This is a genomic window from Nocardioides sp. JQ2195, from assembly GCF_012272695.1.
Classification (GTDB): Bacteria; Actinomycetota; Actinomycetes; order Propionibacteriales; family Nocardioidaceae; genus Nocardioides.
This window is the reverse complement of the sequence record NZ_CP050902.1, coordinates 1,308,272-1,364,856: the sequence shown is the minus strand read 5'-3', so window position 1 is coordinate 1,364,856 and position 56,585 is coordinate 1,308,272. Positions and strand designations below refer to the sequence as shown.

Below are 56,585 nucleotides of genomic sequence, written 5' to 3'. Positions count from 1 at the left end.
CGCCTCGATTACGTGACCCCGCGCTTCCGGGACTTCTCCCCCGGCCGCTTCGTGTGGAGGAGATTGGGCACGCTCCGGGAGGCCGGCGTACGCCGCGTGGTCACCTCTCCCGCGATGGTTGCGCCCTACTACGCGAAGCTCGGGTTCCGGCCGGAGGACGGCGCCTTCGTCCTGGAGCTGTGAGCGACCGGGTCAGGCGCTCGCGCAGGCGGTGACCCAGCGCTCGAGGGTTCCCCGTGCAGCTCCCGAGTCGATCGCCTCGGCCGCCCGCGACATGCCCGCGGCCACCGCGGCATTGACGTCACCGAGGTCGCCGTCGAAGACGGCCAGCGCCGCGCCGGCGTTGAGCACGACCGCGTCGCGCACCGGACCGGTCTCGCCGGCCAGGATCCGACGGATCACGTCCGCGTTGTGCTGGGTGTCGCCGCCACGCAGGTCTTCTGCGGTGGCCAGCGGGAGCCCCAGCTCTCGCGGGTCGAGCGTCGACCTGCTGACCTCGCCGTCGTGCACCGACCAGACCTGCGAGGTGGTGGTCGTGGTGAGCTCGTCGAGCCCGTCGTCACCCCGGAACACCAGTGCGTCCACGCTGCGCTTGGCGAACACACCGGCGATCACCTCGGACATGCCGGGGAACGCGCACCCGATGGCGGCCGCTGACGGGCGGGCAGGATTGGTCAGCGGACCGAGGATGTTGAAGAACGTCGCGATGCCCAACTCACGTCGGGGCACACCGGCATGACGCAGCGCGGAGTGGAAGATCGGGGCGAAGCAGAACGTGATGCCCGCCTGGGCTGCCACCTTGGCCACACCGGCAGGGTCGAGGTCGAGCCGCACGCCCATCGCCTCGAGCACGTCTGCGGATCCCGACTTCGACGAGGCCGAGCGGTTGCCGTGCTTGACGACCTGGGCGCCGGCTCCGGCAGCCACGATCGAGGCCATCGAGGAGATGTTCACCGAGAACGATCGGTCGCCCCCGGTCCCGACGATGTCGAGACTGCGCCCCGGGACCGACAGCGGCGTCGCCTGGGCGAACATCGCGTCGACCAGTCCGTTGACCTCCTCGACCGTCACTCCCTTCGACTGGAGCGCGGTCGCGAAGCCGGCGATCTGGGACGGCGTCGCCTGCCCGGTGAGGATCTGGCCCATGGCCCAACGGGTCTGCTCCGAGGACAGGTCGTTGCGACCGACGACCGAGGTGAGGACGTCGGGCCAGGTCAACGCGGTCACGTCGCCGGCACCTGCGGACGGAGCAGGTTCACCACGGCGGTGGACAACGCGATCGGGTCGATCGGGTGGGGCACCGCTCCGTCGGCTCGCGACCAGGTCGCCAGCCACGCGTCGTGGGGTCGTCCGGTCAGGACCATCAGCGGCGGGCACTCGAAGATCTCGTCCTTCAGCTGCTTGGCGATGCCCATGCCTCCCGCGGGCACGGCTTCACCGTCGAGGATCGCGAGGTCGATCCTGCCGGAATCCATGTGCTGGATCACGACCGGCTCGGTGGCCACCTCGACGTACTCGAACTCGGGCAGGTCCGGGTGCGGACGGCGACCGAGCGCGAGGATCACCTGTTCGCGCGTGTTGACGTCGTCGCTGTAGACCAGGATCTGGAGCGGGGCAGTGGTGTCGGTCACGGAGTCGATGCTAGCCGTCGTGGTGGGCATGGGTCTCGTGAGGTGGTTTCGAGACGCTCGTTCCTCGCTCCTCAACCACCGCCAGGACGGGCGGCTCAACCACCGCCAGGACGGGCGGCTCAACCACCGCCAGGACGGGCGGCGCGGGCTTCCTCGCGGTCGAGCTGGCGGTCCACGCGCTTGGCCTCGGCCATCGAGGACCGCACCCACTGCACGAACAGCACACCGAAGAAGACCAGCGCGATCAGGTCACCCGACCCCCAGAGAATCCCCCCGGCCAGGTGCTGGTCGCCGGCCATCGACGGGAGCCAGTCCCCCATCGGCCCCTCACGAAGCTGCGCGTAGTGGCTCTCACCGATCAGGGAGTCCTGGTCCATGATCGTGATCCCGAGGAAGGCGTGGAACGGCAGGGTCAGGACGATCAGCAGGAGCCGGAACGGATATCCCACGCGCCCGGGCACCGGGTCGATGCCCAGCAGAGGCCAGAAGAACAGGGCCCCGACCGCCACCAGGTGGACGTGCATCACCTCGTGGACGTAGGTCGACGCGAGCGAGGCGTCGTACCAGCTCGTGAAGTAGAGCGCCCAAGGGGAGAGCACGTAGAACGCGAACGCCAACGGGGGGAAGGAGAGCACCGTGGCCACCCGGGAGTGCAGGAGCTTCAACAACCAGCTGCGCGGGCCGCGTCGCGACGTGCCCGGCAGGACCCGCAGGGCGAGCGTGACCGGGGCACCGAGGGCCAGGAAGAGCGGCACCCACATCGACAGGATCATGTGCTGGACCATGTGCACGCTCAACAGGGTCGTGTCATAGGTCGACACTCCCGAGGCGGTGGCGAAGATGAACCCACCCATGCCGGCCCCGATGAACGCGATCGACCGGCCCACGGGCCAGCGATCGCCCCGGCGGTGGAGGACGATCACCCCGATGACGTACAACCCGACCGCCCAGACGGCGCCGATGAACAGCAACGGGTCCAGCGCCCAGTCGGTGAAGACGCTGCTGAAAGTGAATCGAGACAGGTTGGAACCCGCATCGAACGGGACAAATGCACGGGGAAACTCCACGGTGTGAACTTTATGACGCCCAACTTCAGGGGGTCGGGGTGCCCTCCGGACGAACCTCCGACATAATGAGGCCCGTGGCGACTGCAACTGCGATTCCGGCGTCCCGTCTACACGGGCATCATGACCGTCCCAGCATGGTCAGCGTAGGCACGATCATCTGGCTCTCGAGCGAGCTGATGTTCTTTGCCGCGCTGTTTGCGTGCTACTTCACCATCAGGGCTCAGAGCGAGTCCCTGTGGGCGAGCCAGACGGAGCTGTTGAACCTTCCGTTTGCCTCGACCAACACCACGATCCTGGTGTTGTCGTCGGTGACCTGCCAGCTGGGCGTCTTCGCCGCCGAGCGCGGGCAGGTGGGCCGAAAGGGCTCCATCTTCAACGTGCCCGGATGGGGCCTTCGTGAGTGGTTCATCCTCACCTTCGTGATGGGTGCCGTCTTCATCGGCGGCCAGGCCACCGAGTACGCCGAGCTCATCCACCACGGGCTCACCATCCCGGCGAACTCCTACGGGACGGTCTTCTACCTCACCACTGGCTTCCACGGCATCCACGTGACCGGTGGTCTGATTGCGTTCCTGTTCGTCCTCGGACGCACCTACCTGGCCCGCCGCTTCACCCATGAGCAGGCTGTGAGCGCGATCGTCGTGTCCTACTACTGGCACTTCGTCGACGTTGTGTGGATCGGTCTCTTCGCGACCATCTATCTGATCAAGTAGCACCGGACAAAGATCTAGGACATAGGGACTGAACGTGCGTCTTCTGAATCGCCCTCTCAACCGCTTGGCCGGCCGTGTCTCACGGCACCGCCGGCGGCCGCTTGCCGGGCTCCTGGTCATGCTCCTTGGCCTGCTGTTCACCGGCACCATGTACGCCGCCTTCGCTCCGGCCAACGCTGAGAAGGGCTCGGACAACCAGGATGAGCAGATCGCGGCCGGCCGCGAGCTCTTCCTGGTCGGCTGCGCCTTCTGCCACGGCCAGAACGGCGAGGGCATCAACAGCCAGAACGGCCAGTACGGCCCCTCGCTGATCGGTGTCGGCGCTGCCGCCGTCGACTTCCAGGTCGGCACCGGCCGGATGCCGATGTCCCAGCCGGGCCAGCAGGCCGCGGTGAAGGACAAGCTCTACAGCGACGAGGAGATCGAGCAGCTCGCTGCGTACGTCGCCTCGCTCGGCCCCGGGCCGTCGATCCCGACGTCGGACGAGTACAGCCTCGACCACCTGACCGGCGAGCAGAAGAGCGAGGCCATCGTGCGCGGTGGCCAGCTGTTCCTCGCCAACTGCTCGGCCTGCCACAACTTCGAGGGCTCTGGCGGAGCCATGCCCTGGGGCAAGGAGGCGCCGAGCCTGCGCGAGACCTCCGACAAGCACATCTACGAGGCCATGCTGACCGGTCCGTCCCAGATGGACGTCTTCTCCAACGGCAACATCGCGCCCGAGGACAAGGCAGCGATCATCGCCTACCTCAACGCCATCGAGGACAACCCGGGCTACGGCGGCTTCGGCCTCGGCGGCCTCGGCCCGGTGAGTGAGGGCATGTTCGCGTGGATCCTGGGCATCGGTGGCCTGGTGGGCTTCGCCTACTGGATCGCGGCCCACTCCGCGCGCTCCGAGAAGACCGAGTCCAGCAGTGAGGAGACGAACGCGTGAGCGACCACCACGACGCAGGGTCGTCGAACAACCTGCCGGCCCCCATCGAGGAGCCCATCGTCAACCCGGGCCTGCCAGCCCACCGGCCGCGTCCCACCGACGTCGACGAGAAGGCCGAGCGCCGCGCCGAGCGCCAGGTGGCGGGCTTCTTCGTCGCCTCGATGCTCATGGCTGTGCTCTTCTGTGTCGCCTACTTCACGCTCGACATCAAGGACGAGACCGACACGTTCATCGGCCTGGGCGCCTCCAACATCGCCCTCGGCACCACCCTCGGCCTCGCGCTGATGTTCATCGGCATCGGCATCATCCATTGGGCCCGCAAGCTCATGGGTGACGTCGAGATCTCCGAGCTGCGGCACCCGGCGTCCTCCTCCGAGGAGGACCGCGAGGCCACTCTCGCCGCACTCTCCGCGGGTCTCGAGGAGTCGGGCATCGCCCGTCGCCCGCTGATTCGCAACACGATGATCGGGGCCCTCGGCTTCGTCGGCCTCCCGCTGATCGTGGGTCTGCGCGACCTCGGTCCGCTGCCCGGCAAGAAGCTCGAGCGCACCATCTGGAAGTCCGGCACCCGCATCGTCCGGGACGTGACCGGCACCCCGGTGCGTCCGGAGCAGCTCGAGGTCGGCGACCTGATGAACGCCCAGCCCGAGGGTCTGGTCATTCCTCACTCCGAGGAGGTGGAGCAGGAGGGCCACAGCCGCGGCGTGAAGTACCTCGAGGGCGTCGACCTCCAGGTCGAGAAGTCGAAGTCGTCGGTGATCCTGCTGCGCATGGAGCCCAAGGATCAGACGTTCTCGGAGCGTTCCCCCGAGAACTGGTCGGTCAACGGCATCGTCGCGTTCTCCAAGATCTGCACCCACGTCGGGTGCCCGATCTCGCTCAACGAGCAGCAGACCCACCACCTGCTCTGCCCGTGCCACCAGTCCACCTTCGACCTGGCCGACGGCGGCCGCGTGGTCTTCGGCCCCGCCGCCCGCGCACTCCCCCAGTTGCCGCTCACCGTGAAGGACGGCTACCTGGTCGCCCGGAGCGACTTCGTGGAACCAGTCGGTCCTAGCTATTGGGAGCGTGACTCCGAATGAGTTCATCCAGCAACGTCGCGAGCTCCGTGGCCACCACCAACGGCAAGACCGCCGCCTCGGCCAAGAAGCAGGGGCGTGGTGCCAAGGTCGTCGGTTGGGCAGACGAGCGCCTCGGCCTGGCCACGGCGGCCAAGAAGAACCTCCGCAAGGTCTTCCCCGACCACTGGTCCTTCATGCTCGGCGAGATCGCACTGTGGTCCTTCGTCGTGCTCCTGATCACCGGCGTCTTCCTGACCTTCTGGTTCAAGCCGTCGATGGCCGAGGTCCAGTACTTCGGCTCCTACGCCGAGCTCAACGGAATGCACATGTCGGAGGCCTTCGCGTCGACGCTGGACATCTCGTTCGACGTCCGCGGCGGCCTGATGGTCCGTCAGATGCACCACTGGGCAGCGATGCTGTTCATCGCCTCGATGCTCGTGCACATGATGCGCGTCTTCCTCACCGGTGCGTTCCGCAAGCCGCGTGAGATCAACTGGGTGATCGGCGGCATGCTGATCCTCCTGGGCATCCTGGAGGGCTTCGCCGGATACTCCCTCCCCGACGACCTGCTCTCCGGCACGGGCATGCGGATCGCTGACGGTCTCGTGAAGGCCACGCCGGTCGTGGGCACCTACATGTCGTTCTTCATGTTCGGCGGCGAGTTCCCGGGTGAGCTCATCATCCCGCGCCTCTACATGGCCCACATCCTGCTGATCCCGGGCCTGATCCTGGCCCTGATCGCAGCCCACATGCTGCTGCTCGTCTACCACAAGCACACGCAGTGGCCCGGCCCCGGTCGCACCGAGGAGAACGTCGTCGGGTTCCCGATGCTCCCCGTCTACATGGCCAAGGCTGGCGGCTTCTTCTTCATCGTGTTCGGCACCTCCGCCTTGATGGGTGGCCTGATGACGATCAACCCGGTGTGGAAGTACGGCCCCTACGACCCCTCGAAGGTGACCGCCGGGTCCCAACCCGACTGGTACATGGGTCTCGCCGAAGGAACGCTGCGCATCATGCCCGGCTGGGAGACCCACCTCTTCGGTCACACGCTGTCGTGGAACATCTTCGTTCCCGGCCAGCTCATTCCGATCGGTCTGTTGGTGATGGTGCTGTCCTGGCCGTTCCTCGAGGCCTGGGTGACCGGCGACAAGCGCGAGCACCACCTGCTGCAGCGTCCCCGCAACGCTCCGGGTCGTACGGCGTTCCTCGCCGCGATGATCTCGCTCTACGGCCTGCTCTGGGCCGCTGGCGGCAACGACGTCCTGGCCGTGCTGTTCCACCTGAACCTCAACCACATCACCTACTTCATGCGTGGTGCAGTGTTCATCATCCCGGTGCTGGTCTTCATCCTCACCAAGCGTTGGTGCATCTCGTTGCAGCGTCACGACAACGAGAAGCTGCTGCACGGCTACGAGACCGGCATCATCATGCGGTCCCCCGAGGGCGGCTACTCCGAGCGTCACCTGCCGATCAGCGAGGAGAGCGCCTACACGCTCACCGCGCGTGATCGCGACGAGATCTACGTGCAGGGCTCGGACGTGGACGAGAACGGTGTGGCCGCTCCTGGCGGCAAGCTCTCCGGAGTCCGCGCCAAGCTGTCGGCGACGCTGTTCGCCGACAACATCCAGAAGCCGACCGCCGAGGAGCTCGAGGAGGGTCACCACCACGCCGACGAGGAGCACGCGCTCGAGGCAGGGCTCGACCACTCCGCTGACGGACACCAGTTCGACGGTCGTCACGAAGTCGAGGGCGAGACCCTCCGCGGCGGTCACTGACCGACGTACCAGCACCACCAGACGAGGGCCCGGAGCATTCCGGGCCCTCGCTGCGTCTCCGGGCGGGAATGGAACCCGCTGCAGGGCAGTTGACCGTTCAACTGCAGTGCGAAGGAGATCCCGTGACCCACCCCATCCAGCTCGGCCTCGACACGTTCGGTGACGTCACCGTGGACGCCACGGGCGAGCGACTCCCCCACGCCGAGGTCCTGCGCAACGTGGTCGAGGAGATCGTCCTGGCCGACGAGATCGGCGTCGACGCGTTCGGGGTCGGCGAGCACCACCGCGACGACTTTGCGGTCTCGGCCCCAGACATCGTGCTCGCCGCCGCAGCGTCGCGCACCGAACGCATCATCCTCGGCACCGCCGTCACGGTGCTCTCCTCCGACGACCCGATCCGGGTCTACGAGCGCTTCGCCACCCTGGACGCCCTCTCGGAGGGCCGCGCCGAGGTCACCTTGGGTCGCGGCTCATTCACCGAGTCGTTCCCCCTCTACGGCCTGGACCTGGCCGACTACGGCGTGCTGTTCGAGGAGAAGCTCGAGCTCTTCAGTGCCCTCCGCAGGGAGGACGCCGTGTCCTGGCAGGGCAGCATTCGCCCACCGCTGCAGCCGACGCACGTCTACCCCAAGACCGAGAAGGGTTCACTGTCCACCTGGATCGGCGTCGGCGGCTCCCCGGAGTCGGTCGTGCGCGCCGCTCGCCACGGCATCCCGATGATGCTGGCCATCATCGGCGGCGACGCGGCACGCTTCGCACCGTACGCCGAGCTGTACCGCCGCGCGCTCGGAGAGTTCGGCCGCCCGGAACTGCCCGTCGGCGTGCACTCGCCCGGCTTCGTGGCACCAACCGACGCCGAGGCTCGCGACCTGCTCTTCCCGCACTTCAAGGCCAACCGGGACCGCATCGGTGCCGAGCGCGGCTGGGGGCCGGCGACCCGGGAGCAGTTCGAGGCAGAGGTGGCCCACGGATCCGTCTACGCCGGGTCCCCGGAGACCGTGGCCCAGAAGATCGCCACGACCGCGAGGACTCTCGGCGCCACCCGGTTCGACCTCAAGTACAGCAACGGCACCATGCCGCACGAGCAGCTGATGGACGGCATCCGTCTCTATGGCATCGAGGTGATCCCCCGCGTGCGGGAGCTCCTGGAGAACTGAGACCTGTCGCATGAATCATCTTTCAGGTAATCTCCCGTGACGTGACTCACAGCCGGTGACTCGGGCGTTGGCGTCCGGACGACGGTGGGTCGCCCTCGGAGGAGATCCAGTCATGGCGTCACGCGCTCTCCGCACAGCACCCGCACTGATCACCGCTCTCGTCGTCACCCTCGTGGTGGCGTTGGCCGGGTTGGTCGGGCTGACCTCGTCGGCCCAGGCCCTCACCTGTCCCCCGGGATTCGAGGACCTGCCCGGGTGCACCGGCGCGCCGAACCAGCCCGACGACGCGGCTGCCAGCGGCACGTGGAGCACGGAGACCGTGGCGGGCATGCAGGTGCAGCTCTACGTCCCGTCCACGGCCCCGGCCCGGCCCGGCGGTCGCGCACTGATGGTCAACCTGCACGGCTGCGCGCAGGCGGCCACCGACCTGAAGAACGCGGGGAACTGGACCGCGACCGCGGATGCGTACGGCATGGTGGTGGCGATCCCGTCCGCGCCCGATGGTGGGGTCCTCTTCGGCTGCTGGGACTACTACGACGCCAACCACTCCCGGACCTCGCCCGCACGCCACGACGACAACCTGCTGGGCCTGGCCGAGGCGCTGACTGCGCGCTCCGACCTCGGCATCGACGCGGATCAGGTCTACCTCACCGGGCTGTCCTCCGGAGGAGGCGAGACGATGGTGATGGGCTGCCTGGCCCCCGACGTGTTCGCCGGTATCGGCATCGACGCCGGCCCCACGGTCGGCACCACCGCGGCACAGATCGGATCGGTGGCCGTGAGCCAGGCGCAGGGCAAGGCGACGTGCGAGGGATTCGCCGGCTCGTCCGCCGCCGGCTTCGACACCCAGCTCACCTCCGTGGTCCACGGCGCCGACGACACCACCGTCGCCACCGGGTACAACACGCTGAACGCGGAGATCATGGCCGACATCTACGGCGCCGGGAACAGCTCGTCCTTCGACCTCTCCCAGCTCGCTGGCACCAACACCGCGGGCACGGGGACGTTGTGGTCGGACGCCGAGGGCCCCCGGGTCTCCCTGATCACGAACTCCGGCGTCGCGCACGCCTGGCCGGCCGGGGCCGGCCCGGGTGGCACCTACATCTCGGCGAACAGCATCGACTATCCGGCCTACGTCACCGACTTCTTCTTCGAGAACAACCGTCGTGCCGCGGAACCGACCGACGAGCCGACCGACGACCCCACTGAAGAGCCGTCGGACGACCCCACTGAAGAACCGACCGATGAACCCACCGACGACCCCACGGAGCCGGTGAGCTGCTTCACCACCAGCAACGCCGAGCACGAGGCCGCCGGGCGCGCCACGTCGTACGGCGTCGACCCCTACAACCCGTTCTACGCGATCGGGACCCAGGACTACCTCGGCCAGGGTGACGCCACCATCACCAGCCTCCAGCGGACGGGCCCCGCGGCATATGAGGTGGTCGCGACCTGCGACTGAGTGCACCGGGCCGGTCGGCCGGGGCCCACGAGCCATCGTGGCCGGCCGACCGCGGCGCCTTCACGCCGCGCTCAGGCGCTCGGGCGCTCAGAGAGCAGAACCCTGCTTGTAGGTCGCGAACGACTCGTTCCAGTCGCCGTACCCGTTGGTCAGCGTCATCGGCCGATCGGTGCCGGTGTACTCGACCACGTCACCGCGCTTGGAGATGTTGTAGATCCAGGCGGCGTTGGCTGTGCTCAGGCCGGTGCAGCCGTGCGAGACGTTGGCGTAGCCCTGGGACCCGACCGACCACGGTGCCGCGTGCAGGAACTCCCCCGTGGAGGTGACCCGCATGGCGTACTCGACGTCGTCGATGTCGTAGGCCTCGGCGCTGTCAGCGGGGATGCCGACCGTCTCGGAGTTCATCCGCTTGGTGCGGTACTTCTCCATGATCACCTTGATCCCGCTGCGCGTGGTGAACCCGGGCTTGCCCAGGGTGATCGGCATGGTCTTCACCAGCTTGCCGTTGACGAAGGTCTTCATCTGGTGGGTCTGCGCGTTCACCTTGCTGACCACCGAGTCACCGATGTGGAAGTTCACGGTCCGGGACTCCTGGCCGTAGATGCCGTTGCCTGCCGGGAGGGCGTTGACGTCGACCTCGACGGTCACGTCGGTGCCGGCCTGCCAGTAGGTGGCCGGCCGGTAGTGGACCTCGGTGTCGCTCATCCAGTGCCAGGTGCCCTTCTGGGCAGGCGTGGACGTGACCACCATGTGCTTCTCGAAGGCCTTCTTCTCGATCACCGGGAGGTCGAAGTGGACGACCACCGGCATGCCCACGCCGACGGTCTCACCCTCGAGCGGGGCGACGGAGGCGTAGGTCTGCTGCGCGAGGCTGAGGTCCTGCGTGGTGAAGCTGCTCGTGGAGCGCTTGACCTTGCCGTCCTCGTTCCTGGTGGTGGTGCGGACGACGTACGACGTGCCGGGCTCGAGGCGATCGGTCGCCGTCCACCGGGTGGAGCCGTCGTTCAGCAGGCCGGGGACCTTGGAGCCGGCATCGGAGCGCAGGACCACCTTGGCGATCGTGCCACCCTCGGCGTCGACCGTCACCAGTCGGTCGACCGGCACGACCTTCTTGGGCCCCACGTTGGCCGACAACCGCACCGATTGGGCGGAGGCGTTGCTGGCATCCCCGTTGGCCTTCCGCACGTCGTCAGACCCATGTCCGGACGTCCCGCTGCAGGCGCTCAGGCCACCGGCCAGGAGCGCGAGCGATGCCAGCACGGCAGAGCTGCGCAGTTGGGTGCGTGATGCGGACATGGAAGGTTCCCCCGTGAGGCTCAGATTCGGTCGCCTTCAGGATAACTGGTGCACACGAGCACGAGACCCCGCCACGACGTGTTGGTGATCACGACGGACGGGGCCTCGGACGGGTGTCGATCAGTGTGCGTGCTCTCCGCGGTAGTACTCGAAGATCCAGCCGCACAGGGCCAGCAGGCCGAAGGCTCCGCCGATGATGACCATCCACCACGCGCCGAAGGCGATCGCGAACGTCATCGTGGCCATGGTGAGGCTGCACCACAGCGGCCACCAGGAGTAGGGCGGGAAGAAGCCCAGCTCACCGGCACCGTCGGCGATCTCACCACTCTTGAGGTCCTCGGGACGAGGCTCCATGCGAGCGGCGTGGAATCCGAGGTAGACGGAGATCATCCCGACCAGCAGGGCAGCCATCACCAGGGCGGTGGTGCCCGTCCAGTCACCGGCCATGAACCAGTAGGCGGGGGCGACGAGCGCAAAGAAGATCGTCGTGATGACGAAGATCCAGGTTTCAGCCTTCATCAGGCGTTGTCCTCCGGCTTTCCATCCAGGTGCTCGTCGAGCATCTCTTCACGCCCACTGACTTCAGGGGCGTCGGCAAATCGACCTTCACGCTCCGCCTCGTTCTCCTCGAGCTCGAGGGCAGCGATCTCCGGGTGGTGCAGGTCGAACGCCGGCGACTCGGAGCGGATCCGCGGCAACGAGGTGAAGTTGTGGCGCGGGGGCGGGCAGCTGGTGGCCCACTCCAGGGAACGGCCCCAGCCCCACGGGTCGTCCACCACGACGAGCGGCGACCTGCGGGAGACCCAGACGTTGTAGAGGAACGGCAACGTCGAGGCACCGAGCAGGAAGGCACCGATGGTGGAGAGCTGGTTGAGGGTGGTGAACCCGTCACCGGGCTGGTAGTCCGCGTAGCGGCGGGGCATGCCTTCCACACCGAGCCAGTGCTGGATCAGGAAGGTCAGGTGGAACCCGACGAACAGCAGCCAGAAGTGGAACTTCCCGAGGGTCTCGTTGAGCATCCGCCCGGTCATCTTCGGCCACCAGTAGTAGAACCCGGCGAACATCGCGAACACCACGGTTCCGAAGACCACGTAGTGGAAGTGGGCCACCACGAAGTAGGAGTCGGAGACGTGGAAGTCGAGGGGCGGGCTGGCGAGGATGACGCCGGTCAGGCCACCGAAGAGGAAGGTGGTCAAGAAGCCCATCGACCACAGCATCGGGGTGTCGAAGGATATGGACCCGCCCCACATCGTGCCTATCCAGTTGAAGAACTTCACTCCGGTCGGCACCGCGATGAGGAACGTCATGCCCGAGAAGAACGGCAGGTTGACCTCACCCGTCACGAACATGTGGTGGGCCCACACCGCGAGCGAGAGGATCGCGATGGCGAGGGTGGCGCCGACCAGGCCGACGTACCCGAAGACGGGCTTGCGGCTGAACACCGGCAGGATCTCGGTCACGATGCCGAAGAACGGCAGGGCGATGATGTAGACCTCGGGGTGGCCGAAGAACCAGAAGAGGTGCTGCCACAGCAGCGCTCCCCCGTGCTCGGCGTCGAAGACGTGGGCACCGAGGAGGCGGTCGGCCTCGAGCGAGAGGAGCGCACCACCGAGGATCGGGAACGCCATCAGGACCAGCAGGCTGGTGATCAGGGTGTTCCAGACGAAGATCGGCATCCGGAACATCGTCATGCCGGGTGCGCGCATGCAGATGATCGTGGTGATGAAGTTGACCGCACCGAGGATGGTTCCGATACCGGCCATCCACAGGCCCATGATCCACAGGTCGCCACCGACGCCGGGCGAGCGCACTGCGTCGGACAACGGCGCGTAGGCGAACCAGCCGAAGTCAGCAGCACCGGAGGGCGTCAGGAAGCCCGACGCCGCGATCAGGCCGCCCCACAGGAACAGCCAGTAGCTGAACATGTTGAGGCGCGGGAACGCCACGTCGGGCGCCCCGATCTGCAGGGGCATGATCACGTTGGCGAAGCCGAAGAACAGCGGGGTCGCGAAGAGCAGCAGCATGATCGTGCCGTGCATCGTGAACAGCTGGTTGTAGGTCTCGTCAGCGACGATCTGGGTGCCCGGGTAGGCCAGCTCGGAACGGATCAGCATGGCCATCAGGCCGCCGACCATGAACCAGCAGAACGACGTGATGAGGTACATCTTGCCGATCAGCTTGTGATCGGTGGTCGTCAGCATCTTGACCACCTGCTGGCCGAGGGGCTTGCGCGCCTCCAGCTCAGGCGTGGTCGTGGGACGTGAAGCCGTGGCGGTCACTCGTCGCCTCCGTTGTCATGTTCTGCGGTGGCCTCAGCGAGACCAGCCTGGGTGCGGGCATCGGCGCCACCGAGGAGCGGGGTGTCCGACTCGTAGCCGTCAGCCTTCAACCCGGCGATGTAGTCGTCGTACTCAGCCTGGCTGACGACCTCGACGTTGAAGAGCATCCGGGAGTGGTAGACACCGCAGAGCTCGGCGCACTTGCCCATGTAGTCGCCTTCCTCGGTCGTGTGGACCTGGAAGGAGTTGCGGTCCTCGCCGGACTGGCCCGGGATGACGTCCATCTTCATCAGGAACCCGGGGATCCAGAAGGAGTGGATGACATCGGGCGAGGAGAGCTTGAACTCGATCGTCCTGTCGACCGGGAGCACCAGCGTGGGGATCTGCGAGGCGGTGCCGACCGTGTAGGCCACCGCACCGTCGACATCGTTGGCGTCCTCGGTGTAGTTGAAGGTCCACGACCACTGCTGGCCGACCACCTGGACGACGTAGTCAGGGTCGTCCTTCTCGTCGAGCACCTTGTTCTGCACGTCGACGGTGTGGAAGAAGAACACGATCACCATCATGATCGGGAAGATCGTGTAGAAGATCTCGAGCGGCAGGTTGTAGCGCGTCTGCACCGGGATCTCGTCCTCGCTACGGCGCCGGTAGCGCCACGAGACGTAGAACATCAGGCCCCACACGATGGCACCGGTGATCAGGAGCGCGACCCACGCCCACTTCCAGAGCTCGGCGATGTATTCGCCCTGCTCCGTGCCGGGTGAGTTCGCCGGCATGGCCCAGCGCTGTGCCTGGGCCTTGCTCTCAGCTGAACACGCACCCAGCATCAGGAGGCCGAAGCCCAACATGATGCCCAGCGCCAACTGGCGGGCGCGCTTGGGGAGTTGCAGACCCACGAACGAGCCTCTCTCTAAGAACTGAAACGGTTAAGTCGCACACTATCGGAACCCGGACCGGGATTGGGCGACAGGTCGGCAGGTAGATTCCACCTGTGACATTTGCCTCGGAGACCGGAGCCTCGTGAACCCCCCTGTCTACCTCGACGCCGCGTCCTCCGAGCCCCTCCACCCGGCGGCTCGCGAGACGCTCCTCGCCGCCCTCGACCACGGGTACGCCGACCCGCGACGCCTGCACGGAGCCGCCCGCAACGCCCGTCTCATGCTGGACAACGCCCGCGAGGTGGTGGGCTCCTGCCTGGGCGCGCGCCCGGACGAGGTCACCTTCACCCCGAGCGGCACCCACGCGGTGCACCTGGGGGTGCTCGGCCTGCTGGGCGGCCGCTCCCGGGTCTCGTCCGTGCTGGCCCGCAGCGCCGTCGAGCACTCCTCGGTCGTGCACGCCGGCGACTGGCACGTCTCCCGGGGCGGCAGCGTGGTCGAGATCCCGGTGGATCGCGAGGGGCGCGTGTCGCGCTCTGCGATCCCGGACGGGCCGCTGGCCGCGGTGGCGCTCCAGGCGGCGAACCACGAGGTCGGGACCATCCAGCCGGTCTCCGCGGTCGCCGAGGCCGTCGACGCCCCCCTGTTCATGGACGCCTGTGCCGCCGCCGGACGCGTCGACCTGCCCGACGGATGGGCCGCGGCGGCAGTCTCCGCCCACAAGTGGGGCGGCCCGGCCGGTGTCGGGGCCCTTCTGGTGCGCAAGGGCGCCCGCTGGCGCAATCCCTTCCCCGGCGACGACCGCATCGACGAGCGCTCATCGGGTTTCGAGGACGTCCCCGCGGCGCTGGCCGCGGCTGCGGCCCTGCAGGCAGTCACCGCGTCCCGGAGCGACCTCGTGGCCCAGCAGCACGCACTGGTCGACGAGATCCGTGCTCGGGTGGCCGCCACCGTCCCCGACGTGGAGGTGGTCGGCGCTCCGGACGACCGGCTCCCCCACCTCGTGACGTTCTCCTGCCTCTACGTGGACGGCGAGGCCCTGGTGACCGAGCTGGACCGACGCGGCTTCGGTGTCGCATCGGGATCCGCGTGCACCGCCTCCACCCTGCGACCCAGCCACGTGCTGGCTGCGATGGGTGTGCTCACCCACGGCAACGTCCGGGTATCGCTGACCCTCGACACCACGGCCGAGCAGGTGGACGCGTTCCTCGACCAGCTGCCCGACGTCGTCCGCGAGATCCGTGCGCAGGTCGACCTGTGACGCCGACGGGCGCCCCCACCGGCTGGGACCTCGAGCTCGACTGTCGGGGCATGCGCTGCCCGGCGCCCATCATCGAGCTGGCCCGGCACTTCTCCGAGGTGTCCGTGGGCGGCCTGGTGGCCGTGGTGGCCACCGACGTCGCTGCGCGCGTCGACGTACCTGCCTGGTGTCGGATGCGCGGCCAGGAGTACGCCGGCGAGTCCGCCGCCGACGACGGCACGCCGGCCTACGTCGTACGCCGGGTTTCCTGAGGTCAGCGGGCCGCAGCCACGGTCACGCTGGCAACTTCCCTCACCGGGTCTGACACGCGGGTCGTGACTCCGTGCCTCAGTCACGCCACTTGCTCGACCACCATCATCGAGTCCACTGGCGCCGCGCCGATCAGGGGCGGATGGTCTTCACGTGCGGCTCGATGTCGGCCACGGCTGCCTCGCCGTAGGTGTCGCCGAGGCGCTTGAGGAAGGCCTCCCGCGAGAGCGTGTACTCCTGGGTACCGACCTGCTCGACCACGTGGACCGCCAGCAGGCAGCCCAGCTGGGCGGCGCGTTCGTAGGTCAGGCCCCAGGTCAGCGCGGCCAGGAAACCGGCACGGAAGGCGTCACCGACACCGGTCGGCTCGACCTTCTCGATCTCGGGGACGGCCTCGACGAAGACCGACTCGGCGCCCTTCTGGTCGATCCGCACGCCCTCGGCGCCCAGGGTGACCACCCAGGTGCCGACCCGGTCGAGCACCTCGTCCCGCGACCAGCCGGTCTTCTGGGTGATCAGGGTGGCTTCGTACTCGTTGGAGAACAGGATGTGGGCGCCGTCGATCAGCTGGCGGATCAGTGGTCCCTCACCGAAGGCCAGCTGCTGGGACGGGTCGGCGACGAAGCGGTAGCCACGGCTGCGGCACTCGTCGGTGTGGCGCAGCATGCCGTCGGGGTCGTCGGGTCCGACCAGCACGTACTCGGGGTCGCCGGTGCGGTCGACGATCGGCTTGAGCTCGATCTCGCGCGACTCACTCATCGCTCCGGCGTAGAACGACGCGATCTGCGCGTGCGAGGCGTCGTTGGTGCACACGAACCGCGCGGTGTGACGGGTCTCGGAGACGTGGACCGAGTCACAGTCGACGTTGTGGCGCTCGAGCCAGCTGCGGTACTCGGCGAAGTCCTCGCCGACGGCACCGACCAGCACCGGCTGGAGGCCCAGGTTGCCGAGACCGAAGCAGATGTTCGCCGCGCACCCCCCGCGCCGTACCTCGAGGTCCTCGACGAGGAACGAGACGCTCAACTTGTCGAGCTGGTCCACGACCAGCGAGTCGGAGAACTTGCCCGGAAAGGACATCAGGTGGTCGGTCGCGATGGAACCGGCGATCAGCAGTGACATGCTGCCGAACACTACCTGTCGGTACGTCTGGGTGTACCCCGGAGTAACGATTACGGTCGATCACATGAGCCAGATTGCGAGTTTTCGAACGCCCTACGCCGACGCCGAGACCCCGCACCAGATGATCGACGACTGCCGTGCGGTCAGCACCCATCTGCAGTTCCCGACGCCCGCCGACCCCTTCGAGGGCCTGCGTCCGGCTCACCCCCAGACCACGTGGTTCGTCTCGGACCGGGCGGCCGCTCTCGCGAGCGGTCTGCACCTGCACCTCGACTGAACCGTGGACCAGGGCACCACCCCTCCCTCCTGTGGTGCCCGGAAGCCGGACACCACCCCTCCCTCTGAGGTGTCCGGAGCCCCTAGGGCACAGCGAAGCCCCTGCCGGAATTCCGGCAGGGGCTTCGTCTGCGTCTGGGTGGCGCCGTGCGCCGGGTGGATCAGTGGAACGAGTCGCCGCAGGCGCAGGACCCGGTCGCGTTGGGGTTGTCGATCGTGAAGCCCTGCTTCTCGATCGTGTCGACGAAGTCGATGACAGCGCCGTTGAGGTAGGGCACGCTCATCCGGTCGACCACGACGGAGACGCCGTCGAAGTCGGTCACGACGTCACCGTCGAGGGTCCGCTCGTCGAAGAAGAGCTGGTAGCGCAGACCCGAGCAGCCGCCGGGCTGCACGGAGATCCGCAGCGACAGGTCGTCGCGACCCTCCTGCTCGAGGAGGCTGTGCACCTTGGACGCGGCAACCGGGCTCAGGTTGATCTGGTCGGTGCGGTGCTCGGTGTTCGTCTCGACCTGCTCGGTCATCTCAGGCTCCCAAAAGTTCGTGGCGTGTTACTACGTGCAATGGTCGCACACCGTCGGTTATTCCCCCACACGGTCACAGATCCGCGGTCCGGTCACCATCCCCTCGCCACGGTCGAGTGGTCCCGCGGACCACTCGAGCGCGCGGCGCCGCACTCGGCCCGGTCCGAGCGTGCGTTCCTCAGTGTGACCAGCTGCGCGCCACCCGCTCGGCCAGCTCGGACAGCGCACCGGCAGGGTCGGCGTACGACCGCTCCTCACCGACCAGCTCGGCCATCGCGTACGCCGACTCGACGCCCAGCACGCGCATCTCCCGTGACCCGATCATCACCTTCCCGGCTAGGGCGACACAGGGGCGCAGCGCCTCGGCAGCGACCTGGGCCACTCCGTAGGGCACCTTCCCGGACCGACTCGAGAAGTCGAAGGCGCCTTCACCGGTGAGGACCAGGTCGACCTGCTCCGCCCGGGAACGGAGGCCCACGGCCTGCGCGACCAGGTCGATCCCCGGGGTGCGCGTGGCCCCGAGCAGGAGCAGGGCATAGCCCAGGCCCCCGGCGGCACCGGCGCCCTTCGCCAGCGCGAGGCGGCGGTCGGCCACCTCGGCGAAGTCCTGCAGCACGCCGTCGACCACGGCAAGCCGCTCCTCGGCGATGCCCTTCTGGGGGCCGAAGGTCTTAGTGGCACCGAACAGGCCGGTCAGCGGGCTGTCCACGTCTGACGCCGCCACCAACCGCACACCGGCGACCCGGTCCACTGCACCGGAGAGGTCGAGCCGGGTGAGGCCGACCAGGCCGGCCACGCCCTGGTCGAGGGGCTCGTCCGCGTTGGCGCCCAGGGCGGCGAGCAGGCCCGCTCCCCCGTCGTTGGTGCCGCTCCCCCCGAGGCCGACCACGATCTCGGTGGCACCGGCGTCGACCGCGTGACCGATCAGCTCCCCCACCCCGTGGGTGCTGGCCGCCTCCGGGTCGCCGTCGCCGAGCAGGTGTCGCCCACAGGCGTGCGCGCTCTCGACGTACGCCGTGTGGTCGCACAGGAGGATCGTCGCCGGGGTGGGCTCCCCGAACGGTCCCCGGACCGTTGCCGCGAGCACCGAGCCGCCCAGGCTGTTGTGCAGGACGTCGACGAAGCCGGGGCCACCGTCGGCCATCGGACACAGGTCGAGCTGGTCCTCGGGCGCCTGTCGGCGCCAGCCCTCGGCCATCGCCTCGGCGGCCTCGACCGCGGTCAGGGTGCCGGCGAACTTGTCGGGAGCGATGAGCACGCGCATGGCTCCATCATGCCGACCCGGCACGTGTTGACCGCAGGGAGCCCCGACCCGGCACGTGTTGACCGCAGGGAGCCCCGACCCGGCACGTGTTGACGTCCCGGTGACACCGAGTGGGCATAGTGACACCCGTGAACGACGTGTTGATCCGGCCGCTGCACCACGACGACGTTCCCGTGGTCGAGCGTCTCTCCGCCGAGGGGTTCTTCGAGCTCGACCTGCGCACCCACCAGCGGTCGTGGCCTGATCCGCAGCTGCGTCCGGCAGACCGTGCGGCGAGCTGGATCCGGCGCACCCGTCACCTCATCGACACCGACCCCGGCGGTTGCTGGGCGGCCACCCGGGGGGAGGAGATCGTCGGGTTCGCCACCTCCTTCAACCGGGAGAAGATGTGGATCCTGTCGTCGTACGTCGTCCGGCCGGGGCTGCAGGGCCAGGGCATCGGTGTCCAGCTGCTCGCCGCCGCGTTGCACCACGGACGAGGCTGCCTGCGTGGGATGTTTGCCGCCTCGGACGATCCGAAGGCGCTGCGCCGCTATCGCGCAGCCGGTTTCGAGCTGCACTCCCAGATGGTGCTGCACGGGCAGCTGGACCGGTCGGTGATCCCCGTCGTCGAGAAGGTTCGGGAGGGCTCCATCGGTGACCGCGACCTGATGGACTCGATCGACCGGCAGACGCGCGGTGCCGCCCACGGGCCCGACCACGAGTTCCTGCTCTCGGACCTGCGGCTGATCGTCACCGAGCGGAGCTCCGGCTCGGGCTACGCCTACGTCGACGACCACGGCTCCCCACTCCTGCTCGCCGCCACCACGCGTCGTACGGCGGTCGACCTGATGTGGGAGGCGTTGGCCTCCTCCCCCGCCGACGCCCTCCTCGACGTGGGCCACGTCACCTCGGCCAACCACTGGGCCCTCGACGTAGGGCTCGCTGCGAGGCTGTCGATCCACCACCGAGGCTACCTGATGGTGCGCGACATGTTGCCCCCGTCGCCCTACCTGCACCACGGCTCGCTGCTCTGAGCCACCGGGTCACCGCCTAGGATGGGGCCATGACGACTGTTGAGCTGCCGCTCCTCCCGTTGGGCAAGGGCAAGGACCTCTCCACCGAGCGTGGCGTCGAGTGCCCCGGTGACCTGCCCGCAGCCTCCGACCCCGACCTGGTCGCTCGCGCCAAGGCCGCCAAGGCCGCCCTGGGCGACAAGGTGTTCGTGCTCGGCCACCACTACCAGCGCGACGAGGTCATCCAGTTCGCCGACGTCACCGGCGACTCCTTCAAGCTGGCCCGCGACGCCGCGGCCCGCCCGGGGGCCGAGTACATCGTCTTCTGCGGCGTGCACTTCATGGCCGAGTCGGCCGACATCCTCACCTCCGACAAGCAGAAGGTGATCCTGCCCGACCTGGCCGCGGGTTGCTCGATGGCCGACATGGCCCGCCTCTCGCAGGTCGAGGACGCCTGGGACACACTGGCCGACGCCGGTGTCCAGGACCAGGTCGTGCCGATCACCTACATGAACTCGACCGCCGACATCAAGGCGTTCTGCGGCAGGAACGGCGGTGCGGTGTGCACGTCGAGCAACGCCGACGTCGCGCTGGAGTGGGCCTTCGCCCAGAAGCCGGACGCCAAGGTCCTGTTCTTCCCCGACCAGCACCTCGGCCGCAACACCGCCGTGCTGAAGATGGGCTACTCGCTCGACGACTGTGTCGTGTGGAACCCGTTCAAGCCCAAGGGCGGCCTGACCGACGAGCAGCTGCGTGACGCGAAGATGATCCTCTGGAAGGGCCACTGCTCGGTGCACGGCAAGTTCAGCCCCGACGTGGTCGACGAGCTGCGGGCGAAGGACCCAGACATCAAGATCCTGGTCCACCCGGAGTGCAAGCACGAGGTGGTGATCAAGGCCGACCTGGTGGGCTCCACCGAGTTCATCATCAAGACCATCGAGGCCGCACCCGCCGGGTCCAGCTGGGCGATCGGCACCGAGCTGAACCTCGTCAAGCGCTTGGCCGACGCCCACCCCGACAAGAAGATCGCCTTCCTGGACCGGACGGTGTGCTTCTGCTCGACGATGAACCGGATCGACCTGCCCCACCTGGTGTGGGCGTTGGAGTCACTGGTGGAGGGCTACGAGGTCAACGTCATCGACGTCGACGACGAGACCGAACGGCTTGCCGACATCGCCCTCCAGCGGATGCTCCAGCTTCCCGGCAAGAGCTCGCGCGACTGAGGCGACTGAGGGCTCGGCTCGTCACAGGCCGGGAGCGCCCCAGACTGCGAGCCAGCGCGAGAGGTCCTGCTCCATCGGCAGCTCGGCCGAGAGCTGGCCACGGATCTGGATCTCCAGCAGGTTGTCGCGGCGTTGCTGTCCGGCACCGTCGACCCCACCCGCACTGCTCCCGGCAGCCGGCGCGAACGGGTAGAACGTGCCCTGCTTGTAGAGGTAGACCAGCCCGGCGCGGCGCCCCGCGGCGTCGGCGAAGGCGACCAGCGAGCACAACAGCCCGCTCGCGAAGCCCTGGCTCTCGAGGGTCGTGTTGACCGCGTGCAGGTCGGTGCACAGGCCAGAGGTGTCCGTCGGATCACGGTGCACGACCAGCCAGGTGAAGCCGAAGCTGTCCTGGGTGACCTCGACGTCGGGGGCGTCGGGATTGTCGTTGAGCAACTCGACGATGTCGGTCTGGGTCTGTGCGAAGGCGGCGCCGGTGGCGGCACGGAAGCAGACCGAACCACTGCCGGTCGGGGTGAGCCCGGCGGCGGTCTGCAAGGTGATCGCGGCGCTCGGCACCATGAAGAGCGCGTCGAGGTTGGCCCGGGTCACCTTGCTGCGACCGAGGAGTGCGTCGAAGAAACCCATGTCAGCCCGTCGGGCGGCCGAGCTCGGCCTGGATCCTGGCCAGCTGTTGCAGGCGCTGTTCGAGGGACGGGTGCGTGGAGGTCAGGGTCTTCATCGAGACGCCGCTGATCGCGGGGGCGATGAAGAAGGCGTTCATCGCGCTGGAGGCACGCAGGTCCTTCTGCGGGATCGCCGCCATCTCACCGGTGATCTTCTGCAGTGCCGAGGCCAACGCCCCGGGCTTCATGGTCAGGTAGGCCCCGGCCCGGTCCGCGCACAGCTCGCGATAGCGCGAGAGCATCCGGGTCAGGATGAAGCTGACCGCATAGACGACCAGGCTGACCACGATCGCCACCAGGTAGAACGGCAGCGCTCCCCCGTTGTTGTTGTTGCTCCGGCCGCGCCCACCGCCGAGCAGTGACAGGCCGCCGTACTGCACGGACTGGGTGACCATGCCGGCCACGATGCCGGCGGACGAGGCCACCGTCATCACCAGCACGTCGCGGTGCGCCACGTGGGACAGCTCGTGGGCCAGCACGCCCTCCAGCTCCTCAGCGTTGAGCCGGCGCAGGATGCCGGTGGTCACGCAGACCACGGCCCGGTCGGGTGAGCGGCCGGTGGCGAACGCGTTCGGGATGTCCATGTCGGCCACCCCGACCCGCGGCTTGGGCATGTCGGCCATCGCGCACAGCCGGTCGATCATGCCGTGCAGCTCGGGGGCATCCTCGGGAGAGACCTCACGGGCCCGCATCGCCCGCATCGCGACCTTGTCAGAGCTCCACCACTGGTAGAACGCGATGCCGATGCCGACCACGCCGATGATCGGGACGAGTCCGCCGTTGCCGCTCTGCAGCGCCGCACCCATGAGCACGACCATGAACACGACGAACAGCGCCCCGAGCAGGAACATGGTCAACGTCATGCGCGCGGTGAGACCACGGTCCTTGATGAATCGAGAGTTGGCCACGATCGTCGATTCAGCCGGGGATCAGACCGTCGTCGGAGAGCATCTCGCGCACCTCGGCCACCGTCGCGTCGGCAGGGGGCAGCACCACGTCGGAGACGTCGATGGCCTCCGCGTCGTGCGGCACACCCACGGAGCGCACGACGTCGAGCAGCTCGGCCAGGGCGCCCGAGAAGGCTTCGGTGTCGTCGGCGTCCACGGCCGACTCGACCTGGGCGTCGAGGGCGTTGAGCCGGTCGACAGCGGAGTCGGCCACGTCGAACTGGCCCTCGCCGAGGATGCGGACGATCATGACTGGCTCCCGTTGGTGCCCTCGACCTTGCTGCCCTCGGCGTCGAGGATCGCGCCGTCCTGCGCGGGAGCGTCGATGGCCGGCTTGCTGCCGCCACCCTTGAGCGCGGCGAGCTCGGCCTCGACGTCGGCCTGTGAGCTCATCGACTCCAGCTCCCGGGCGATGTCGTCCTGACCACCGGGGTTCGACACGTCTTCGAGCGCACCGCTGGCGATCAGCTCGTCGATCGCACCGGCACGGGCCTGCATGTTGGCGGTCTTGTCCTCGGCGCGCTGGATCGCCATGCCGACGTCACCCATCTCCTCGCCGATCCCGGAGAGCGCCTCGTTGATCTTGGTCTGCGCCTGCGCCGCGGTGTAGTTGGCCTTGATCGTCTCCTTGCGGGTGCGGAAGGACTCGATCTTGGCGTTCAACCTCTGCTGGGCGAGGGTGAGCTTCTCCTCCTCGCCCTGCAGGTTGGCGTGCTGGGTCTTGAGGTCGTTGATCTGGCTGGTCAGCGCCGACTTGCGGGTCAGCGCCTCACGCGCGAGGTCCTCGCGCCCCATGTCGAGTGCCTTCTGCGCCTGGGTCTGCAGCTTGGCCTGCTGCTGCTCGAGCTGGTTGACCTGGAGCTCGACGCGCTTGCGGCTGGTGGCCACGTCGGCCACGCCACGGCGTACCTTGGAGAGGAGCTCGAGCTGGCGCTGGTAGCTGTAGTCGAGCACCTCGCGCGGGTCTTCGGCGCGGTCGAGCGCGCTGTTGGCCTTGGATCGGAAGATCATCGTGAAGCGCTTCCAAAGGCTCATCGGATGCGGCCCCCCTCTTGGGTCGGCTGGTCGCCGTGGCGACATGACAGTGGTGGAGTGTTTCTCTCCCGCCAACCCTAGGCCCAAACGCAAGCACGGGCGAGAGACGGGTGCCGGTAGTCTGGGGGCACACAGTCCACCCTCGCCCGAAGGTCGCCGCGTTGTTCCGTCGCACCACGAAGAATTCCACTCCCGATCCCGTCGTCCATGAGGACCGGCCGGGTTCCAAGGGCCGCCCCACGCCGTCCCGCAAGGACGCGGAGGCGGCCGCACGAGCCCGCGCGAAGATGCCCAACGACCGCAAGGCCCAGGCCAGGCGGCAGCGCGAGCTGCGCATGGAGTCGAGCCAGAAGGTCCGCCAGGCCATGAAGACGGGCGACGAGGCCCACCTGCCGCCACGCGACAAGGGGCCCGTGCGCCGCTTCATCCGCGACTACGTCGACTCCCGCCTCGGCTTCACCGAGCTGCTCGCACCACTGCTGCTGATCATCGTGCTGATGGGCTACGGCCTCTTCGGTTCCGGCGCCGTCCGCATGGCCAACTCGTTGTGGTTCATCACGTTGGTCCTGGTCATCGGCGACATCCTGTTCCTCCGGTTCCGGGTGCGCAGCCAGGTCCGCAAGCGCTTCCCCGACGAGTCGCTCAAGGGCGTCACGATGTACGCCGTGATGCGCGCGGTCAACATGCGCTTCCTGCGCCTGCCCAAGCCCCAGGTGAAGATCGGCCAGGCCCTCCCGGAGCACTACCGCTGATGAGCAACGGTCGGCACGGCCGGTGAGTCCGGTCCCATGCTGACCGGACTGCTGGCGGCGCTCGCCTCGGCGCTCCTCTTCGGCCTCGCTGCGGTATGGCAAGCGCTCGCCGTCCGCAACCACGAGGACGAGACCAGCTCGCCCACGGGTTTCGCCCGCATGGCGCTGACCAGTCCCCTCCTGCTGGCCGTGGTCGCGGTCTACCTCGCCGGTTTCCTGCTGCACGCCGTGGCGATCTGGAACCTGCCGCTCTACCTGGCCCAAGCCACGATCTCCCTGTCGATGCCGGTCACCGCCCTGTGGTCGGCCCATCGCCTGCACGAACCGCTCGGGGGCCGCGGCTGGATCGCCGTGCTCGCGGTGACCGTCGGCATCGCCCTGGTCGCGGCAGGCGCCGGTGCACCCGGGCGGGACCCGTCCGGCTGGACCGTGCCGGTCCTCTCCTGGGCCGTGGTCGCCGTCTGCCTGGGCGTCGGCCTGGCCCTCGTGCGCGGCCACCGAATGGTGACGCTCGGCTTCCTCGCGGGCTGTGGGTATGCCGGGTCCGCGGTCGCCGTACGCGGGGTCACGGCGACGTGGTCGCCCGAGGTGGTCGTCACCGCCCTGGCCGTGCCTGCGCTGGGAGTGGTCTCCTTCTGGCTCTACTCGGTCTCACTCGACGGCGTGGAGGTGACCACGTCGACGGCGGCACTGATCATCGCCGAGACGTTCCTGCCCGCCGCCGTGGGCGTGGGCCTGCTGCACGACGGCATCCGGCCCGGCTGGTGGCCCGCAGTCATCGCCGGCATGGTGCTCTCGGTGGCCGGTGCCGTGCTGCTGGCCGGGGCCTCCCGGGTCACTGCCGCCCTGCGCGAACGGGCGGTTCTTGATGCGCGAGCGGGCGGTTCTTGATGCGCGAACGGGCAGTCGTTGCCGGGCGAGCAGGGCGACTGCCCTGCACCGGGAACGGTCTCGATGGATCCGCTCGTCCCGAGCGGCCACTCGACCACCGAAGATCCCCACTCACGCGACCAGCGACGACCTCACGCGTCGTAGTCGATGACCACGTCGTCGGAGGTCGGGTGCGACTGGCAGGTCAGGACGTAGCCCCGGGCCACCTCGTCGTCCTCCAGCGCCCAGTTGGTGTCCATCTCGACGCTCCCCGAGACCACCTTGGCGCGACAGGTGCCGCAGACTCCGCCACGGCAGGCGAACGGCGCGTCGGAGCGAACCGCGAGGGCGGCCTCCAGCACCGGGACGCCGCCGCGGGCCAAGGTGAACGTGGAGCTGCGCCCGTCGAGGCGTACCGTCACCCTCGCCGAGCCGGCAGCAGAGGCGTCGCTGGCGTCGTGGGTGCTGCGTGGCCTGGGCCTGGTGTCGGCATGGAACAGCTCCGTGTGGACGGACCTTGCGCCCGCACCGACGAGCTCGTCCCGCAACGAGGTGACCATCTCCAGCGGGCCGCACAGGAACCACTCGTCGACCCCTGCGACCGGCAGGGAGGCGTCGATGATGCGCTGCATCCGGTCGACGTCGAGGCGCCCGGAGAACATCTCGACCTCCTGCTCCTCACGGGAGAGCACGTGCACGACCCGGAACCGGGTGAGGAATCGGTCCTTCAGGTCGTGCACCTCGTCGAGGAACATCACCGAGCCGCTGTTGCGGTTGGCGTAGACCAGCGTCACCTGCGCCTCCGGCTCGGACTCGAGCAGCGAGGTCACGATCGAGAGCACCGGGGTGATCCCCGACCCGGCGGCGATGGCGGCGTAGGTGCGTGGGTGGTCGGGGCCCCCGTCCGGGCTGAAGCGGCCCGCCGGCGTCATCACGTCGAGGCTGTCTCCGGGACGCAGCCGCTCGAGCACGGCTCCGGAGAACGCGCCACCCGGGATGCGCTTGACCCCGACCTTCATCACGCCACTGGTCGGCGAGGTCGCGATCGAGTAGCTGCGGCGCACACCGTCGTCGCAGTTGATGGTCAGGTGTTGCCCCGGGCGCCAGGTGTAGGCCTCGCGCAGGTCGTCAGGCACCTCGAAGGTCAGCGCCACCGCATCGTCGGTCAGAGGTTCGATCGTGGAGACCTTGAGGGGATGGAATGCGGCGTGCCGTGTCATTCAGATGGCCTTGAAGTGGTCGAAGGGTTCACGACAATCGGTGCACACCCAGAGGGCCTTGCACGACGTGGATCCGAATCGGCTGAGCTCTCGGGTGCGCGGACTGCCGCACTGCGGGCACTTGACGGACAGGGTCAGCTCGACCGACTGGCGCGGACCGGGCGGCGCGATGCCGTACGCCGCGAGCTTGCGGCGGCCCTCGTCGGTCATCCAGTCGGTGGTCCAGGCAGGGGCCAGCACGAACTCCACGCACACGTGGCGGTAGCCGGCCTCGGAGAGCGCTGTGACGATGTCTTCGCGGATGGTCTCCATCGCCGGGCACCCTGAGTAGGTGGGCGTGATCCGCACGTGCACCGAGCCCTGGTCGTGCTCGGTGACGTCACGCAGGATGCCGAGGTCGGCAATCGTGACCACGGGCAGCTCGGGGTCGGGAACGGTCGCGGCGATGCTCCAGGCCCGGGTGCGGGCCATGGTGGCGCTCACCACGTGACCCCCGGGTGTGAGCGGTGCAGGTGTTGCATCTCGGCCAGCAGGTAACCCATCACTTCGGTGTGTCTCCCATCTCGTCCCTTGCTGAACACGGCCCGGGGCTCGGGCACGGTCAGCGTGGCCCGGTCGAGGACAGCGCCGAGTCGCTGTTCGACCGGTTCTCGCAGTGGTGCGGGATCGACGACCATGCCGTCGACCGTGAGTGCTGCATCATTCAGTGGTTGATCCAGGAACGTGTTGTCGAAGAGCTCCTCGCGCCACGGCCACTCGGCGTCGAGGGCGGCCTGCATCCGGCGATGGGACTCGTCGGTCCCGTCACCCAGTCGCAGCACCCAGTGGGTGGCGTGGTCGAGGTGGTAGGCCGTCTCCTTGACCGCCTTGTCCGAGATCGCCGCCAGTGTGGGGTGCGTGCTGGCCGAGAGCGCGGCGTAGAGCTCGTGCTGCCACGCCGAGAAGATCAGCAGGCGCGCCATCGCCACCGCGAAGTCACCCTGCTCGCGCTCCACGAGGCAGACGTTGCGGAACTCGCGCTCGTCGCGCAGGTAGGCCAGGTCGTCCTCGCTGCGGCCGGTCGACTCACCGACGAGGCTCAGCAGCGCTCGCGCCTGACCGAGCTGGTCGAGGCCGATGTTGGCCATCGCCACGTCCTCCTCGAGCTGTGGAGCGCGGCTGATCCACCAGCCCAGGCGTTGGGAGGAGATCAGCGCATCGTCGGCCAGGGCCAACGCGTACTTCTCCACCGAGACGCTCACAGGTGCTCGACCCCCTCGGGCACGTCGTAGAACGTGGGGTGCCGATAGACCTTGTCGACGGCAGGGTCGAAGAACGAGTCCTTCTCGTCGGGGCTGCTGGCCTCGATGGCGGCGGCCGGGACCACCCAGATCGAGACCCCTTCCCGACGCCGGGTGTAGAGGTCGCGGGCATTGCGCAACGCCATCTCCGCATCGGCGGCATGCAGGGATCCGACGTGCACGTGGGACAGACCACGTCGGGAGCGGATGAAGACCTCCCAGAGGGGCTCGGGACTCATGCCACCGACTCCTTCGCAGGCGCGGCATGCTTGGCGGCGTACGCCGCTGCGGCCTCACGCACCCAGGCGCCGTCCTCGTGGGCCCGCACCCGGTGCGAGAGCCGTTGCTCGTTGCAGGGGCCGTTGCCGCGGATCACCTCGAAGAGCTCGGTGAAGTCGACCGGGGTGAAGTCGTAGTGGCCGCGCTCCTCGTTCCAGGCGATCGCGTCGTCGGGGAGGCTGAGGCCCAGCGCCTCGGCCTGGGGCACGGTCATGTCGATGAACCGCTGGCGCAGGTCGTCGTTGGAGAAGCGCTTGATGCCCCACGCCATCGACTGCGCCGAGTTCGGGGAATCGTCGTCCGGCGGGCCGAACATCATCAGGCTCGGCCACCAGTAGCGGTTCACCGCGTCCTGCGCCATCGACTTCTGTGCGTCGCTGCCGTGGGACAGCGTGTGCAGGATCTCGAAGCCTTGCCGCTGGTGGAACGACTCCTCCTTGCACACGCGCACCATCGCGCGGGCGTAGGGACCGTAGGAGCAGCGGCACAGCGGCACCTGGTTGACGATCGCGGCGCCGTCGACGAGCCAGCCGATCGCGCCGACGTCGGCCCAGGTGAGCGTGGGGTAGTTGAAGATCGAGGAGTACTTCTGGCGACCGCTGTGCAGCTGGTCGAGGAGGTCGGCACGATCGACGCCCAGCGTCTCCGCGGCGGCATAAAGGTAGAGCCCGTGACCCGCCTCGTCCTGCACCTTGGCCATCAGGATCGCCTTGCGGCGCAGACTGGGGGCGCGGCTGATCCAGTTGCCCTCGGGCTGCATGCCCATGATCTCGGAGTGGGCGTGCTGGGCGATCTGGCGGACCAGCGTCCTTCGATAGCCCTCCGGCATCTCGTCGCGCGGCTCGACGCGGTCGTCGCCGGCGAGGAGGGCGCGGAAGGCGGCGGGCTCGTCGCCGCCCGGCGCGGGCCCGGTCGGCTGCTGCCCGATCCGCTGCGGCTCGCTCGGCTGCTGCTCGGGGGTGGTGAAGTCGTTGCCGTACACAGTGACCACGGTAACAGCGGATGTTACGAACTCACGCATTTCTGACGGCGGGCTGTAACAAGTTCGGTCCGGACCTCGACAGACCTCGTGCGAGGCCGCCTGCGACGATGGGGCCATGGACTCCCCCACCGCCGATGTCTCCGTCCGGGTCGCCTGGTCCGACGACGCGCCTGGCATCGCCGGCGTGCAGGTGCGCGCCTGGCGATCGTCGTACGCCGACCTGCTGCCGGCCGAGGTGCTGGCCGCCCTCACGTACGACGAGGTGGCCCGCGTGTGGCACGAGTCGCTGGCCCGCCCCGAGGACGCCCGCAACCGGGTGCTGGTCGCCCTCGAGCGCAATCGCATCACCGGCTTCGCGACCACCACGCCCAGCCAGGATCCTGACGGTGACCGGGTTGCCGACGGTGACATCGCGGAGTTCTCGATCGACCCCGACGAGCTCGGCAAGGGCCATGGCTCGCGACTGCTCCAGGCCTGCGCCGACACCCTGCGCGCCGACAGGTTCACCCGCGCGACGATCTGGGTGAACTCCGACGCCGATGCGTGGCGAACGTTCCTCGAGAGCGCCGGCTGGGCTCCCGACGGCGCACACCGCGAGCTCGACCTGCGGGGCGACGGCACCGTGACCGTCAAGCAGGTCCGGCTGCACACCGCCCTCTGAGCTCACCCCGCCACTCCAGTCTCCTCGTGTCCCCGGACAACCAGGCAGGCGGGATACCGGGCACCCGGGCACCCGGGCACCCGGCGAAATGGGAGCTTCCCGGCCGAGATCTCGACCGGGAAGCTCCTGCATCGGCCTGGACGTTCTCCCCGACCTGGGCGGATCAGTTGACGGAGACGGCACTCCACGCTGCGGCCACGGTGGCGTACTGCGTGCTACCCGCGCCGTACAGGTCCTTGGCGGCGTTCAGCGTGGCGGTCCGGGCCTGGGCGTAGTTGGTGCTCGAGGTCATGTAGACGTCGAGCGCGCGGAACCAGATCTTCGCGGCGGCGTCACGGCCGATGCCGGTGATCGTGGAACCGTTGCACGTCGGCGAGCTGTGCGCCTTGCCACCGATCGTCTTGGCGCCCGATCCCTCGGCCAACAGGTAGAAGAAGTGGTTGCCGACTCCCGAGGAGTAGTGCACGTCGACGTTCTTGGTGCTGGTGGACCAGCAGGACTGCGAGGCACCGTCCTTGGCGGGGTCATCCATCCGGCGGAAGCCTGCGTGGTTCGCCAGGTCGAACTCCTCACCGATGAAGTAGTCACCGGGGTCGTTGGAGTTGGCCGCATGGAACTCGACCATCGTGCCGAAGATGTCGGAGGTGGCCTCGTTCAGCCCACCCGACTCCCCGGAGTAGGTCAGTCCGGCGGTGTGCTCGGTGACGCCGTGGGACATCTCGTGGCCCGAGACGTCGAGGGAGACCAGCGGGCCGAAGTCGACACCGTCGCCGTCGCCGTAGGTCATCTTCTCGCCGTCCCAGAAGGCGTTGACGTAGTCGTTGCCGTAGTGGACCCGGCTCGGCGCGCTCGAGCCGTCACCGAAGATGCCGTCGCGTCCGTGCACGCTCTCGAAGTAGTCCCACGTCTCGGCGGCACCGTAGACCGCGTCGGCGGCAGCCGACTGGCGGTCGTTGTTGCTGCCGTTGCCGAAGACGTTGTCCGTGCTGGTGATCGTGGTGCCGTTCGTGCATCCCATGCCGAGCAGCGTGCACAGGAACGAGTCGGACCTGTTGCCCATGTCGGTCGTGACACCGTTGCCGTGCACCGGGTCGGTGAGCGTGTAGGTGGAGCCCGACTGGGTCACCGGAATCGAGACGCTACCGCTGTAGAGGGTCCGCCCCTCGCCCTCGACGTTGATGATCTGCTGCTCGCTGCGCAGCACCTTGCCGCTGCGGGCGTCGACGTACGTCGCGAGGCGGCTGGGCGTGCCGTCGGCCTGGCGCCCGGCGCTCATCACGCGCCACGCCAGGTGGGGCGTCCTCGTGGTGGCGTCGACCACCAGCGCGGGGGCGCCCTTGGTCTCGGCGTCGCGGATCGACCGGGCTGCCTCGGAGGCCAGTGCGCGCTTCTCCGCGTGCGCCGCGCCGACGGTCGCGTGGGTGTTGAGCGACAACGCCCTGGGCAGCGTCTGACTCACGCCCTCGAGGTCTCCGGAGGCGTCCTGGTGGGCCACCAGGTCGCCACCGACGACCTCGAGTCCGCGGTAGGTGCGATCCATCCGGACGTGACGGGAGCCGTCAGCATCGACCACGGTCTGGGTGACCTTGAACTTCTGCCCCTCCGTCGCGCGAGCAGCGGCTGGGTGGGACTGCAACGCCGCTACGGCGTCATCTGAGGTGTGCTTGGCAGCTGCCTGCGGGGTCTGCGCCTGCGCCGGAGCGGTCATCGCCAAGCCGGTGACGAGGGTGGCCGCGCCGAGAGCAGCCCATGCCGGAGTGATTCGCATGAAGTTGAGCCTTCCGTACTGCATCGGGGTCTCCCTCCCCGCCGGCCACCCTTTCACTACTCGGGGGTAACCCGAAAGGTCTGGACCACTGCAACTTCTTGCAGCGCGAGATTGTGCAGTTGCACCCGCGGTCGGTTCGACATGCAGTTGCGGCCCTCGTCGCTCGCCCTGAGCGGGAACAGCGCCGGAACCGGGCACAACTGCATGTCGGTCGGACCGAGCCGGCCCGCAACGAAGGGCCCGGACGTCAGTCGAGGTCGAGGAACTCCTCGAGCCCGACCGTCAGGCCGGGACGGGAGGCAATCGCGCGCAGCCCGGTCAGCACACCCGGGCTGAAGGAGGCGCGATCCATCGAGTCGTGACGGATCGTGAGGGTCTCCCCCGGCCCGCCGAGCAGCACCTCCTGGTGGGCGACCATGCCGCGGATCCTCAGCCCGTGCACGCGTACGCCGTCGACGTCGGCGCCGCGCGCCCCGTCGAGCTCGGTGGAGGTCGCGTCGGGCATCGGCCCCGAGCCGGCCTCGCGGCGCGCTGCGGCGATGAGCTCCGCCGTACGCCGGGCGGTCCCGGAGGGAGCGTCGGCCTTGTCGGGATGGTGCATCTCGACGACCTCGACCGAGTCGTAGAACGGCGCAGCGGCGGCGGCGAAGCGCATCATCAGGATCGCGCCGATGGAGAAGTTGGGGGCGATGAGGACGCCGGTCTCGGGCGAGGCCTGCAGCCATGCCTCCAGCTGGGCGAGGCGCTCCTCGTCGAAGCCGGTGGTGCCCACCACGGCGTGGATCCCGTGGTCGATGCAGAACTCGAGGTTGTCCATCACCACGTCGGGGTGGGTGAAGTCGACGACGGCCTGCGCGCCGGCCTCGACCAGGGCGTTGATGTCGTCATCGGCATCGATCGCCGCCACGAGCTCGGTGTCGTCGGCAGCCTCGACTGCCCGGCAGATCTCTGCCCCGACCTTGCCTCGCGCGCCGAGCACGCCCACCTTCAATTTCATGTCCGTCACAGGGGCAAACCTACGCGACGGGACGACACCCGAGGGGAGGGTGACTGACGAACGAACACAGTAGTGGGATGCTTGGGGCCATGGCACTGCAGACGATCCCCGCTCGCATCCGTTGGGCGGTCGACATCCTCGACGTTCAACCCGCCGACCAAGTGCTCGAGATTGGTTGCGGTCAAGGGGAGGCAGCAGAGTTGATCTGCAGCCGACTCCAGACGGGGAAGCTGCTGGCGATCGACCGATCCGAGTCGGGCGTGGACCGCACCAAGCGGCGGTGCGCGGAGTACCTGACCGCCGGCAGGCTCGCGGTGCGCCACATCGACCTCGCCACGCTGCGTGTGCCGGTGAAGCGACTCGACAAGGTCTTCGCGTTCAACGTGAACCTGTTCTGGGTGCGTGACTGCCAGGACGAGCTGGCGCTGCTCCACGAACGCCTCTCCCCCGGCGGGACCATCGCGTTGTTCTATGACGCCAACCGGGCCGAGCAGCTGCCCACGCAGCTCGAGAAGGCCTCGGCCGCCCTCGTGCAGGCCGGCTTCCGGGTCGGCGTGGTCGACAGCAAGAACCCTGCCGTGGTCGGGCTGCTCGGCCGGCGCTGAGCAGGGCGTTCCTTCCTGAACCGACCTCCGAGAGGGTCACCGCCCTCGAGAGGCCAAGACGAACCCCTCCCACGTCCTCGCCCTCGACCAACGCTCCAGCCGCACCATGGCGGGCCTCGTCCCCGTGGCGATCACGACGGACGGCGCGGGCGCCGTGCTGCGCTTCGACGGACCGCCGGTTCGCGAGGCGCGAACCCGCGGGTGCGACTTCGAAGGTCGGTCAGGGCCCGACGATCGCCAGCACCTCGGGCTGGGCGAACAGCTCGGCGGCCAGGACGCGTACGTCGTCGAGCGTCACCGCATCGATGCGCGCCAGCACCTCGTCGATGCTCAGCAGCTCGTCGTGCACCAGCTCGGCCTTGCCGATGCGCGACATCCGTGACCCGGAGTCCTCGAGACCGAGCACCAGCCCGCCACGCAGCTGGCCCTTGCCCCGGTCGAGCTCCTCCTGGGTGATGCCGTCCTCGGCGACCTTGCGGACCTCGTCACGGACCACCTCGAGCACCTGGTCGAGCTTGTCGGGCAGGCATCCCACCGAGACCCCGACCATCCCCGCATCGGCGTGGTGACCGGCGAAGGAGTAGACCGAGTACGCCAGCCCACGGTGCTCACGGACTTCCTGGAACAGGCGCGACGACGTGCCGCCACCCAGGGCCGTGTTGAGCACACCGAGGGCGAAGCGACGCTCGTCGCTGCGGGTCAGGCCGTTGACCCCGAGCACCAGGTTGACCTGCTCGAGGGCGCGTTGTGCCCTGATCGTGCCGGGCTTGAACTTGCGCGCCTTCGCGCTGGTCTTCGGGCTGCGTGGGCGCTCGTCGCCCGACAGGAAGCCGTTGCGACCGAACGCCGTGCGCGCCTCGCGCACGACCGACGCATGGTCGACGTTGCCCGCGACGGCGACCACCATGTTCGGCGCCCGGTAGTGGTGCTTGTAGAACCGGGTGATCTGCGCACGCGTGAGCGATGCGATGGAGGCGTCGGTGCCGGCGATCGGACGCCCGAGCGGGGTGTCGCCGTACGCCTGGGCAGCAAAGAGGTTGTGCACCACGTCGTCGGGGTCGTCGTCGTGCATCGCGATCTCGTCGAGGATCACGTCACGCTCGGCCTCGACGTCGTCACCGGTGATCAACGAGTTCGTGATCATGTCGCCGATCACGTCGACCGCCAGGGGCAGGTCGTGGTCGAGGACCCGGGCGTGGAAGCAGGTGTACTCCTTCGCGGTGAAGGCGTTGAACTCCCCACCGACCGCGTCGAGCTCCACGGAGATGTCCATCGCGGACCGTTCACGGGTGCCCTTGAAGAGCAGGTGCTCGAGGAAGTGCGAGGCGCCGTGCAGGGCGGGGGTCTCGTCCCGCGAGCCGACCCCGACCCACACTCCGATGCAGGCGGAGCGGACGCCGGCCATCTGTTCGGTGATGACGCGCAGTCCACCGGGCAGGATCGTCCGGCGGACCCGGGAGAGCACATGACCCTCGTCGTCCTTGACGGTCTGCAGCGTGCGCGTCGACCCGACCTTCTGGGGAACGGACGACCGGCCAGCAGAAGTCTGCTGGCCGGCCGCCCGGTTGTTGCTCGTGGTCACGCTCAGCCTTCGCTGCCGTCCTCGGCAGACGCGGCGGCCTCGTCGGACGAGGTGGCCTCCTCGTCAGAGGCGCCCTCCTCGACGACGGGGATCAGCGAGAGCTTGCCGCGGTCGTCGATCTCGGCGATCTGGACCTGGACCTTCTGGCCCACCGAGACGACGTCCTCGACGGCGTCGACGCGCTTGCCGCCGGCCAGCGAACGGAGCTTGCTGATGTGCAGCAGGCCGTCCTTGCCCGGGAGCAGCGAGACGAACGCACCGAAGTTCGTCGTCTTGACGACGGTGCCGAGGTAGCGCTCGCCGACCTCGGGCATGGTCGGGTTGGCGATCGCGTTGACCATGGCGCGGGCGGCTTCAGCAGCCTCACCGTTGGTCGCACCGATGTAGACCGTGCCGTCGTCCTCGATCGACAGGTTCGCGCCCGTGTCGTCCTGGATCTGGTTGATGACCTTGCCCTTCGGCCCGATGACCTCACCGATCTTGTCGACGGGCACCCGCACGCTGATGATGCGCGGTGCGTGCACCGACATCTCGTCGGGGGCGTCGATGGCCTCGGCCATCACGTCGAGGATCGCGTGGCGGGCCTCGCGGGCCTGGGTCAGCGCACCGGCGAGCACCTCGGCGGGGATGCCGTCGAGCTTGGTGTCGAGCTGGAGCGCGGTCACGAACTCGCGGGTTCCGGCGACCTTGAAGTCCATGTCACCGAAGGCGTCCTCGGCACCGAGGATGTCGGTCAGCGCGACGTAGCGGGTCTCACCGTCGACCTCGTCGGAGATGAGGCCCATCGCGATGCCGGCCACGGCTGCGCGCAGCGGCACACCGGCCTGCAGCAGCGACAGGGTCGAGGCGCAGACCGAGCCCATCGAGGTGGAGCCGTTGGAGCCCATCGCCTCGGAGAGCTGGCGGATCGCGTAGGGGAACTCCTCGCGCGTGGGGAGCACCGGCAGCAGCGCACGACGTGCCAGGGCACCGTGGCCGACCTCACGGCGCTTCGGCGAACCGACGCGACCGGTCTCGCCGGTGGAGAACGGCGGGAAGACGTACTTGTGCATGTAGCGACGCGACTTCTCCGGGGAGAGCGTGTCGAGCTTCTGCTCGAGGGTCAGCATGTTCAGCGTGGTGACACCCAGGATCTGGGTCTCGCCGCGCTCGAACAGCGCCGAGCCGTGGACGCGCGGGATCACGCCGACCTCGGAGTGCAGCGGACGGATGTCGGCGAGGCCGCGGCCGTCGATGCGCACCTTGTCACGCAGCACCCGCTCGCGGACGAGCTGCTTGTTCAGCGAGCGGAACGCCGCGCCGATCTCCTTCTCGCGACCCTCGAAGTCGGCACCGAGCTTCTCGAGCAGCGACGCCTTGATCTCGTCGAGCTTCTCCTCGCGCTCCTGCTTGCCCGCGATGGTCAGCGCCTGGGCGGTCTCGGCAGAGACTGCCTTCTCGACGGCGTCGTAGGCGTCGTCCTCGTAGTCGAGGAAGATCGGGAACTCCTGGACCGGCTTGGCGGCCTCCTTGGCGAGCTCGGCCTGGGCCTGGCAGAGCTGCTTGATGAACGGCTTCGCGGCGTCGAGGCCCTGGGCCACGACCTCCTCGGTCGGCGCCTGGACGCCGTCCTGGATGAGGGTCCACGCGGTCTCGGTGGCCTCGGCCTCGACCATCATGATCGCGACGTCACCGGAGTCGGTGACGCGACCGGCGACCACCATGTCGAAGACCGCGTTCTCGAGCTGGCTGTGGGACGGGAAGGCAACCCACTGGCCCTCGATGAGGGCGACGCGAACGCCACCGACCGGGCCGGAGAACGGCAGGCCGGAGAGCTGGGTGGACAGCGAGGCGGCGTTGATCGCCAGCACGTCGTACGGCGCGTCCGGGTTGAGCGCCATCACGGTGATGACGACCTGGACCTCGTTGCGCAGGCCCTTCTTGAAGGTCGGGCGCAGCGGCCGGTCGATGAGGCGGCAGGTGAGGATCGCGTCCTCGCCCGGGCGACCCTCGCTGCGGAAGAACGAGCCGGGGATCTGGCCGGCGGCGTACATCCGCTCCTCGACGTCGATCGTCAGGGGGAAGAAGTCGAAGTGGTCCTTGGGGTGCTTTCCGGCCGTGGTGGCCGAGAGCAGCATCGTGTCGTCGTCGAGGTAGGCGGTCACCGAACCGGCGGCCTGCCGGGCCAGCAGCCCGGTCTCGAACTTGACGGTGCGGGTGCCGAACTTGCCGTTGTCGAGAACGGTCTCGACGGCGGAGATGACAGGTCCGTCAGTGTTGATTTCTGACAAGGGTTCAATCCCTTTTCTGTTCGCGGAGCGTTCCGCGCGTCCGCCTCTGCTGAGCCATGACTCACGCGTGGGCGGGGCCTCGAAGTGCTTCCCGCCTGTCTCGCGTGAGACGGGCCGGTCTTCGATCGAGGCCCGCAGATCTCGCCGTGTGCGAGATCCTGAAGGCCACTACCGAGGACCGGGCCGGACGTGGTGCGGGTCGCTCCTGGTGATGTGTTTCAACGTATTCAGTTGTGGTGCAACCAGCATGACCCTAGCGGCCATCGCGGGCAAATGCTGCAGGAGCGGCCACCCGCGTGGGGTGACCGCTCCGATGGTCAGCGGCGGAGGCCGAGGCGCTCGACGATCGACCGGTAGCGGTCGATCTCGGTCTTCTGCAGGTAGTTCAGCAGGCGACGGCGACGGCCGACGAGCAGGAGCAGACCACGACGGCTGTGGTGGTCGTGCTTGTGCTGCTTGAGGTGCTCGGTGAGGTGCGAGATGCGGTGGCTGAGCAGCGCGATCTGGACCTCGGGAGAGCCGGTGTCGGCCTCGGACTTGCCATACTCGGCGGCGATCTTCTTCTTGGTCTCCGCGTCGGTACCAATCGACATACGAGGACTCCTTCCGGCCCGTGGGGGCTGTTCGTTGCGCGGCGCGCCGGGGCCTGTTCACCCGGGCACTCTGGTTCCGCGGCCGATATGACGGCAGGTGTTGCCCACTCCGGGCAACCGGACAAGATTATCAGCGGGGCGGCGGATAGGACGAATCGCCCGACTGGGCCGCGTCCGGGCCCGGTCCGTCGCTGTCAGGCCCCGGGGTCGGACTCCCGGCCGGCGCGCCCGTCCCCGGACCGGTGGGTGTGACCTTGGCACGGCCGCTCCCCCGGGCCACCCAGAAGATCATCACGATCGCGCCGATCAACCACCCGAACACCAGGCCCCAGTAGGCACCGTTGCTGAACCACTGTCGAGCGCCCATCCACAGGCCGTAGCCCGAGCCCTGGGCATCGTCACTGAGAACGCGGGCCACCTCGACGGCCAGGCCGCCGAGGGCCGCCCCCACCACCAGGGCGAACCAGGCACCGGTCCAGGTCGCCAACACCGAGCGACCCGGGACGACCGAGCCCAGGACCAGGAGCGTGAACAGGAAGACCACCACGGCCATCACCAGCAGGCCGATGGCGAAGTGGCCGAGCGAGTTGCTGAAGGACGGGTCGAAGCCGCGGTCCGTGTCGAGGACGAGTCCGGTGAAGCCGAACGGGTCCATCGCGTCGACGAACAGGAGGTTCCACGCACCGTTGAAGTCGCCGCGGAAGTCTTCCTTGAGGCTGGCCTCGGCGAAGAGCGTTCCGCCGATGACGGCCACCACGCCGAGCACCGTGGTCACCAGGGCAGGGACGAAGGCTCGACCGATGCCGGGCCGGGGCAGCTCTGCAGGATTCTTCATGGCGCACACCCTGCCACCGATCGGGTCCCGGCCTCGACAGGCGAGCGCGACCGGGACGCTGGCGTCGACGAACCAGCGTCAGCGAACCGTTGCCAGGTCCGGCTCCGGCTCGGCCTTCCGGTCGGCAGGTCCGCGGTCGAGGCTGCTCGGCCACCAGATCTTCGGGCCGAGGTCGAGGTTCAGCGCGGTGACCAGCACCGAGCGCACCACCAACGTGTCGAGCATGACGCCCAACGCGACCGCCACACCGATCTCGACGAACATGACCAGCGGCATCGTGCTCATCACCAGGAACGTCGCGGCCAGCACCAACCCGGCCGAGGTGATCACACCCCCGGTCGCCGACAGCGCCACCAACGACCCGCGCCGGGTGCCGAGGGTCGCGGTCTCCTCACGGACCCGAGTCATCAGGAAGATGTTGTAGTCGATGCCCAGGGCCACCAGGAACACGAAGACGAAGAGCGGCAGGGAGGCGTCGGCACCGGCGAAGCCGAAGACGTAGTGGAACAGCAGGGCACTCAGGCCGAGAGCCGCTGCGAAGGAGAGCACCACCGTCAGCATCAGCAGCAGGGGTGCGACGACTGCGCGCAACAGCACCATCAGGACGACCAGCACGACGAGCAGGACCAGCGGGATGATCACCTGGTTGTCGTGGTTGTTGGCGTGGTCCATGTCGAGCAGGATCGCGCTGCTGCCGCCGACCAGGGCGTCGGCGCCGTCGATGCCACGCACGGCGTCACGCGCGCGCTCCACCGTGGCGAACGAGTCCCGCGACGTCGCGTCCGTGGCCAGCGGAGCGCTGACCAGCGTCGTCCCGCCGCTGTCGGGCGAGGTGTACGACGGGCCGAGGCCGTCGACGCCGGCCAGGGCGTCGGCCACCTGCTTGGCCTGCGGTGTGTTCGTGGCGACCATCAGTGGCGAGGACGTGTCGGCCATGTCGTGCTCGGTGAGCACCTGCTGGCCGACGATCGAGTCGAACTCCTTGGTGTACTGCTCCTCGGTGGTGAGCCCGTCCGCGTCCAGCTTGAAGAGGCCCAGGCAGGCGATCGCGAGCACCACGGAGGTGCCGATCCACACCTTGCGCGGCGAGACCGAGATCCGCCTGCCGAGACGGGCCCAGAAGCCGGTTGCGGTGGGCTCGGTCGTGCCGAACCCCGGACGTCGGGGCCAGAAGATCCAGCGTCCGGTGACCACCAGCAGGGCGGGCAGCAGCGTGATCATCACCAGCAGGCCGACACCGATGCCGATCGCGGCCACCGGGCCCAGCCCGGCGGTGGAGTTCATGTCGGCGAAGAGCAGGCACAGCATGCCCAGGACCACCGTCGCGGCACTGGCCACGATCGCCGGCGCTGCCCGGTGCAGGGCGAAGGCCATCGCCTCGTGCCGGTCCTCGTGACGACGGAGCTCCTCCCGGTAGCGCGCGACCAGGAGCAGGGCGTAGTCGGTGCCGGCGCCGAAGACGAGCACGGTCAGGATCCCCTGGCTCTGCCCGTTCACGGTCAGGTTGCCGTAGTCGGCCGCGAAGTAGATCACCGCCTGCGCGACGAACAACGCCACTCCGGCCGAGATCACCGGAAGCAGCCAGAGCACGGGGCTGCGGTAGGTCAGCAGCAGGATGACGATCACCACCCCGGCCGCGGAGAACAGCAAGGTCGAGTCGAGGCCCTCGAAGGACTCGGCGGCGTCGGCCGCCTGTCCACCGCCGCCGGCCACGTGGACCTGGAGCCCGTCGCCACCCGGTGCGATCTCCCGGATCCTGTCCACGACGCCGGGCATCTCGTTCCAGCCGTCCTTGCCGAAGCCGAAGGTGACCAGGGTCTGCGCCACCTCGCCGTCCTCCGACACACCGGTCGGTGTCGAGAACGGGTCCGCCACCTTGCCCGTCACCCCGTCGAGCCTGCCGATCTCCTCGGCCTGGGCCGCGATGTCCTCGTGGTCCGTCCCGGTCAGCCCGCCGTCGCGTTGGTAGACCACGGTCGTCGGGATCTCGTCCGGGTCCTGGAACGTGGCGAGCTTGTCCAGGGCGCGGGTCGACTCGGCGTCCCCGGGCAACCACGACACTGCCTCGTTGTTCTGCACGTCGGTGAGCTTCTGGGCGAAGCCGGAGGCCACCACGGCCAGGCCCAACCAGACGAACACGACGAGCCACTTGGTCACGGGGCCGGTCAGCTTGCCGGCAATCTGACGGTGCATGGCACCCACCCTTCTCCGGTTCCTGCGATCGCGCATCAGGTTTTTCCCCTGGTCGTCCCCCAGGGTTCGTGCGCGGGCCCCGGGCTGTGCCCAATCACGAGCGGGGGCCGGCGTACGCAAGGGTTGACTCGTCCTCCCGCACGAATTCACCGGTGGGCGCCTCAGGACGCTGCGGCCACCAGGCCCGCTCCCCCAGCAGCACGAGGATCGCGGGCAGCATCACGAGTCGGATCACGGTGGCGTCGATGAAGATCGCGGCCGACAGGCCGACGCCCATCATCTTCATCTCCATCATGCTCAGGGTCGCGAAGATCGCGAACACCGAGACCATCACCGCGGCCGCGCTGGTGACCACACCGGCGGTGTCGCCGATGCCCTTCTGCACCGCCAGGCGTGCGGGGAGTCCGGCACGGACGTGCTCGCGGACCCGGCTCAGCACGAACACGTGATAGTCCATCGAGAGCCCGACCAGCACCACCAGCACGAACATCGGGATCCAGTCGATGACGTAGCCGGGGGTGGTGAAGTCGAGCGGGCCCGAGCCCCACCCGTGCTGGAAGACCAGCGTGATCAGGCCGAATGCCACTCCCACCGACACAAGGTTCAGGGTCGTCGAGACCAGCGCGATCGGCACGCTGCGGAAGGCGAAGCCCATCATCAGCATGGTGAGCAGCAGGATGAAGCCGATCACCAGCGGCAGGAACGTGTTGAGGTGGTGGACCATGTCGTACGACGTCGCCGCGTCACCGCCGACGGCGTAGGTCGCGCCGGTGTCGTCCAGCGCGCCCGGGAGCACGTCGTCGCGCAGCGTCTCCAGCGCCCGGTCCACCTTGTCGTCGGCCTCGTCGTAGGGCATCGCCAACGAGAGCACGGACGTCGCACCGTCGGCGGAGGTGCGGACCGCCTCGCCGCTGGACGGCACGAACCGGCCGGTGGCCAGGGCTTGGGCGCGGACCACGTCGAGCGCTGCCCGGGCGGACTCTCCTCCGCCCCTGACGACGACCTCGGCGACGGGCCCCTCGCCCGGGAACTTCTCCGAGACCGCGGTGAAGGTCAGCACCTCGTCGATCTGGGTGGGCAAGGTCTCCAGGCTGCTTGAGCGCAGCTTCATGCCCAGGGCGGGGACGGCGAGTGCACCGACTGCCAGCACGGAGACGACCAGCGCGGCGACGGGGCGTCGTACGACGGGAGCCAGCACGCGGTTGCTGATGCCACCAGCACCGATGCGCCGGTTCATCCGCCACAGCAGCGGCACTCGGGGGCGGTCGACCCAGCGGCCGAACGTCACCAGCAGGGCGGGCAGCACGGTGATCGAGCCGAGGACGGCGATGCCGACGACCAGGATCGAGCTGGCCGCCAGCGAGTTGAAGGTCGCGCCACCCACGACGAACAGGCCCGTCATCGAGGCGATCACGGCGAAGCCGGAGACGATGATGGAGTGCCCCGAGGTCTCTGCGGCGATCTCGACGGCGTCGAGGGTGCTGCGCCCGCGAGCACGTTCCTCGCGCTCGCGCTTGAGGTAGAAGAGTGAGTAGTCGACACCGACCGCCATCCCGATCAGCACGATCATGCTGCTCACGGTGGTCTCGGCGTGGATCACGTGCGAGAGCGGCGCGGTCAGGCCCATCGTCGCGGCGACACTGGTCGCTGCCAGCAGCACCGGGATGCCTGCGGCGATGAGAGCCCCGAAGGCGACCAGCATCAGGATCAGCGTGATCGGCACGCTGGTCGCCTCGGCCCCGGCCAGGTCGTCGGCGACCTGGTCGTTGATCGCGGTGTCGATCGAGCTGTCGCCGGCCTGGCCGATGGTGAGGTCGGGGTGGGCCTCGGCCACGTCGCGGGTGACCTGCAGCAGGTCGCTCACGTCGTCCCCGTGGTCGCGCGCCAGCTGCACGGAGACCAGCAGGGCCGACCGGTCCTCGCTCCACTGCGGCTGCGCGACCCGGTCGACGCCGGCGACCTCGCGCATCCGTTCGCCGATGCGATCCGCCGCGGACTCGGCCTCGGCCGCGTCGAGGTCACCGTCAGCAGTGATCAGCACGATCTCGCTGTCGGGCCGGTCCAGACCGGCGTCGTCGATCATCTGGGCGGCCCGACCCGACTCCCCCATGTAGTAGTCGGAGCCGTCGGCCTCGACGGTCGGCACGGCCATGGCCAGGCCGACCGAGACGGTGACGAGGCCGACCCAGGCGAGGATCGCCTGCCAGGGATGGGTGGCGCTCCATCGTGCGGCGCGCAACGGGACTGCGGCAAGGGGGCTGTGGACGGCCATGACCGTGCTCCTCGGGTGATGTGACGGGTGATGTCCATCAGCCTCGCCGCCCGGGTTCGCGACGTCAGTGGCTCCAGCTCCACGGAGATGGTGGTCCTGGCACCACTGTCCGCGCCGGCCCGATCGGGGAGGATGGAGCCATGAACCAGCAGGCAGGCCCGTTGCGCCTCACCGGATTCGCCGCACTCCAGCTGCTGATGTTCCCCCTCGTCGTGATCGCGGTCGTGTTCGTCGCAGTGGGTGGCACCCTGACCCTGGTCACGGTCGGCATCCCGGTCCTCCTCGTCGCACTGCCAGCCCTGCAATGGATCACCGACCGGCACCGTTCGATGGCTGCCGAAGCCCTCGGGTACGCCGTACCTGCCAACCGACTGCCCACGCAGGGCCTCGCGCTCATCAAGCGCCTCCAGACTTGGGCCCGCGACCCGATGACCTGGCGCGAGATCGCCTGGGCCCTGGTCGTCGTCCCGATCGGCTTCGTGCTCTCGCTCCTGACCGTCCTGCTCCTGCTGCTCGTGGTGACCGGCGCGTTCTGGTGGTTCGGCGCCCCGCACATCATGCGCGCACGGAGCACGCTGGACCGCATCTTCCTGAGCCCCGGCCACACCGAGGAGCTCGAGCAGCGGGTCGAGACACTGACCGTGTCCCGGGCCGCGACGGTCGACCACTCCGCTGCCGAGCTGCGCCGCATCGAGCGCGACCTCCACGACGGCACCCAGGCGCGGCTGGTCGCGCTGGGCATGACGCTCGGGATGGCCGAGGACCTGTTCGACCGTGACCCCCACGCTGCCCGCACGCTCGTCGCCGAGGCCCGCGACACGACCGGTGCCGCTCTCGGCGACCTGCGTTCCGTGGTGCGCGGCATCCACCCGCCCGTGCTCGCCGATCGTGGGCTCTCCGGTGCCGTCGAGGCGCTGGCGCTCGACATGGCCGTCCCGGTGACCGTCGACCACGCGCTGGTCGGCCGTCCGCCGGCACCGGTCGAGTCCGCGGCCTACTTCGCCATCGCCGAGTGCCTCGCCAACCTCGGCAAGCACTCCGCCGCCACCCACGGCTGGGTCCGGTTGTCCTGGGCCGACGGTCGGCTCACTGTCGTCGTCGGTGACGACGGCCACGGGGGCGCGAATCCCGACGAGGGCACCGGCATGCGGGGGGTCATGCGTCGCCTGGCCGCCTTTGACGGCACGATGAGGGTGTCGAGTCCTGCCGCGGGGCCGACCCTGATCACCTTGGAGGTTCCGTGCGCCTTGTCGTCGCCGAGGACAACGCCCTCCTCCGGGACGGCCTGATCCGCCTCCTCGAGGCCCACAGCTTCACCGTCGTCGCCGCGGTCGACAACGCGGAGTCGCTCGCCGCCGCCCTGCACTCGCACGAGGCCGACGGTGCCGTGCTCGACGTCCGCATGCCGCCGACGTTCACCGATGAAGGCCTCAGGGCCGCGGTGGCCATCCGTGCCGAGAAGCCGGGCTTCCCGGTGCTGGTCCTCTCCCAGTACGTCGAGCAGCTCTACGCCCGTGAGCTGCTGGCCAGCGGGCAGGGGGCGATCGGCTACCTGCTCAAGGACCGGGTGGCCAACGTCGGCGAGTTCGTCGACGGCGTACGCCGGGTGGTGGCCGGAGGCACCGTCATCGACCCCGAGGTGATCGCCACGATCATGGCCCGACGCGAGGAGCCGGTCGACCGACTCACTCCCCGCGAGCAGGAGATGCTGGCCCTGATGGCCGAGGGGCGCTCGAACCAAGCCATCGCCAGCACCCTCTTCGTCACGGAGAAGGCGGTGGCCAAGCACACCAACAGCATCTTCGCGAAGCTGGACCTCCCGATCGCGGAGGACGACAACCGACGCGTGCGTGCGGTGCTCGCCTGGCTCCGGATCTGACCTGCTGCGGGCCGCCGAGTCGGCACGCGTCAGCGCCGGCGCATCGACCGGTAGACCACCCGGGCGCTGACCGCGCGCTCGAGCTCGCGGGTGATCGTGGTGAAGAACTGCTTGCGGTAGAGCTCGTCGGTGACGGCGTAGACCGCGAAGTAGAGGCCGCTGAACGCGGCGAGGAACACCGAGACCTGCACCAGCTCGCGGCTGACCGGGCCGATGAACGTCTCCGGTGGGTGTCCGACCCAGGTCTCGATGACCGAGTCGTCCATCGCCACCATCCCGAACAGGATGAAGAACCCGAAGACGGAGATGGAGAGCAGCAGCACCTGCACGACCTGGGCGACCAGCAGGACCAGCACCAGGTTGGCCTTCTGCAGGCCGGTCACCTCCGCGGCCACAGGGAGGCCGGCGCTGGTCTCACGGAGGCGGTTCGCCTCACTCTCGAGCGGCGTTCCACGACAGGCACCGACCAAGCCGTCGACCCCGAGGTTGCGGTCGAAGGCGTCGAGCTCCTCGGGCAGGCGCGACAGCAGGAATCCGACGGCGAAGGCAGCGAACAACATCACCGCGGCCCACATGATGCCGCCGTCGAGGGTGGCGCCCACCTGCCAGACCTCGGCATTGATGAAGAGGAACGTGATGAACAGCAGCAGCAACGGGAGCGCCCGCGTCACCAGCGGCACCATCAGGCTCAGCGAACCGAGGGTCTGGCCGGCGGCCCAGCGGATCCACAGCCAGGCCTTCAGCGTGAGCAACGCGTAGAGACCGAACACCACCGCCACCGTGGTCAGTGCGCTCGAGACGCCGTAGGACCACTGGTCTGCCCACAGGCCGACCCCGGCGCCGACCGGGATGGCCAGGACGACACCCACGAGGAGGACGGCGAGCAACCTCCGGGGTCGCAGGCGCCGAGTCACGTCGTCACGAATGTGGTCGACGAAGTAGGGCAACCCGTTGGCCACGAACCAGTTCTCGACCGCCCGGACGTCGGCTGGCTGGGCCACGGTCAGAGCCCGAGGATCTCGCGGGTGCGGACGACGTCGTCCTCCATCGTCTCGACCAGCTTCTCGATGCCCTCGAACTTCACCATGCCGCGGATCCGGCCGACGAACGCCACCTCGACCTCGACGCCGTACAGCTCGAGGTCGGTGCGGTCGAGCACGTAGGACTCGACGCGGCGCTCGCGCACGCCGTCGAACGTCGGGTTGGTGCCGACGCTGATCGCCGCGGGGAACCGCTCGTCGGTGTCGAGGCGGCGCAGCCAACCGGCGTACACGCCGTCCGCGGGAGCGGCGACCGCATCGGTGGTGGGCACGTTGGCGGTCGGGAAGCCGAGGTCACGACCGCGCTGGTCGCCCTTGACCACCGCACCACGGACGGTGAACGGGCGCCCCAACGCCTCGGCCGCGCCGGAGACGTCGCCAGCGGCCAGGCAGGTGCGGACATAGGTCGAGGACCAGACCTGCGGTCCCCCGTCCAGCTCGATGCCCTCGGCCGTGAAGCCGCGGGACTCCCCTGCTTCGCGCAGGGTGGCCACGTCGCCCGCGGCACGGTGCCCGAAGCGGAAGTTGGCGCCGACCACCACCGCCGAGGCGTGCAGCGCCTCCACCAGGATCCGGTCGATGAACTGTTCGGGCGTCCACGCCGCGATGTCACGGTCGAACGGGACGACCAGCACACCGTCGGCACCGGCCGCCCGGAGCAACGCGGCTCGCTCCTCGATCGAGGTGAGGCTGGTGGGCGCGTGCTCGGGTCGCAGCACGGCCATCGGGTGCGGGTCGAAGGTGACCGCCACGACGGGGAGCCCACCGCGCTCGGCACCGACCTCGCACGCTCGGCGTACGACGTGCTGGTGGCCGAGGTGACAGCCGTCGAAGTTGCCGATCGTCACCACAGTACGCCCGATCCCGTCGGGCACTTCGGTCAGTGAACGCCAGATCTGCACGGGCAGAACTCTCCCATATCCGGAAACTCCCTGAGGTTTCCGCCCTCCACTCCCGGTCGTCCCTGAGGTTTCGGTCCGATGTGAGTGGGACCGAAACCTCAGGGACCACCCGTGAAGACGGCGACGGCGCGAGCTCGACCGGGGGCGTCCGCGGCAGGCTCGTAGAGCGCCAGGAACTCCCCGTCGGGTGCGAAGACCGCGGTGAGCTGCTCCAGGTCGATGCTGAGCTTGCGGCCCACGCGGACGTCGCCGGCCTGCTCGTCATCCAGTTCGTACGTCGGGAAGGTGGCTCGGGCTGCGTCGGCGATCGGCACCATCGTGAACTCGTCGCCGAGCTGCTCGAGCGTCGTCGCCACGGACAGGTCGAAGCCACCGACGGCCGTGCGCCGCAAGGCGGTCAGGTGACCGCCCACCCCGAGTGCCTCGCCGAGGTCGCGGGCGATGGCGCGGATGTAGGTGCCGCTGGAGCAACGCACCGAGATGCGCACGTCGACAGATGTCGGGGTGGTCTCGAGACGGCCTCGTTGCTCGGCCTCCTCAACCACCGAGTGCACCACGATCTCGTGCACGGTCACCGGGCGCGCCTTCAGCTCGACGGTCTCCCCGTCACGCACCCGTTGGTAGGCCCGCTTCCCGTCGACCTTGATCGCGGAGACGGCGGTGGGCACCTGCTCGATGTCTCCCACGAAACGCTCGAGGGCCGACCGGATCTCCGGCTCGGTGACATGACCGGCAGGCGTGGTCGAGGTGGTCTCACCCTCGGCATCGTCCGTGGTGGTCGAGACACCGAGACGGATCGTGGCGTCGTAGCCCTTCTCGGTCAGCATCAGGTGGCCGAGCAGCCGGGTGGCCCGGTTGACCCCGAGCACGAGCACGCCGGTCGCCATCGGGTCGAGCGTGCCGGCGTGGCCGACCTTGCGGGTGCCGGCCAGTCGGCGTACCCGCGCGACCACGTCGTGGGACGTCATCCCGCCGGCCTTGTCGACGACGACCAGGCCGGCGGGAGGAGGTGCTGGGGTCACTCGTCGTCCGCGTCGGTGTCCGGGTCCGGGTCGGCGGCGTCCTCGTGCGGCTTCTTGTAGGGGTCGTCGCCCCCGGCGTAGGTCGCGCCCATGCGGGTGGCGGCCACCTGCTCGTCGATCTCCCGCGCCCGGGCGAGCACGTCGTCGAGCTGGCGCGCCGTCTCCGGGAGGGCGTCGTGGATGAACTCCAGGGTCGGGACGTGACGGATGCCCAGCTGCTTGCCGACCTCCGAGCGGATCAGGCCCTTGGCCGACTCGAGGGCAGCCGCGGTGCCGGCCAGCGAGTCCTCCTCGCCGAGCACCGTGTAGAACACGGTCGCGTGTTGGCTGTCGCCGGAGACGCGCACGTCGGTGACGGTCACGAAACCCAGGCGCGGGTCCTTGACGCGACGCTCCAACATCTCGGCGACGATGATCTTGATCCGGTCCGCGATCTTGCGAACCCGTGGGCTGGCCATGTTCCTACTCTCTCAAAACTGCGCCGAGTCGGCACGTGTCGACACTCGTGGGCGTCAACTCGTGCCGACTCGGCGACGACAGGTGTGGATGACGGGCCGGCTCGGCGACCAGTGCGGTCGCCGAGCCGGCCCGGCGGATCAGCTGCGCGGGATCTCGCGCATCTCGAACGACTCCACGACATCGCCGATCTTGATGTCCTGGAAGTTCTTGAGCACCAGACCACACTCGAAGCCCTCGCGGACCTCGGAGGCGTCGTCCTTCTCCCGCTTGAGCGAGGCCAGGTCGAGGTTGTCCGCGATGACCGCTCCGTCGCGCAGGACGCGCGCCTTCGCGTTGCGGCGAACCGTGCCGTCGATGACCATGCAGCCTGCGATGTTGCCGGCCTTGGACGAGCGGAAGATCTCGCGGATCTCCGCCTTGCCCAGGGAGGCTTCCTCGTACTCCGGCTTGAGCATGCCCTTGAGCGCGGCCTCGATCTCCTCGATCGCCTGGTAGATGACCGAGTAGTAGCGAATCTCGACACCTTCCTTGTCGGCCATCTGGCCCGCCTTGCCCTGGGGCCGGACGTTGAAGCCGATGATGATGGCGTCCGAGGCGGCTGCGAGGTCGACGTTGGTCTCGGTGATCGCACCGACACCGCGGTCGATGACGCGCAGCGAGACTTCCTCGCCGACGTCGATCTGGGCCAGCGAGTCCTCGAGGGCCTCGACCGAACCGGACACGTCGCCCTTGAGGATGAGGTTGAGCTCCTGGCTCTCGCCCTTCTCCATGGAGGCCATGAAGTCCTCGAGGGTACGACGCACGCGACGCTTGGCCTGCATGGCCGCACGCTCGCGTGCCTCGCGCTTCTCGGCGATCTGGCGGGCCATCCGGTCGTCGTCGACGACGATGAAGGTCTGACCGGCGCCGGGGGCGGCGTTCAGGCCGAGCACCATCGCGGGACGGGCCGGGTCGGCCTCCTCGATGTTGTTGCCGTGCTCGTCGAGCATCGCCCGGACGCGACCGTGGCCGGCGCCGGCGACGATCGAGTCACCGACACGCAGCGTCCCGCGCTGGACCAGCACCGTGGCAACCGGGCCGCGGCCACGGTCGAGGTGCGCCTCGATGACCATGCCCTGGGCGTCCTGGTTGGGGTTGGCCCGCAGGTCGAGGGATGCATCGGCGGTGAGGACGACGGCCTCGAGCAGCTTGTCGAGGTGGAGCTCCGACTTGGCCGAGACGTCGACGAACATGACGTCGCCGCCGTATTCCTCGGGCACCAGGCCGTACTCGGTGAGCTGGCCACGGACCTTGGTCGGGTCGGCCTCCGGCTTGTCGATCTTGTTCACCGCGACCACGATCGGCACGTCCGCAGCCTTGGCGTGGTTCAACGCCTCGACCGTCTGCGGCATGACACCGTCGTCGGCCGCGACCACGAGGATCGCGATGTCGGTGGCCTGGGCACCACGGGCACGCATGGCGGTGAACGCCTCGTGACCCGGGGTGTCGATGAAGGTGATCCGACGGTCCTCGCCGTCCACCTCCGTCGCGACCTGGTAGGCGCCGATGTGCTGGGTGATGCCACCGGCTTCCTTGTCGACCACGTTCGCGCTGCGAAGGGCGTCGAGGAGCTTGGTCTTTCCGTGGTCGACGTGACCCATGACGGTGACGACCGGCGGACGGAAGGACAGGTCGTCCTCGTCACCCTCGTCGGCACCGAACTCGAGGTCGAAGCCCTCGAGGAGGGCACGGTCCTCGTCCTCCGGGGAGACGATCTGGACGACGTAGTTCAGCTCTTCGCCGAGCAGCTCGAACGTCGCCTCGTCGACCGACTCGGTGGCGGTGACCATCTCGCCGAGCGAGAAGAGCATCTGCACCAGGGCCGCGGCGTCGACGTTGATCTTCTCGGCGAAGTCGGTCAGGGACGCGCCCCGTGCCAGGCGCACGGTCTCGCCGTCACCCTTGCGGACGCGCACGCCACCGATCGTCGGGGCCTGCATGGCCTCGAATTCCTGACGACGTGCCCGCTTCGACTTGCGACCACGACGCGACGGACCGCCGGGGCGACCGAAGGCACCCTGGGTCTGACCACGCTGACCGGGCCGGTTCCCACCGGGACGACCGCCACCGGGACGACCGCCGCCGGACGGGCCGAAGCCGCCGGGACGCTGGCCGGGGGCGCCACCGGGGGCACCGCGGCCGGGCGCTCCGCCACGACCGCCACCGGGGCCTCCACGACCGCCGGGACCACCGGGCCCACGGCCGCCGGGACCGCCACCGAAGGCAGCCGGGGACTTGGGCATCATCGCCGGGTTGGGGCGCGGCATGCCGCTGGAGCGACCTGCGCCGCCGTCACGGGAGGCCGGGGGACGCGGCGGGCGCTGCTGGTCGCCGCCCGCGGCACCGCCGGTGCCGCCAGCCGGAGCCGGACCACGGTCGGCCGGAGCCGGGCGTCGTCCCATGCCCTGGCTGGAGGAGAACGGGTTGTTGCCCGGACGCGGGGTGCCGCCGGGCTTGCCGACCGGACGCGGCGGCGGAGCCTTGGGCGCGGGGGCCTTCGGCGAGGGGGCCTTGGCGGCCGGTGCCTCGGGTGCCTCCGGAGCCGCAGCCGGCTTGGGGCCGGGCTTGGGCCCGGGCTTCGGGCCGGGCTTGGTCGCTGAGACGGCAGCCGGAGCCTCCGGGGTGGAGGGCGCCTGGGTGGGCTGCCCCTCGGTTGCCGGGGCCTCGTCGGCAGGAGCAGGAGCCGGCTCCGCGGCGGCCTTCTTGGCCGGCGGCTTGGGGCCGGGCTTGGCCGCGGCCTTCTTGGCCGGGGCCTCCTGGGGCGCCTCAGGGGCGGAAGTGGCGGCAGCAGCCTTGAGCTGCTCGCCGTACTCCTTCTTGAATCGGTTCGCGACCGGGGGTTCCACGGTCGAGGACGCAGACTTGACGAACTCCCCCATCTCCTTCAGCTTCTCGAGAACAAACTTGCTCTCGACGCCGAATTCCTTGGCGAGTTCGTGTACTCGGGGCTTGGCCACGCTTCTCCTTCTGGCCCGAGCCCCGACGCTGCCGATTGCAGGAGGAGGTGATTCGGACCGTTAGTGGTTGTGCAAACTCATCGGGAAGTACTCATCGAGTGCTCATGAGCTGCTGCTCCAGTTCCTGTAGGTCAATCACGGTGTGGTGTCAGTGCTCGTGTCGATCAGGCTGCTCAGGGCGGTGACGTCGAGGCCCCCCGCGAACCGCAAGGCTCTCGGGAACGCCCGTCTGCGCACTGCCAGGGCAAGGCACGCTGGTGTGGGGTGCAGGTGTGCGCCCCGACCAGGAGCCGTGCCGTCGAGATCGGGCACCACGGCGGGGCCATGGTCGTCCGACCCGGCGACAACCCGGATCAACTCAAGCGTGGTGGCCCGCTCGCGACATCCCACGCACATACGCACCGGGCGTGGGCGCGCAGGAGTGTTGCCAGTCATAACCACCAGCGGAGAGTCTAGCCGTTGCCGGCCCCAACATCGAACCGGTATCCCCGCCTCACCCTGGATCGGCCAAGATGGAGAGCAAGCGGCTGGCGTCCCACGCCGGCCAGCGGGCGGGAGGAGCATCACATGAGCGACCTGCAGTGCGCCAGTCGGATCGTCCTGGCCAGGCACGGTGAGGCGGAGTACGAGTCGGACCTGCTCACCGACGAGGGCGGGTCACTGACCCACCTCGGGCGTCGCCAGGCGGTCGAGCTCGCCGAGAAACTGGCCGGTCGCAAGGTGGCGCACGTCTGGACCAGCACGCTGGCCCGCGCCGTGCAGACCGGGGAGATCGTGGCCGCGACCCTCGGCGTGGCCGTGAGCACCCGCTCGGCGCTGGACGAGTTCTCCTGCGGCGAGTACGCCGGGCTCCCGCGCGCCGACGACCCGTTCGCCGAGACCTACCTGCGCTGGCTCGAGGGCGAGCTGGACACCCGGGCCCCCGGCGCCGAGACCGGCACCGAGGGCATCGAGCGACTCCGGGCGACGCTGTCGGACATCGCCGACCAGTACCGCGGGGAGAGCGTGCTCGTGATCAGCCACGGTGGCCTGCTCCGGCTCGGGGTCCCGGCGCTGGCACGGATGTCCGGGATCGAGATGACCCGCCTGGACAACTGCGACACGATCGAGATCGACATCGACGGTGACGGCTGGGTCTGCCGGAGCTGGGGCTGACAGACCCCGGTCGCAGTCGGTGCGTCTCTCACCGGGTTTCGACGCGCTCGTGCGACGACTCGTCGTCGGAGCGGATGTCGATGCGCCACCCCGTGAGCCGCGCAGCCAGGCGGGCGTTCTGGCCCTCCTTGCCGATCGCCAACGACAGCTGGAAGTCGGGGACGACGACCCGTGCCGACCGCTCCTGCAGAGAGATGATCTCCACCGAGCGGACCCGAGCCGGTGACAACGCGTGGGCGACCAGCTCTGCGGGGTCCTCCGACCAGTCGACGATGTCGATCTTCTCGCCGTGCAGCTCGGACATGATGTTGCGCACCCGCTGGCCCATCGGCCCGATGCAGGCACCCTTGGCGTTCACGCCGGGCACCTTCGAGTGCACCGCGATCTTGGTGCGATGCCCGGCTTCCCGGGCGATGGCGGCGATCTCGACGGTGCCGTCGGCAATCTCCGGCACCTCGAGTGCGAAGAGCTTGCGGACCAGGTTCGGGTGGGTACGCGAGAGGGTGACCTGCGGACCGCGCATGCCCTTGCGCACCGAGACCACCATGCACTTGATGCGCTCACCGTGCTCGTACTTCTCGCCGGGGACCCGCTCGCCCAGCGGGAGCAGTGCCTCCAGCTTTCCGAGGTCGACCATGACGTCGTCCGGGTTGCGACCCTGCTGGATGATGCCGGAGATGATGTCGCCCTCCTTGCCGGAGAACTCGCCGAACTTGACCTCGTCCTCGGCGTCGCGCAGGCGCTGCAGCATGATCTGCTTCGCCGTGGTGGCCGCGATCCGGCCGAACCCGTCGGGGGTGTCCTCGTACTCGCCGATGACGTTGCCCTCGTCGTCGAGCTCGGCGGCCAGCACCGACACGTGACCGGACTTCTGGTCGAGGACCACCCGCGCGCGCGGCTGCGCGCCCCCGGTCTTCTGGTAGGCAGTGAGCAGGGCCTGCTCGATCGCCTCCACCAGGACGGAGAACTTGATCTCCTTCTCCTGCTCGAGCATGCGGAGGATGCTCAGGTCGATGTCCATCAGACGTCCCTGCTCTTTCGGTTGAACTCGATCTGGACCTTGGCCTTGGAGATGTCGGCGTAGGCGATTTCTTGGGTGGATCCGTTGACGTCGAGGCTGACCGCGGAGTCGGTGGACGAGCCGATGCGGCCCTCGACCTCGTCGCCCTCGATCATCGACACCTTCACCAACCGGTCCTCGTTGCGACGCCAGTGGCGCGGCAGGGTGAGCGGCCGATCGACACCACGCGAGGTCACCTCGAGCGTGTAGGGGTGCTCCCCCATCACGTCGGAGGTGTCGAGCACCCGCTCGATCTCGCGCGTCGCCTCCGCGACGTCGTCGAGAGTGACGCCGCCGTCCTTGTCGACGGCGACACGCAGCACGCGGCGCTTGCCGGCCGGAGTGATCTCGACCGCTTCGACGTCGAGCCCGAAGGTCGACAGGGGGTCAATGAGTTCCGCTTCGATGCGATCCCTGGTTGCGTCAGACTTGGCGCTGCTCATGGGCGACCTCCTTGTGCTGTTGTGGGCCCAACCATAGCGGCAATCCCCAGCGACCATGACATGCCTTAGAGTCGGCGCGTGCCGATCCCCTCCCACCCCGTGTCGCGACGTACGACACTGGCCGCCGCGCCGCTGCTGCTCGCGGCCGGATGCCGCTGGGGGCCGGCCGAGGAGGCCGCCACACCGCCGGAGCAGGACGTCGCCGAGGGTGTTCCCGACGCGGAGCAGGTCGATGCCGCCGTGGCCGCCATCACCGAGGCGCAGCAGTTCGTCTCGGCCGTGGCGGACAAGCACATCGGCCTGTCCGGACCGTTGGCAGAGCTGACCGCCCTGCACACCGCGCACCTCGGCCTGCTCGAGCCGCACCGCACCGCCTCCCCGACCACCGCCCCCGACGTGCCGAAGGCGAGCGGGGTCGCCTTGGACGCCGTACGCCGCCGGGAGACGACGTTGCAGGCCACCCTGTCCGGACTCGCCGCGGACGTCTCGAGCGGAACCCTCGCCCGCACCCTGGCTGCGATGGCTGCCGGCGTCGCGCAGCACCGCCAGGTGCTCCCCGCGTCCAGGAAGGCCAGTGACGCATGAGCGACACGTCGCCGTTGCAGACCACGCTGGCCGCGGAGCATGCCGCCGTGTGGCTCTACACCACGCTCGGCGGCCAGACCTCGGAGTCTGCCCAGCCGAAGCTCTTCGACACCGTCAGCAGCGGGTACACCCGGCACCGCACCCGCCGGGACCAGCTCGTGCGCTGGATCCGTGACGCCGGCGAGCAGCCGGTGGCCGCGGAGGTCGCCTACGAGCTGCCGAACCAGCTGCGCACCCCCGACGAGGTGGAGGCTGCCGGCCTTCAGATCGAGCAACGGTGCACCGTGACGTATGCCGACATGGTCGGGCGCACGGTCGCCGCCGAGCGCGAGTGGGCGATCAAGGCCCTGCTCGATGCCAGCCTGCGCGAGCTCGACCTGGGTGGAGCCCCGCAGGACCTGCCGGGCATCGACACCTGACTGACCGAGAGCGGACCCGGCGTCGGGGAAGCCCCGAGACCCTTCCCGACGCCGGGTTGTCCACTGGGATGTGAACTCCGCTGGTAGGAATACTTCCTCAGTTCTTGCGCTGTGCCCAGCAACCAGCACCTGCAGGTTCTTGCACTGCAGGAACTTGCAACAGTTGATCGCCAAGTTCTGCAGTCGCGGGATCAGGCCCGCACATGCCAGTCGGCGACGACTGGCAGCACCTCGGCGAGCTCCTGGACCACCGCGTCGGGCACTCCTTCTGAGTGTCCGACCTGGTTGCGCGGAATCGCGCTGTGCGGGACGTGGATGGCACGCATCCCGGCGTTGCGGGCACCCCAGATGTCGTCGAAGAGCCGGTCCCCCACGTAGACGCAGCGAGCGGGGTCGTCGACCCCGACGGCCGCCATGGCCGCACCGAACGCGTCGGGCGATGGCTTGGTCCACGGGATCTCGCTGGTGTAGACGTCACCGTCGATCAGGTGGTCCACGCCGTCCCGGCGGAAGAACTCCTCGTGCCACGCGCGTGGCCAGATCGTGTTCGACAGCACACCGACCTTGAGCCCCAGGCCGTGCAGGCCGTCGAACAACGGCGCCACCTGCTGATCGGTGCCGGTGTGCGGCTCCCAGAACTCCCGGTAGGCGGCCAACAGCTCCGGGTCGTGCTCCAACCCTGCCTCGGTGAAGAGGTCAGCCACGGTCGAGCTCTCTTGGTGGTCGCGCGAGCGCCCCCAGATGACATCACCGGCCGCGTGCAGCCGGGCAGCGTGTGCGTGGTGGTCGTCGTCCTTGCTGGGTGTGGCGATCACTGCCTGGGCCAGCGCCAGGCACTCCGCGTGGAAGTCGATGTCGTGCCACTGCGTCAGGGTGCCGCCCCAGTCGAAGATGACGGCGTCCAACCGACCGGCTGGGCTCACCGCTCAGCCCTTGACCAGGCTGGTCAGGTGTCGGACGACGTCGGCGAGCGCCACGTTCTCGCGCTCGCCGGAGCGACGGTCCTTGACCTCGATGGTCCCGTCGTCCGCGAGCCCCCGGCCGACCACGGCGATGGTGGGTACGCCGATCAGCTCGGCGTCCTTGAACTTCACGCCGGGGCTCACCTTGGTCGGGCGGTCGTCGAAGATCACGTCGACGCCGGCCTTGGAGAGATCGGCCGCAATGCGCTCGGCGGCTGCGTAGACGTCGGGGTCCTTGCCGGTGGCGACGAGGTGCACGTCGGCCGGCGCGATCTCACGCGGCCAGACCAGGCCGAGCTCGTCGTGGTTGCCCTCCGCGATGGCGGCGACCGCACGGGAGACGCCGATGCCGTAGGACCCCATGGTCACCGTGACCAGCTTGCCGTTCTCGTCGAGCACCTTGAGGTCGAGTGCCTCGGCGTAGAGCCGACCGAGCTGGAAGATGTGACCCATCTCGATGCCGCGCGCCGTCTGGAGGCTGCCGTCCTCGCAGTTGGGGCAGGGGTCGCCGTCACGGACCTCCGCCGCCTCGACGGTGCCGTCGGGCGTGAAGTCGCGCCCGGCGACCAGGTCGATGACGTGCTGGCCCGACACGTCGGCACCGGTCACCCAGCGGGTGCCCTCGACGACGCGCGGGTCGACCAGGTAACGGATGCCCGACCTGGACTCCTCACCCAGCACTCCGGCACCGATGTA

58 protein-coding genes (2 of these 58 running past the window's edge) are annotated in these 56,585 nt (G+C 68.9%); 21 read left to right on the top strand and 37 right to left on the bottom strand.

The genetic code is table 11. The features are described from left to right. Positions 1–183, top strand: partial view of a hypothetical protein gene (locus ncot_RS06570; RefSeq protein WP_168616885.1) — the final stretch only. The gene continues 438 nt to the left of window position 1, outside the view; only the last 183 of its 621 coding nucleotides appear in the window; the start codon falls outside the window, past its left edge; the stop codon is at positions 181–183. 9 nt (positions 184–192) lie between these two features. Here the strand turns inward: ncot_RS06570 and trpD are convergent, their stop codons facing one another. The 3 genes from trpD to ncot_RS06555 form a co-directional block, all read right to left on the bottom strand. Beyond that, entirely contained in the window at positions 193–1,227 is a 1,035-nt protein-coding gene (gene trpD, locus ncot_RS06565) for an anthranilate phosphoribosyltransferase (protein WP_168616884.1), read from the bottom strand. Then, positions 1,224–1,661, bottom strand: a complete 438-nt coding sequence (locus tag ncot_RS06560; protein WP_168616883.1) for a response regulator transcription factor — start codon at positions 1,659–1,661, stop codon at positions 1,224–1,226. The genes trpD and ncot_RS06560 overlap by 4 nt, the downstream gene beginning before the upstream one ends. 89 nt (positions 1,662–1,750) lie before the next feature. Beyond that, positions 1,751–2,698 carry a cytochrome c oxidase assembly protein gene (locus tag ncot_RS06555; RefSeq protein ID WP_168616882.1) on the bottom strand — a complete coding sequence of 316 codons (948 nt, stop codon included), beginning with the start codon at positions 2,696–2,698 and terminating at the stop codon, positions 1,751–1,753. 65 nt (positions 2,699–2,763) lie between these two features. Here ncot_RS06555 and ncot_RS06550 point away from each other — a divergent pair, with 65 nt between their 5' ends. The 6 genes from ncot_RS06550 to ncot_RS06525 all read left to right on the top strand — a co-directional run bounded on the left by ncot_RS06550 (position 2,764) and on the right by ncot_RS06525 (position 9,797). Continuing rightward, positions 2,764–3,411: a heme-copper oxidase subunit III gene (locus tag ncot_RS06550; protein WP_168616881.1), complete on the top strand. Its 648-nt coding sequence runs from the start codon at positions 2,764–2,766 to the stop codon at positions 3,409–3,411. 118 nt (positions 3,412–3,529) lie between these two features. Then, on the top strand, positions 3,530–4,342 hold the full coding sequence (locus tag ncot_RS06545) for a c-type cytochrome (RefSeq protein ID WP_168616880.1): 813 nt from the start codon (positions 3,530–3,532) through the stop codon (positions 4,340–4,342). Then, positions 4,339–5,424, top strand: coding sequence for a Rieske 2Fe-2S domain-containing protein (locus ncot_RS06540; protein WP_168616879.1), 1,086 nt, complete (start codon positions 4,339–4,341; stop codon positions 5,422–5,424). Before ncot_RS06545 ends, ncot_RS06540 begins: the two co-directional genes overlap by 4 nt. After that, positions 5,421–7,178, top strand: coding sequence for a cytochrome b N-terminal domain-containing protein (locus ncot_RS06535; protein ID WP_168616878.1), 1,758 nt, complete (start codon positions 5,421–5,423; stop codon positions 7,176–7,178). The genes ncot_RS06540 and ncot_RS06535 overlap by 4 nt, the downstream gene beginning before the upstream one ends. 122 nt (positions 7,179–7,300) lie before the next feature. After that, positions 7,301–8,335 (top strand): LLM class flavin-dependent oxidoreductase, encoded by a 1,035-nt coding sequence (locus tag ncot_RS06530; RefSeq protein WP_168616877.1) that lies wholly within the window; start codon positions 7,301–7,303, stop codon positions 8,333–8,335. A 112-nt stretch (positions 8,336–8,447) separates the two neighbouring features. Then, entirely contained in the window at positions 8,448–9,797 is a 1,350-nt protein-coding gene (locus ncot_RS06525) for a PHB depolymerase family esterase (RefSeq protein ID WP_168616876.1), read from the top strand. An 87-nt stretch (positions 9,798–9,884) separates the two neighbouring features. Here the strand turns inward: ncot_RS06525 and ncot_RS06520 are convergent, their stop codons facing one another. The 4 genes from ncot_RS06520 to coxB form a co-directional block, all read right to left on the bottom strand. Next, on the bottom strand, positions 9,885–11,093 hold the full coding sequence (locus tag ncot_RS06520; RefSeq protein ID WP_168616875.1) for an Ig-like domain-containing protein: 1,209 nt from the start codon (positions 11,091–11,093) through the stop codon (positions 9,885–9,887). 120 nt (positions 11,094–11,213) lie between these two features. Then, the gene (locus tag ncot_RS06515) at positions 11,214–11,612 is read right to left on the bottom strand and encodes a cytochrome c oxidase subunit 4 (protein WP_168616874.1); all 399 of its coding nucleotides are present in this window, start codon (positions 11,610–11,612) and stop codon (positions 11,214–11,216) included. Beyond that, complete coding sequence (gene ctaD, locus ncot_RS06510) at positions 11,612–13,372, bottom strand: cytochrome c oxidase subunit I (protein WP_240938103.1); 1,761 nt, start codon at positions 13,370–13,372, stop codon at positions 11,612–11,614. The genes ncot_RS06515 and ctaD overlap by 1 nt, the downstream gene beginning before the upstream one ends. Next, on the bottom strand, positions 13,369–14,268 hold the full coding sequence (gene coxB, locus ncot_RS06505) for a cytochrome c oxidase subunit II (RefSeq protein WP_240938102.1): 900 nt from the start codon (positions 14,266–14,268) through the stop codon (positions 13,369–13,371). Before coxB ends, ctaD begins: the two co-directional genes overlap by 4 nt. A 124-nt stretch (positions 14,269–14,392) precedes the next feature. Between coxB and ncot_RS06500 the strand changes: the two genes are divergently transcribed. Both ncot_RS06500 and ncot_RS06495 read left to right on the top strand, forming a co-directional pair. After that, the gene (locus ncot_RS06500) at positions 14,393–15,511 is read left to right on the top strand and encodes an aminotransferase class V-fold PLP-dependent enzyme (protein ID WP_206065179.1); all 1,119 of its coding nucleotides are present in this window, start codon (positions 14,393–14,395) and stop codon (positions 15,509–15,511) included. Then, positions 15,508–15,762, top strand: coding sequence for a sulfurtransferase TusA family protein (locus ncot_RS06495; protein ID WP_240938101.1), 255 nt, complete (start codon positions 15,508–15,510; stop codon positions 15,760–15,762). The genes ncot_RS06500 and ncot_RS06495 overlap by 4 nt, the downstream gene beginning before the upstream one ends. A 130-nt stretch (positions 15,763–15,892) precedes the next feature. On the opposite strand, the gene ncot_RS06490 is transcribed toward ncot_RS06495, so the two are convergent. Continuing rightward, positions 15,893–16,879: a carbohydrate kinase family protein gene (locus ncot_RS06490; RefSeq protein WP_168616873.1), complete on the bottom strand. Its 987-nt coding sequence runs from the start codon at positions 16,877–16,879 to the stop codon at positions 15,893–15,895. A gap of 64 nt (positions 16,880–16,943) precedes the next feature. On the opposite strand from ncot_RS06490, the gene ncot_RS06485 reads away from it, so the two are divergent. After that, the gene (locus ncot_RS06485; protein WP_168616872.1) at positions 16,944–17,156 is read left to right on the top strand and encodes a hypothetical protein; all 213 of its coding nucleotides are present in this window, start codon (positions 16,944–16,946) and stop codon (positions 17,154–17,156) included. Positions 17,157–17,316: 160 nt separating this feature from the next. On the opposite strand, the gene erpA is transcribed toward ncot_RS06485, so the two are convergent. Beyond that, on the bottom strand, positions 17,317–17,679 hold the full coding sequence (erpA, locus tag ncot_RS06480; protein ID WP_168616871.1) for an iron-sulfur cluster insertion protein ErpA: 363 nt from the start codon (positions 17,677–17,679) through the stop codon (positions 17,317–17,319). A 178-nt stretch (positions 17,680–17,857) separates the two neighbouring features. After that, positions 17,858–18,943 (bottom strand): glycerate kinase, encoded by a 1,086-nt coding sequence (locus ncot_RS06475; protein WP_168616870.1) that lies wholly within the window; start codon positions 18,941–18,943, stop codon positions 17,858–17,860. 128 nt (positions 18,944–19,071) lie between these two features. Between ncot_RS06475 and ncot_RS06470 the strand changes: the two genes are divergently transcribed. Both ncot_RS06470 and nadA read left to right on the top strand, forming a co-directional pair. Next, positions 19,072–19,959, top strand: coding sequence for a GNAT family N-acetyltransferase (locus ncot_RS06470; protein ID WP_168616869.1), 888 nt, complete (start codon positions 19,072–19,074; stop codon positions 19,957–19,959). Between the two features lie 29 nt (positions 19,960–19,988). Continuing rightward, positions 19,989–21,161, top strand: coding sequence for a quinolinate synthase NadA (nadA, locus tag ncot_RS06465; RefSeq protein ID WP_168616868.1), 1,173 nt, complete (start codon positions 19,989–19,991; stop codon positions 21,159–21,161). A gap of 21 nt (positions 21,162–21,182) precedes the next feature. On the opposite strand, the gene ncot_RS06460 is transcribed toward nadA, so the two are convergent. Genes ncot_RS06460 through ncot_RS06445 form a run of 4 tightly spaced genes read right to left on the bottom strand, consistent with a single transcriptional unit; the run spans position 21,183 to position 23,808 of the window. Next, a complete protein-coding gene (locus ncot_RS06460; RefSeq protein ID WP_168616867.1) occupies positions 21,183–21,788 on the bottom strand; it encodes a hypothetical protein in 606 nt (201 codons plus the stop codon). Position 21,789: 1 nt separating this feature from the next. Beyond that, positions 21,790–22,734, bottom strand: a complete 945-nt coding sequence (htpX, locus tag ncot_RS06455; RefSeq protein WP_168616866.1) for a zinc metalloprotease HtpX — start codon at positions 22,732–22,734, stop codon at positions 21,790–21,792. Between the two features lie 10 nt (positions 22,735–22,744). Next, positions 22,745–23,023: a hypothetical protein gene (locus tag ncot_RS06450; RefSeq protein ID WP_168616865.1), complete on the bottom strand. Its 279-nt coding sequence runs from the start codon at positions 23,021–23,023 to the stop codon at positions 22,745–22,747. Further along, on the bottom strand, positions 23,020–23,808 hold the full coding sequence (locus ncot_RS06445) for a PspA/IM30 family protein (protein ID WP_168616864.1): 789 nt from the start codon (positions 23,806–23,808) through the stop codon (positions 23,020–23,022). Before ncot_RS06445 ends, ncot_RS06450 begins: the two co-directional genes overlap by 4 nt. 161 nt (positions 23,809–23,969) lie before the next feature. Between ncot_RS06445 and ncot_RS06440 the strand changes: the two genes are divergently transcribed. Next, positions 23,970–24,560 (top strand): DUF3043 domain-containing protein, encoded by a 591-nt coding sequence (locus tag ncot_RS06440; RefSeq protein WP_168616863.1) that lies wholly within the window; start codon positions 23,970–23,972, stop codon positions 24,558–24,560. Positions 24,561–24,596: 36 nt separating this feature from the next. Beyond that, positions 24,597–25,451: a hypothetical protein gene (locus tag ncot_RS06435; protein ID WP_168616862.1), complete on the top strand. Its 855-nt coding sequence runs from the start codon at positions 24,597–24,599 to the stop codon at positions 25,449–25,451. Between the two features lie 131 nt (positions 25,452–25,582). On the opposite strand, the gene paaE is transcribed toward ncot_RS06435, so the two are convergent. The 5 genes from paaE to paaA are packed head-to-tail and all read right to left on the bottom strand — an operon-like array spanning position 25,583 to position 29,200. Beyond that, positions 25,583–26,650: a 1,2-phenylacetyl-CoA epoxidase subunit PaaE gene (gene paaE, locus ncot_RS06430; RefSeq protein WP_168616861.1), complete on the bottom strand. Its 1,068-nt coding sequence runs from the start codon at positions 26,648–26,650 to the stop codon at positions 25,583–25,585. Next, the gene (paaD, locus tag ncot_RS06425) at positions 26,651–27,133 is read right to left on the bottom strand and encodes a 1,2-phenylacetyl-CoA epoxidase subunit PaaD (protein ID WP_277345792.1); all 483 of its coding nucleotides are present in this window, start codon (positions 27,131–27,133) and stop codon (positions 26,651–26,653) included. Beyond that, positions 27,130–27,891, bottom strand: a complete 762-nt coding sequence (gene paaC / locus ncot_RS06420; protein ID WP_168616860.1) for a 1,2-phenylacetyl-CoA epoxidase subunit PaaC — start codon at positions 27,889–27,891, stop codon at positions 27,130–27,132. The genes paaD and paaC overlap by 4 nt, the downstream gene beginning before the upstream one ends. Further along, positions 27,888–28,169 carry a 1,2-phenylacetyl-CoA epoxidase subunit PaaB gene (gene paaB / locus ncot_RS06415; RefSeq protein WP_168616859.1) on the bottom strand — a complete coding sequence of 94 codons (282 nt, stop codon included), beginning with the start codon at positions 28,167–28,169 and terminating at the stop codon, positions 27,888–27,890. The genes paaC and paaB overlap by 4 nt, the downstream gene beginning before the upstream one ends. Further along, a complete protein-coding gene (gene paaA / locus ncot_RS06410; RefSeq protein ID WP_240938100.1) occupies positions 28,166–29,200 on the bottom strand; it encodes a 1,2-phenylacetyl-CoA epoxidase subunit PaaA in 1,035 nt (344 codons plus the stop codon). The genes paaB and paaA overlap by 4 nt, the downstream gene beginning before the upstream one ends. A 106-nt stretch (positions 29,201–29,306) precedes the next feature. Between paaA and ncot_RS06405 the strand changes: the two genes are divergently transcribed. After that, on the top strand, positions 29,307–29,852 hold the full coding sequence (locus tag ncot_RS06405) for a GNAT family N-acetyltransferase (RefSeq protein WP_168616857.1): 546 nt from the start codon (positions 29,307–29,309) through the stop codon (positions 29,850–29,852). Between the two features lie 163 nt (positions 29,853–30,015). Here ncot_RS06405 and ncot_RS06400 read toward each other — a convergent pair whose 3' ends face one another. Further along, positions 30,016–31,620 (bottom strand): M4 family metallopeptidase, encoded by a 1,605-nt coding sequence (locus ncot_RS06400; RefSeq protein ID WP_206065177.1) that lies wholly within the window; start codon positions 31,618–31,620, stop codon positions 30,016–30,018. A 247-nt stretch (positions 31,621–31,867) separates the two neighbouring features. After that, positions 31,868–32,617: a 4-hydroxy-tetrahydrodipicolinate reductase gene (gene dapB / locus ncot_RS06395; RefSeq protein WP_168619197.1), complete on the bottom strand. Its 750-nt coding sequence runs from the start codon at positions 32,615–32,617 to the stop codon at positions 31,868–31,870. 89 nt (positions 32,618–32,706) lie between these two features. On the opposite strand from dapB, the gene ncot_RS06390 reads away from it, so the two are divergent. Beyond that, complete coding sequence (locus ncot_RS06390; protein ID WP_168616855.1) at positions 32,707–33,222, top strand: class I SAM-dependent methyltransferase; 516 nt, start codon at positions 32,707–32,709, stop codon at positions 33,220–33,222. 220 nt (positions 33,223–33,442) lie between these two features. Here the strand turns inward: ncot_RS06390 and ncot_RS06385 are convergent, their stop codons facing one another. From ncot_RS06385 to ncot_RS06360, 6 genes are all read right to left on the bottom strand, one after another. Beyond that, the gene (locus tag ncot_RS06385) at positions 33,443–34,804 is read right to left on the bottom strand and encodes a pitrilysin family protein (protein WP_168616854.1); all 1,362 of its coding nucleotides are present in this window, start codon (positions 34,802–34,804) and stop codon (positions 33,443–33,445) included. 2 nt (positions 34,805–34,806) lie between these two features. After that, a complete protein-coding gene (locus ncot_RS06380) occupies positions 34,807–37,074 on the bottom strand; it encodes a polyribonucleotide nucleotidyltransferase (RefSeq protein WP_240938099.1) in 2,268 nt (755 codons plus the stop codon). Between the two features lie 317 nt (positions 37,075–37,391). Next, entirely contained in the window at positions 37,392–37,667 is a 276-nt protein-coding gene (gene rpsO / locus ncot_RS06375; protein WP_168616853.1) for a 30S ribosomal protein S15, read from the bottom strand. A gap of 130 nt (positions 37,668–37,797) precedes the next feature. Next, positions 37,798–38,502, bottom strand: coding sequence for a hypothetical protein (locus ncot_RS06370; protein ID WP_168616852.1), 705 nt, complete (start codon positions 38,500–38,502; stop codon positions 37,798–37,800). Positions 38,503–38,580: 78 nt separating this feature from the next. Next, positions 38,581–40,695: an MMPL family transporter gene (locus ncot_RS06365; protein WP_168616851.1), complete on the bottom strand. Its 2,115-nt coding sequence runs from the start codon at positions 40,693–40,695 to the stop codon at positions 38,581–38,583. Positions 40,696–40,789: 94 nt separating this feature from the next. Beyond that, complete coding sequence (locus ncot_RS06360) at positions 40,790–42,967, bottom strand: MMPL family transporter (RefSeq protein ID WP_168616850.1); 2,178 nt, start codon at positions 42,965–42,967, stop codon at positions 40,790–40,792. 140 nt (positions 42,968–43,107) lie between these two features. Here ncot_RS06360 and ncot_RS06355 point away from each other — a divergent pair, with 140 nt between their 5' ends. Both ncot_RS06355 and ncot_RS06350 read left to right on the top strand, forming a co-directional pair. Beyond that, positions 43,108–44,256 (top strand): sensor domain-containing protein, encoded by a 1,149-nt coding sequence (locus ncot_RS06355; RefSeq protein WP_168616849.1) that lies wholly within the window; start codon positions 43,108–43,110, stop codon positions 44,254–44,256. Further along, complete coding sequence (locus ncot_RS06350) at positions 44,208–44,846, top strand: response regulator transcription factor (protein WP_168616848.1); 639 nt, start codon at positions 44,208–44,210, stop codon at positions 44,844–44,846. Before ncot_RS06355 ends, ncot_RS06350 begins: the two co-directional genes overlap by 49 nt. Positions 44,847–44,875: 29 nt before the next feature. Here ncot_RS06350 and ncot_RS06345 read toward each other — a convergent pair whose 3' ends face one another. The 6 genes from ncot_RS06345 to ncot_RS06320 form a co-directional block, all read right to left on the bottom strand. Further along, entirely contained in the window at positions 44,876–45,847 is a 972-nt protein-coding gene (locus ncot_RS06345) for a hypothetical protein (RefSeq protein ID WP_240938098.1), read from the bottom strand. A gap of 2 nt (positions 45,848–45,849) precedes the next feature. After that, positions 45,850–46,788, bottom strand: coding sequence for a bifunctional riboflavin kinase/FAD synthetase (locus tag ncot_RS06340; RefSeq protein ID WP_168616847.1), 939 nt, complete (start codon positions 46,786–46,788; stop codon positions 45,850–45,852). Positions 46,789–46,886: 98 nt separating this feature from the next. Next, on the bottom strand, positions 46,887–47,810 hold the full coding sequence (gene truB / locus ncot_RS06335) for a tRNA pseudouridine(55) synthase TruB (protein WP_277345791.1): 924 nt from the start codon (positions 47,808–47,810) through the stop codon (positions 46,887–46,889). Further along, positions 47,807–48,268 (bottom strand): 30S ribosome-binding factor RbfA, encoded by a 462-nt coding sequence (rbfA, locus tag ncot_RS06330; protein WP_168616846.1) that lies wholly within the window; start codon positions 48,266–48,268, stop codon positions 47,807–47,809. The genes truB and rbfA overlap by 4 nt, the downstream gene beginning before the upstream one ends. Positions 48,269–48,406: 138 nt before the next feature. Next, on the bottom strand, positions 48,407–51,265 hold the full coding sequence (gene infB, locus ncot_RS06325) for a translation initiation factor IF-2 (protein WP_168616845.1): 2,859 nt from the start codon (positions 51,263–51,265) through the stop codon (positions 48,407–48,409). Positions 51,266–51,400: 135 nt separating this feature from the next. Next, the gene (locus ncot_RS06320; protein ID WP_240938166.1) at positions 51,401–51,661 is read right to left on the bottom strand and encodes a YlxR family protein; all 261 of its coding nucleotides are present in this window, start codon (positions 51,659–51,661) and stop codon (positions 51,401–51,403) included. Positions 51,662–51,832: 171 nt separating this feature from the next. On the opposite strand from ncot_RS06320, the gene ncot_RS06315 reads away from it, so the two are divergent. Continuing rightward, positions 51,833–52,420, top strand: a complete 588-nt coding sequence (locus ncot_RS06315; protein WP_168616843.1) for a histidine phosphatase family protein — start codon at positions 51,833–51,835, stop codon at positions 52,418–52,420. 28 nt (positions 52,421–52,448) lie between these two features. Here ncot_RS06315 and nusA read toward each other — a convergent pair whose 3' ends face one another. Beyond that, positions 52,449–53,441, bottom strand: a complete 993-nt coding sequence (gene nusA / locus ncot_RS06310) for a transcription termination factor NusA (RefSeq protein ID WP_168616842.1) — start codon at positions 53,439–53,441, stop codon at positions 52,449–52,451. Further along, positions 53,441–53,923, bottom strand: coding sequence for a ribosome maturation factor RimP (gene rimP / locus ncot_RS06305; protein WP_168616841.1), 483 nt, complete (start codon positions 53,921–53,923; stop codon positions 53,441–53,443). Before rimP ends, nusA begins: the two co-directional genes overlap by 1 nt. A 78-nt stretch (positions 53,924–54,001) precedes the next feature. Between rimP and ncot_RS06300 the strand changes: the two genes are divergently transcribed. Together ncot_RS06300 and ncot_RS06295 are read left to right on the top strand one after the other, a co-directional pair. Continuing rightward, entirely contained in the window at positions 54,002–54,508 is a 507-nt protein-coding gene (locus ncot_RS06300; protein ID WP_168616840.1) for a hypothetical protein, read from the top strand. Then, positions 54,505–54,927 (top strand): ferritin-like domain-containing protein, encoded by a 423-nt coding sequence (locus tag ncot_RS06295; RefSeq protein WP_168616839.1) that lies wholly within the window; start codon positions 54,505–54,507, stop codon positions 54,925–54,927. Before ncot_RS06300 ends, ncot_RS06295 begins: the two co-directional genes overlap by 4 nt. 191 nt (positions 54,928–55,118) lie before the next feature. Here the strand turns inward: ncot_RS06295 and ncot_RS06290 are convergent, their stop codons facing one another. Together ncot_RS06290 and ncot_RS06285 are read right to left on the bottom strand one after the other, a co-directional pair. Next, positions 55,119–55,850 carry an HAD family hydrolase gene (locus ncot_RS06290; RefSeq protein ID WP_168616838.1) on the bottom strand — a complete coding sequence of 244 codons (732 nt, stop codon included), beginning with the start codon at positions 55,848–55,850 and terminating at the stop codon, positions 55,119–55,121. Between the two features lie 3 nt (positions 55,851–55,853). Next, positions 55,854–56,585 carry the end of a proline--tRNA ligase gene (locus ncot_RS06285; RefSeq protein ID WP_168616837.1) on the bottom strand. Its footprint extends 1,041 nt past the window's final position, so only the last 732 of its 1,773 coding nucleotides appear in the window; its start codon lies off the right edge, out of view; its stop codon occupies positions 55,854–55,856.

Coding starts and splice junctions, on each gene's coding strand:
- paaB (WP_168616859.1), bottom strand. CDS start 28,169: ATGAGTCCCGAGCCCCTCTGGGAGGTCTTCATCCGCTCCCGACGTGGT.
- ncot_RS06450 (WP_168616865.1), bottom strand. CDS start 23,023: ATGATCGTCCGCATCCTCGGCGAGGGCCAGTTCGACGTGGCCGACTCC.
- ncot_RS06460 (WP_168616867.1), bottom strand. CDS start 21,788: ATGGGTTTCTTCGACGCACTCCTCGGTCGCAGCAAGGTGACCCGGGCC.
- ncot_RS06520 (WP_168616875.1), bottom strand. CDS start 11,093: ATGTCCGCATCACGCACCCAACTGCGCAGCTCTGCCGTGCTGGCATCG.
- ncot_RS06365 (WP_168616851.1), bottom strand. CDS start 40,695: ATGCACCGTCAGATTGCCGGCAAGCTGACCGGCCCCGTGACCAAGTGG.
- ncot_RS06550 (WP_168616881.1), top strand. CDS start 2,764: ATGAGGCCCGTGGCGACTGCAACTGCGATTCCGGCGTCCCGTCTACAC.
- ncot_RS06400 (WP_206065177.1), bottom strand. CDS start 31,620: ATGCGAATCACTCCGGCATGGGCTGCTCTCGGCGCGGCCACCCTCGTC.
- rimP (WP_168616841.1), bottom strand. CDS start 53,923: ATGAGCAGCGCCAAGTCTGACGCAACCAGGGATCGCATCGAAGCGGAA.
- ncot_RS06545 (WP_168616880.1), top strand. CDS start 3,530: ATGCTCCTTGGCCTGCTGTTCACCGGCACCATGTACGCCGCCTTCGCT.
- ncot_RS06525 (WP_168616876.1), top strand. CDS start 8,448: ATGGCGTCACGCGCTCTCCGCACAGCACCCGCACTGATCACCGCTCTC.
- ncot_RS06405 (WP_168616857.1), top strand. CDS start 29,307: ATGGACTCCCCCACCGCCGATGTCTCCGTCCGGGTCGCCTGGTCCGAC.
- paaE (WP_168616861.1), bottom strand. CDS start 26,650: ATGACACGGCACGCCGCATTCCATCCCCTCAAGGTCTCCACGATCGAA.
- dapB (WP_168619197.1), bottom strand. CDS start 32,617: ATGAAATTGAAGGTGGGCGTGCTCGGCGCGCGAGGCAAGGTCGGGGCA.
- ncot_RS06485 (WP_168616872.1), top strand. CDS start 16,944: ATGAGCCAGATTGCGAGTTTTCGAACGCCCTACGCCGACGCCGAGACC.
- ncot_RS06490 (WP_168616873.1), bottom strand. CDS start 16,879: ATGTCACTGCTGATCGCCGGTTCCATCGCGACCGACCACCTGATGTCC.
- ncot_RS06435 (WP_168616862.1), top strand. CDS start 24,597: ATGCTGACCGGACTGCTGGCGGCGCTCGCCTCGGCGCTCCTCTTCGGC.
- rpsO (WP_168616853.1), bottom strand. CDS start 37,667: ATGTCGATTGGTACCGACGCGGAGACCAAGAAGAAGATCGCCGCCGAG.
- erpA (WP_168616871.1), bottom strand. CDS start 17,679: ATGACCGAGCAGGTCGAGACGAACACCGAGCACCGCACCGACCAGATC.
- ncot_RS06560 (WP_168616883.1), bottom strand. CDS start 1,661: ATGCCCACCACGACGGCTAGCATCGACTCCGTGACCGACACCACTGCC.
- ncot_RS06320 (WP_240938166.1), bottom strand. CDS start 51,661: ATGTGCGTGGGATGTCGCGAGCGGGCCACCACGCTTGAGTTGATCCGG.
- ncot_RS06295 (WP_168616839.1), top strand. CDS start 54,505: ATGAGCGACACGTCGCCGTTGCAGACCACGCTGGCCGCGGAGCATGCC.
- ncot_RS06445 (WP_168616864.1), bottom strand. CDS start 23,808: ATGAGCCTTTGGAAGCGCTTCACGATGATCTTCCGATCCAAGGCCAAC.
- ncot_RS06315 (WP_168616843.1), top strand. CDS start 51,833: ATGAGCGACCTGCAGTGCGCCAGTCGGATCGTCCTGGCCAGGCACGGT.
- ncot_RS06360 (WP_168616850.1), bottom strand. CDS start 42,967: ATGGCCGTCCACAGCCCCCTTGCCGCAGTCCCGTTGCGCGCCGCACGA.
- ncot_RS06355 (WP_168616849.1), top strand. CDS start 43,108: ATGAACCAGCAGGCAGGCCCGTTGCGCCTCACCGGATTCGCCGCACTC.
- ncot_RS06515 (WP_168616874.1), bottom strand. CDS start 11,612: ATGAAGGCTGAAACCTGGATCTTCGTCATCACGACGATCTTCTTTGCG.
- nusA (WP_168616842.1), bottom strand. CDS start 53,441: ATGGACATCGACCTGAGCATCCTCCGCATGCTCGAGCAGGAGAAGGAG.
- ncot_RS06475 (WP_168616870.1), bottom strand. CDS start 18,943: ATGCGCGTGCTCATCGCTCCCGACAAGTTCGCCGGCACCCTGACCGCG.
- ncot_RS06390 (WP_168616855.1), top strand. CDS start 32,707: ATGGCACTGCAGACGATCCCCGCTCGCATCCGTTGGGCGGTCGACATC.
- nadA (WP_168616868.1), top strand. CDS start 19,989: ATGACGACTGTTGAGCTGCCGCTCCTCCCGTTGGGCAAGGGCAAGGAC.
- rbfA (WP_168616846.1), bottom strand. CDS start 48,268: ATGGCCAGCCCACGGGTTCGCAAGATCGCGGACCGGATCAAGATCATC.
- ncot_RS06370 (WP_168616852.1), bottom strand. CDS start 38,502: ATGAAGAATCCTGCAGAGCTGCCCCGGCCCGGCATCGGTCGAGCCTTC.
- ncot_RS06535 (WP_168616878.1), top strand. CDS start 5,421: ATGAGTTCATCCAGCAACGTCGCGAGCTCCGTGGCCACCACCAACGGC.